Source organism: Pseudomonas kairouanensis, from assembly GCF_004682055.1.
In the GTDB taxonomy this organism is placed as follows: domain Bacteria; phylum Pseudomonadota; class Gammaproteobacteria; order Pseudomonadales; family Pseudomonadaceae; genus Aquipseudomonas; species Aquipseudomonas kairouanensis.
Genome location: NZ_QUZU01000029.1, coordinates 1 through 56296, shown reverse-complemented (window position 1 = coordinate 56296; position 56296 = coordinate 1). Strand labels below are relative to the sequence as shown.

Here is a 56296-nt window from a genome sequence, read left to right as displayed (position 1 = left end):
AGCCACCCCGGTTATTGCTACCTCGGCGGCATGGACCCGCGCCTGGCCACGCCACGTCGGCAGGTGCCGGTGCTGAATATCGGCGCGGGCTCGGTGTCCATCGGCGGTGTGCAGACCGGCGTCTCCGCCTCGGCTGGCCCCAGCGGCTGGAACACCATCGGCCGCACCGAAATGTCATTTTTCGACCCGGCCCAAACCCCGCCGGCCATTTTGCGGCCGGGTGATTTCCTGCGCTTGCGCATCGAGAGGATCATTCGATGATCGAGATTCTATCGGCCACCGCCCTGGCCACCGTGCAGGACTTCGGCCGCTTCGGCAGCCTGGGTCAAGGCGTGGGTACTTCGGGCGCCATGGACCACTTGGCCCTGGCCTTGGGCAACCTGCTGCTGGGCAACCCTGAAGACGCCGCCGCCATTGAGATTCCGCTGTTCCCGTTCGAAGTACGGTTGGTGCAGGACTGCGCCTTTGCCGTGACCGGTGCGGCCTGCGACGCCACCCTGGACGGCCAGCCGTTGCCGCCCAACTGGGTGTACCAGGGTCGCGAAGGCCAGGTGCTGAACCTGGGTTATCCCACCTCCGGCAGCCGCGCCTATTTGTGTCTGGCCGGCGGGGTGGACGTGCCTTCGGTGCTCGGTTCGCGCAGTACCCAGTTGCGTGGCGAGTTCGGTGGCCTGGAGGGCCGCGCGTTGCAACAAGGTGATCGCCTGGCGGCCCTGCGCCCCGGCATCAGCCCGTTGCCGTTGGACTTTGGCGTGTTGGCCCCGAGCCTGGCGTTGCCCCTGCAGGTCGATGGCGTGCCCGCCATGCGGGTGTTGCCTGCCGCTGAATATGAGCGATTTCAAGAGGCGTCCCGCGCCGCGTTCTGGGCCGGTGAGTGGAAGATCACCACCCAAAGCAACCGCTACGGCTATCGCATGGAAGGCGAAGCGCTGCTGCCCATCGCGCCGATGGAAATCCGCTCCCACGGCATCGTGCCCGGCGTAATCCAGGTGCCCCATGGTGGCCAGCCGATCATCCAGATGCGCGACGCCCAGCCCAGCGGTGGCTATCCCAAGTTTGGCAGCGTGATCGAGGCCGACCTGTGGCGTCTGGGCCAGGCGCCCATTGGCGGCAAGGTGCGTTTTATCCAATGCAGTTATGAGGAGGCGGTCGACGCGCTCGAATCCAATCGACACTACTTGCGCGAAGTCAGCCGCCTGGTAGACCTGCACCGAGAAGGAGTCAAAGCATGACGATTGAGGAGATCCGCCAACTGGCGCTGTGGCTCAAGGAGCATCACCTGGCTGGCGCCGAGATGACCCGACCGGGTGTGCACCTGACGCTCAAGCGCGGTGCGCCGACGGTCAGCGTTGTTGCCGCACCAGTGGCCGTTGCGGCGGTTGAAGACCAGGTGCTGCGCACCACCGGCCTGGGGCGCTTATTGCTGACCCATCCGCAACAAAACCAACCGTTCGTGGCGGTGGGCGATCAGCTCAGCGCCGGGCAACTGGTGGCCGTGCTGCAAGTGGGCGACCTGCTGCTGCCCCAGCGCAGCAGCGTTGCCGCACGCGTCATTGATGTGCGCGTGCCGTGCGGCACCCTCGTCGGTTACGGCGAAGCCTTCCTGGGCCTGGAGCAACTGGCATGAAGATCGACTTGAACGCCGACCTCGGCGAAGGCTTCGGCCCGTGGCGCATGGGTGAGGACGAAGCGCTGATGAGCCTGATCTCCTCAGCCAACGTCGCCTGTGGCTACCATGCCGGTGACCCGCTGATCATGGACACCACGGTGCGCCTGGCCAAGGCCGGGGGCATCGACCTGGGCGCCCATGTGGGCTTCCCCGACTTGATGGGCTTTGGCCGGCGCCAGATGAACATCGAAATCAAGGAACTGGCCACCTACGTGATCTACCAGCTCGGTGCCCTGGCCGGTATGGCTGCCGTCAACGGCCATCGCATGACCCACATGAGCTTCCACGGCGCCCTGGGCAATATGGCCGCCGCCGATCCAGCGCTGGCCGAGCCGCTGGTGCGGGCGGTGGCGGCGTTTGACCCGACGCTGATCATCAGTTCGTCCAGCAGCCGCGCCATTGAAGGCGCGGCCGACAAACACGGCCTGCGCGTGGCCACCACGTTTTTGGCCGACCGCGCCTATGACGATGACTGCCTATTGGTGCCGCGCAAAATCGAAGGTTCGGTAATCAAGGAGCCTGCGGCAGTCTTGAAGCGCGTGCGCCAATTGCTGGAGGAGGGCACCGTCACCGCTCTGAGCGGCAAGCTGCTGAAGGTGCCGGCTCATTCGATTCTGCTGCACGGCGACACCCCCGGCGCGGTCGAACTGGCGCGCACCATTCGCCAGGAAATAGAACAACTGGGCGGGCGCATCACGCCGATTTCCCAGCTGCTGGCCGCGTCATAAGCAGGCCTTATCGCCACACAACCATTGCGTCTTGGTCCAGCGCCTGAAGGCTGGATAGAGTCGAACCATAACCCGTAGCACAAGGACCCTCCCATGCCATTTTCCGACTACAAAACCGCGCTGGTCACCGGGGCCTCCTCCGGCATCGGCGCTGCCGTTGTCGAGCGCCTCTGCCAGGAAGGCATCCAAGTGCATGCCCTGGCCCGCAGCGCCGACAAGTTGCAGGAACTGGCGGCCAAGACCGGCTGCATTCCCCACGCCATCGACGTGACCGACATCGCCGGGTTGACCCAGCTGTTCGCCGACAACACCTTCGACATCCTGGTCAACAACGCCGGTGTCGATAAACCGGGCTCGCTGCTCAAGGCCGACGCGGCGGGCATCGACCTGTTGATCGACGTCAACCTGCGCGCCGTGCTGCACCTGGCGCGCCTGGCGTTGCCGGGCATGGTCGAGCGCGATTGCGGGCACATCATCAACATCAGCTCAATTGCCGCGGCCTACAACTTTGGCGGCAACTCCACTTACCACGCCACCAAGGCGGCGGTGAGCATGCTCTCGCGCCAGCTGCGCATCGATGCGTTCGGCAAGCGCGTGCGCGTAACCGAGATTTGCCCAGGCCGCGTGGCCACCGACATCTTTGCCCATGTGCACGGCGATTCCGAAGAGACCTACAAGCGCTTCGTCGAGGGCTTTGAATTGCCCCAGGCCGAAGACATCGCCAACGCCATCGCCTTTGCGATTGCCGCGCCGATTGCGGTGAACGTGGGGCATATGGAAATCACCCCGACCTTGCAGGTGCCGGGCGGGCTCTCTACCGCACGTCCCCAGGACTACCAGGGCTGAAACCAGCCCACTAAAACAGAACGGATCGATCCGTCAGCGCTGCATCCCGCCACGGCCACGCCGGGTGATTTTTGATTTCTGCCCTAGCCCAATGCCGATAGGGATTGACCATGAAGCAAGACTTCGATTTGGCCGCGATTCTGCAAGGCGAGTACGCCGAGCTGATCGTCAAGGGCATCGAAATGACCTTGCAGCTGGCGTTGTTCGCCTGGCTGCTGGCGATGATTCTGGCGCTGACGCTGGTCACGGTGCGCCTGACCGGCAACAAGCTGGCCGACCGCCTGGTGGCGGGGTACGTGTCGTACCACCGCAATGTGCCCACCCTGGTGCAACTGATGCTGTGGTACTTCGGCGTGCCGACCCTGCTCAGCGAAAACGCCCAGCTGTGGCTGGCCAGTCACAACACCGAGTACTTGTTTTCGGTGATCGCCCTGGGCTTGTGCCAGGCCGCGTATTTCTGTGAAGACATGCGCAGCGGCCTGCGGGCGATTCCTGCCGGGCAGACCGAAGCGTCCCGCGCCCTGGGCCTGGGCTACGTGCGTTCGATGCGCTACGTGATCCTGCCCCAGGGTGTGCGCAACTGCCTGCCGTCGCTGATCAACCACACCGTGCTGCTGTTCAAGAACACCAGCCTGGCGATGGCGATCGGCGTGATGGAGCTGACCTACGCCAGCCGCGAGGTGGAGAACTACACCTTCCGCACCTTTGAGTCGTACCTGGTGGCCACGGTGTTCTACCTGGTGTTTTCCCTGCTGCTGATGGGCGCCGGGGCATTGCTTGCCCGGCACTTCAGCAAAGCCTTGGCGAGGTAGATGGCGATGTTCGATATCGTTGAAATCCTGCAAAACAACTGGACGCTGTTTCTGATCGGTCAGTATCCCCATGGCCCCCTGGGTGGCCTGGCGAGCACGCTGATCCTGGCAGCATTGGCCTTGCTGTTGGCATTCCCGTTCGGGTTGCTGCTGGCATTGGCGCGGGTGTCGCCGTGGAAGGGTTTGTATTGGGTGGCCACGGTGTGGGTCTACGTGCTGCGCGGTATTCCGTTGCTGATGGTGATCTTCTGGACCTACTTCCTGGTGCCCCTGCTGATCGGCCATAACATCACCGGCTTCATGACCATGCTCTGCACGTTGGTGATCTACCAGAGCGCCTACCTGTGCGAAATCATTCGCGGCGGTATTCAGGCGTTGCCGAGTGGGCAGTACGAGGCGTCTCGCGCTTTGGGTTTGGGTTACGTGCGCACCACGGTGTGGGTGATTCTGCCCCAGGCGCTGTACAACGCGCTGCCGAGCCTGATCAGCCAGTTCATCTCGATCATCAAGGAAACCTCCCTGGGCTACGTGATCAACGTGCAGGAAGTGACTTTTGCTGCGAACCAGGTCAACAACCAGTTGCTGACCAAGCCGTTCCAGGTGTTTTTCATCCTGGCGATCATCTACTACCTGCTGTGCTTCGGCCTGACCCGCCTGGCTGGTTGGGTAGAGCAACGCATTGCGCGCAAGCGCCTGGGTAACGGCGGGCAAACCGTGCCTGGCAAGCCGTTGCTGGCCACCGATAATTGAAGAGGGCTGCGCTCATGCATCCAATGATCATGTTTTCGAAAATCAATAAATGGTACGGCGAGTACCAGGCGCTCACCGACATCACCGCCGAAGTGCAACCCGGTGAAGTGGTGGTGCTGTGCGGGCCTTCGGGGTCGGGCAAGTCCACCTTGATTCGCACGGTCAACCGCCTGGAAGACATCCAGAACGGCCAGATCCTGTTCGACGGCCAGGACGTGCACGGCACCGACGCCCAGATCAACCGCCTGCGCAGCCGCGTAGGGTTTGTGTTCCAGAGCTTCAACCTGTTCCCCCACCTTTCGGTGCTGGAAAACATCACCCTGGCGCCGAACAAGCTGCGCAACCTCAAGGGCGCGGCGGCCAAGCAAAAGGCCATGGAACTGCTCGACCGCGTGGGCCTGGCCCACAAGGCCGGGGCTTATCCGGCGCAGTTGTCCGGCGGCCAGCAACAACGGGTGGCGATTGCCCGCGCCCTGGCGATGGAGCCGCCGGTGATGCTGTTCGACGAACCCACCAGCGCCCTCGACCCGGAAATGGTTGGTGAAGTGCTGAGTGTGATGAAAGGGTTGGCCAAGGACGGCATGACCATGATGTGCGTGACCCACGAGATGAACTTCGCCCGCGAAGTGGCCGACACCATCTGGTTTATGGACGCGGGGCAGATTCTGGAAAAGAGCACCCCCGACGCCTTCTTCACCCAGCCTTCGCACCCGCGAGCGCAACGCTTCATCGCCGACCTGCGGGCCCATTGAGCTGCGGCGGTTTGATTCCCTCTGCCATTTTGCTGGTCCAACTTTCTGGAGATTTCCCATGGGTATGAAGCATCTGTTTACTGCGCTGGCATTGGGCCCTTTGGCTGTGGCGTGCGCCCAGGCCGACCAATTGAGCGACATCCTGGCCAAGCAATCCTTGAGCTGCGGCGTGTACGCCGACGTGCCGCCGTTCTCCGCGCCAGACCCAAAAACCCGCGAGCTGGTGGGCATGGACGTGGACCTGTGCAAAGCCCTGGCCAAGACCATGGGCGTGGCCCTGGAACTCAAGCCGCTGTCGGTTGAAGCGCGCATTCCCGAAGTGAAAATGGGCCGTGTGGATGTGATCTTCGCCAACCTGGCCTACACCAAGACCCGCGCCGAGCAGATCCAGTTCAGCGACCCGTACTACATCGCAAAGGAAACCCTGGTGGTGCGTGCGGCCAATGCCGACCAGCCGAAAAGCTTCTTCAAGGACAAGCGCATCAGCTCCACCAAGGGCTCGACCTCGGAGCAATCGATCCGCATCGCGGGCGCCACCCCGGTGACCTTCCAGGACACCGGTTCCGCCTACATGGCCTTGCAACAGAACAAGGTGGTGGGGTTGGTGACCAACACCATGACCGCGTTGAAACTGGTCAACCAGGCCAAGGCTGGCGGCGTTGAGTTGGCGATTGCCAAGGAGCCGATGGCGCTGGAACCGATTGGCGCGGGCATGCGTCGCGATGAACCGGCGTTTCTGGCCAAGGTGAATGAGTCGCTGATGGCGATGGAAAAGGCCGGGGAGATTGATGCGATCTGGGATCGTTGGATTGGCCCGAATACCGAGTACAAGATGGTGCGTGAAGATAAGGTGCAGAGCTTGAGCGCTTTGAAATTCGACCCGCTGCCGTAACTCAGCTCTACCTGATAGATGCAGACCAAAATGTGGGAGGGGGCTTGCTCGCGAAAGCGATGTGTCAGTCACAGTTGTGTTAACTGATCCACCGCCTTCGCGAGCAAGCCCGCTCCCACATTTGGATTTCCATACATCTGTTAGATAGCGGTTTGCTCTGGCTCTGGCTCTGGCTTTTGATTTGGCTTTTGATCTTGATCTTAGGCGCCCCGTTAAACCACGCTGGCCGGAGTGAGGGCACACCGAGCCTAAGCGAGGTGCCGAGTGGTGGGGCAAGAGCCTTTTGCTTACTTTGGGGCTTTTCCAAAGTGAGCCGCCGTAAGGGCGGAACCAATAGCCGCCGTAACCCAAATAACGGATATGTACCCCGAAAGACCGCTATCGCAGGCAAGCCCGCTCCCACATTTTTGACCCGGTACACCCTGTACGGCACCATGGCGCCCAATCGCATGTAAAAGGAACATCGCGTCCATGAGCGCCCTGATTGAAACCCGCGCCCTCACGCGCACCGACGAGCGCCGCCAGGTGGCGTTGCTGCAACCCACCGACTTCAGCCTCAACGCTGCCGACCGTGTGTCGATCACCGGCTCCTCCGGCTCCGGCAAAAGTGTGTTCCTGCGCGCCCTGGCCCTGCTGGACGCGCCCACTTCGGGGCAACTCCTGTGGAACGGCCAGCCGATCAGCAACGCCGAGATTCCCCACTACCGCTGCCATGTCAGTTACCTGTCACAACGCCCGGCGTTGATCGAGGGCACGGTGGAAGACAACCTGCGCTTTCCATTCAGCCTCAAGACCTCGCGCAAGCGCAGTTTTGACCTGGCAGCGGTTACTACATTGCTGGGTCACGCCGGTAAGGCGCCAGGCTTTCTGGCGAAGAGCGCGGCAGACTTGTCGGGCGGCGAGTCCCAGGTGGTCTCGCTGATCCGCACCCTGCAACTGAACCCCGAAGTGTTGTTGCTGGACGAGCCTACCGCCGCCCTTGATCCCACCTCGTCCCGTGAGGTGGAAGCGCTGATCGACGCTTGGTTCAGCGGCGATAAATCCCGCGCCTGCATTTGGGTCTCCCACGACCTCGACCAGGCCCAGCGCATGAGCAACATCCACCTGCACATGGACGCCGGCGTGTTGAGCGCAGCGGCCCAGCCATGAACTACCAGAACCTCACCGCCCTGGACATGGGCATCGCCGCCTCGCTGATCCTGATCAACGGCGCGCTTTCATTGCTGCTGCGCCTGGGCCTTGGCCGCCAACTGCTGTGGGCGGCAGTGCGTACCGTGGTGCAACTGCTGGCCATCGGGTACCTGTTGGGCTGGGTGTTCGAGTTCGCGTACTGGTACGTGGTGTTGCCGTTGATGTGTGCCATGACCCTGATCGCCGGCATGTCGGCCGCCGGGCGCGGGCGGCGCACGTACAAGGGGCAGCGGGTCGACAGCATCCTCTCGGTGTGGGGCAGTTCGTGGCTGGTGACGGCGGTGGGGCTGTTTGCGGTGATCCGCATCCACCCCTGGTATGAGCCGCAGTATGCGATTCCGATCCTCGGGATGATCCTGGGCAACACCCTGACCGGCGTGTCCTTGGGGATTGAGCGCATGACCCAGGAGCTGACCTCGGGCCGCAACACCATCGAAATGATCCTGGCCCTGGGCGGTTCGCGCTGGGAGGCGGCCCAGGAAGCGATCCGCCAGGCCGTGCGCGCGGGGATGATCCCAACCCTCAACCAGATGACCGTGGTGGGCATTGTCAGCCTGCCGGGCATGATGACTGGCCAAGTGTTGGCCGGTGAAAGCCCGGTGGATGCGGTGCGCTACCAGATCGTGATCATGTTCCTGATCGCGGCGTCGTCGGCGCTGGGCACGGTGGGCGCGGTGTTGTTGACGTACCGCCGGTTGTTTTCCGTGAGCCATCGCTTCCTGCGGGAGCGCTTGCAAGAGCGCTGATGGCCCTCAGGGTACCTAGCCGTTTGGTCAGTATTTAACCCACCCCTGATTTGTTAGGTTGGGAAACTTACCAACAGCCGGTTGAGCAACATGATCAGAGTGGTCGTCGTCGATGGGTTTTCATCCGGGAAGTTTGTGGCCCAGCGGTTGCGTGAAGCCGGTTGCGTGCTGATGCATATCGCCTCGTCGGGCACCCTGGACAGCGATTTTTACAAAGGCTTCGATCATTCGATCTACGAGCAGATGCTGGTCAATACCGATTTGGCGGTCACCCAGGCCAGCGTCGTGCGTTTCAAGGCCCAGTTCATCATTGCCGGCGCCGAGTCCGGCGTACTGTTGGCCGACGAACTCAGTGAGCGACTCCAACTGCCGTACCGCAATGACTTCGCCAGGTCCCTGGCGCGGCGCAACAAGTACGACATGATCCAATGCATTGCCCATGGGCAACTCCCCGCGCCCCGTCAGTTCATCGCCGGTACCTGGGCGTTGGCCGAGGCTTGGATCAAGCTCCAACGCCGCTTTCCCGTGGTGATCAAACCCCTCGAAAGTACCGGGTCCGACAGCGTATTTATCTGTGATGACCTGCACGATTGCGAGACGGCGGTGGGCGAGTTGCTGGGCACCACCAACCGGCTCAATAGGCCCAATACCCAGGTATTGATCCAGGAGTACCTGGCCGGGCTGGAATACGTCGTCAACATGGTGTCCCAGGACGGCCAGCAGGTAGTGACCGAAGTGGTGCGCCACCAGAAGCAACGCACCCAGGGCGGCAGCATCCTGCATGATATCGATGAGTTGATCAGCGTCGAATCGGCGGTGTATCCGGTGCTGGTGGACTACACCTGCGCCGTGTTGCGTTGCCTGGGCATTCGCAACGGTCCCAGCCATGCCGAAGTGATGTTCACCGAGGAAGGGCCCAAACTGGTGGAAATCGTCGCGTGCACCGATGACAACCTGCGCCCCGGCGTCTCACGGCAAACCACCGGGCTGGGACAGCTTGATGCGGTAGCGTTATCCATCACCTCACCGGAGATATTTGCGCAGTTGTTGACGCAGCCCGACGATTATCGGCTCTTGCAGCACACCAGCAGCGTCGGCCTGATCAACCGCGCGGCGGGGCGGTTCGACAATGAACTGTTTTTGACCGAACTGCTCAAGCTGGAATCGTTTTTCGATGTGGTATTTCACGTCGAGAACGGCCAGCGACTAGGCGTCACCCAGGACGTGGCGAGCCAACCGGGCACGGTTTACCTGGTACATGCCGACCCTTTGGTGATAGCGGCGGATTACCGCAGGATTCGCATTCTTGAAATTCAGGGGGTGTATCTGGTGGCGGGCTAGCAGTGGGCTATTCTCTCGCGGGCCGCTAGAGCGCAGTATCGACCCATCCACGACGAGGTGAGCGCCATGAACCCGATTGAACAGTCCCCCTGGCATGCCGGCGAACGACAGCTGCAAGACACGATTGGCATGGCCGAACGCATGGCGATGATCGGGCCCAAGGTGATCCGTGATCATCTGCCCGAACAGCACCGGGATTTCTATCCGCTGCTGCCGTACCTGCTGCTCGGCGTGGTGGATGACCAGGGCATCCCCTGGGCGACGATGGTGGAAGGCGCGCCAGGGTTCGCCCATTCGCCCGACGCCTACACCTTGCAGGTCGACAGCCTGCCCTCCAGCCAGGACCCGGCCCGGGCAGCGTTTCGTCAGGGGGCAGCGGTGGGCCTGTTGGGTATCGACCTCAACACCCGGCGACGCAACCGCATGAACGGCCGTGTTGGCGCCCTGGACCCCGATGGCTTCTCGGTGCAGGTGGTGCACACCTTCGGCAATTGCCCCAAGTACATCCAACTGCGGCCGGTGGCGGGTATTGCGCGCAAACCCGGTAATGAAGTGGGCCGCTCCACCGGCCTGGATGACGCGGCGCAAGCGATGATTCGCAAGGCCGACACGTTCTTCGTCGCCAGCTATGTCGACACCGATGGCGAACGCTCGGTGGACGTCTCCCATCGCGGCGGCAACACAGGTTTTGTGCGGGTGGACGGTAACCGGTTGACCATTCCGGACTTTGCCGGCAACCAATTTTTCAACACCCTCGGCAACCTGCAGGCCAATCCGGTGGCGGGGTTGTTGTTTATCGATTTTGAATCGGGGGATGTGCTGCAGGTGGCCGGCCGCACCTCGCTGATTCTCGACGGGCCAGCAGTGGCCGAGTTCGAGGGCGCACAGCGCTTATGGACCGTGACGGTGGAGCACGTCGTATGGCGCCCGGCGGCGTTGGCGTTGCGCTGGCAGTTTGCGGAGTTTTCGCCGTTCAGCCTGGCGCTGGGGGCGTGGCAGCGCTCTCCCGCCTGAGGCTGAATCCGCGCCAATGGGCACCTGCGCGGGCCGTCCGCCGTGAGCCACGGTGCCTTTCATCACTGGTCAACCCACCCGTTCCTCCCGTACCATTCGCGGCCCTCGCAGTGACGCGAGGCGCAGCGCCAGGAGGGCCATTGCATGCTTGTCCTGGGTCGCCTGCCGCTTTCTTACCGCCAGTGCTCAGGATCGAACATGTCTTGCTTTTCCAGGCCCTTGGCCTTGCTTCTCATTACCGCCGCCCTGACCGGTTGCGGCACCCAGCCGGCGTCGTTGGTCAGTGAACCGCTGCAGCCAGGCCCCCAGGAGCCGGTGGCCTACCTGGTAGGTTCCATCGGCCCGCAAAGCCTGTTGGCTTCTCCCGCCCCCAACCAGCGCCTGTTGTTTCGCAAACGCGGTTCGGCGTATGGCGCGGCCGGTGTGTGGGTCGGCATGGGCCGGGAAACGCCCCAGGATGTGAAGGAAATGGACGGCGCCGCCAGCGTGTTCGTCTTGCCACTCAAGCCTGGGGATTATGAGTTCTATGATTTCCAGTTCTTCTCCAGCAACTACTCGCCCACCCTGGGCACCACCTACACCTCGGTGCAGGCGCGCGAGAAGTTCAACCTGCCGCTGCGCCTGCAGGCGGGCAAAGCGTATTACCTGGGTGAGTTCCGCTCGTTGTGCCTGGGCGCCTCGTGCGCCTTCCGCTGGCGCGACCAGCAGGGGCGCGATGAGGCCATCGCACGTCGGTCCGTTCCCGGCCTGCCGACCCTGGAATTGATGCCGCTCGATTACCGCAGCGCCGCCCCTTACATCGTCGTACCGCTGCCTGGCGGTGCGGGCCAGAACCCTCAGGAGAAACGTCCATGAACCGCTGTATCGTCTTGGGCGCCTTGGCCCTGCTTGCGGGCTGCGCCACCACCAACACCTTGCCCGAACGCACCTTGCCCGATGGCCAGGACTACCTGCAACCCATCCATGTGATGGTCGATGACCCGCTTACTGCCGCGCAGATCCGCAACCAGTTGCGCGAAACCGGGGTGTTTCGCAGCGTCGAAACCGGCATGGGCAAGCCGGGGGACTATACGGTGTTGATCCGCTACAACAGCCAGCGCGACCTGCCGCCGTTTCCGGTGATCCTGTTGAGCACGGCCACACTGTTTCTGTTGCCGCTGTCCCAGAGCATCGACACCACCACCGAGTTTTCCCTGCAACACGACGGCAAACCGTTGAAGCAGTACAGCTACCGCAACGTCACCCAAAAATACACCTGGCTGCTCGACGGCAGTGGCGGCATGCAACAGCAGAACGTCGGCCGTATCGCCCGCGCCTTCGCCCAGGATGTACAACGCGATGGCCTGCTGCCCAAGGAGCAAGCGCAATGATCCGGACTTCACTACTGGCCGCCGTACTGCTGGTCGGCGGTTGCAGCACTGCACTCAAGCCCCTGGACTACAAGGCCGAGCGCGCCTATGTGCCGATGAGCGTGACCATGCCGCCGCCGGCGTCGCGTTTCGACCAGCAGAAACAGCGCGAAGTTATCCAGCGCCTGCGCGAGACCGGTGCGTTCAGCTTTCTGGATGGCGGTTTCAGCAAGACCGGCTACAGCCTGCTGGTGGACCAGAGCGGCGGCAAAGGCGCCGGAGTGCTCCCGGCCGTACTGGGGGCGTTGACGTTACTGACGGTGCCCATTCCCTATACCTATGAGCGGCAGTTGCATGGCTCGCTGTACAAGGACGGGCAATTGGTCAAGGCCTATGCCTACAAGCGTGGCGGCTGGACGGCGACGACCTGGTATATCCCGATGACCGAGCCGCGCAGTGAGAGTGAAATGCTGGGTGAGCTGATGCGTGATCTTGATCGGGATCGGTTGATTCCCTACCAATAAGGCACGGTGATTAGATACGTGCGATGGCAGCCTGTTTTTATCAGGTGTAAATCGATTCAACTGTGGGAGGGGGCTTGCTCCCGATGGCGGTGTGCCCGCCTCCAGATCACTTGGCTGATCCGCCCCTCCCACAGGGCATTGCCGGTGCGGCCGCGAGCTTGCGCAACAACGGCAACACCTGGGCCCCCACATGAATCGACTCCTCCAGGTGGGGGAAACCCGACAGGATAAAGCTGTCCACCCCCAGTTGGTGATACTCCTCGATCCGCTCCGCCACCCGCGCGTAGCTGCCCACCAGCGCAGTGCCCGCGCCCCCGCGCACCAGGCCCACACCTGCCCACAGGTTGGCTGACACTTCCAGTTCCCGTGCGCCGCGGCCGCGGCCTTGCATCAGTTGGGTCTGGCGGCTTTGGCCGACGGACTCATAGGCCGCCATTTGCCGCTGGGCCTGGTCGATGGCGTCCTTGGGGATTTCTTGCAGCAGGCGTTCCACATGCGCCCACGCTGCGTCGTCGGTCGGCGCGGCGAAGACATGCAGGCGCAGGCCGAAGCGCAAGGTGCGGCCCTGGGCGGCGGCGAGGTCGCGCATGCGTTGGATACGCTCGGCGATCATCGCCGGTGGTTCGCACCACATCAGGTAGGTTTGCCCATGGGCAGCCCCCACACGCTCGGCGGCTTCGGAGGCGCCGCCGAAGTAGATCGGCGGTGCCTCGGCACCCGGTGCAATCGGGGTGTGGATGCCGCTGCGGTAGTAACGGCCAGGGTGTGCCGGTGGCTGGCCGGCCCACACCGCCTGGAACACCTGCAGGAACTCAGCCGTGCGCGCATAGCGCTCGTCGTGCTCCAGAAAGTCCCCGAGGGAACGTTGTTCGAAGCGGCTGGAACCGGTCACCACATGCAGTGCCAGGCGGTTCTCGCTCAGCAACTGCAAGGTCGCTGCGCGATGCGCGGTGTAGGCGGGCAGCTCGGTGCCGGGGCGCAAGGTGAGCAGAAATTTCAGGCGGCGCACTTCCTGGGCCAGCACGGCGGTGATCAGCCACGGGTCTTCGAAGCCGCTGGCGGTGGGCACCATGATGCCGTCGAACCCGGCCTGCTCGGTGGCGCGCACGATCTGGCGCAGGTAGTCCAGGGTGGGGGCCCGTTCACCTTGTTGAAACAGCCCGACCTTGGGCAAACCACTGCTGGTGAGGTGACGGCCATCGCCGTTGGTGGGCAGGAACCAGTCCAGCTGGATCGGCGGGCGGACATCAGTGCTCATGGTGCAGGCGCTCCTTGCGCAAGAGGGGCAATACCTGTTCGCCAAAGCGCAACACGTCGCTGACGGCCGGGCCGCCTTCCAGGATCAGGTGGTTCAAGCCCAGGCCGTGCAGTTCCTGCAGGCGCGTGGCGATCTGTTGTGGGGTGCCCACCAGGATCAACGGTTGCCCCGGCGTGAGTTGCAGCACGTTCGGGTGCACTTCCCATTGACGCAACGGATGGCGCGCACGGGGCACGGTGGCCAGGGTTTGCGTGGGTAGCTCCGGCACCGGCAACAAACGCGCAGCGGTTTCCCAGGCCAGGTCTTCGCTGTCGTCCAGGATCAGGCCGAAGGTGCAGGCAAAGGTGAGCGTCGGCTGGATCGCTCGCCAGCGTTGTATCTCTTTGGCCAGCCACTGCGTAGAGCCGGGGGCGAGCAGGCAGGTCTGGGCATGTTCGGCCACCAGCGCATGGCTGTGGCTGTCGTCCAGCACCAGGGTGGGCGCGGGCAGTTCACGGCGGGCGACGCCGGCATTTTCCAGTTGAAAATACAGGCCCTGGTAATCCAGCCCACCCTGGTTGGGCGCCAACAGCTGTCGCAGGATCTGCAGGTACTCGCCAATACGTTCGCTGCGCTGGTCACGGTTGAGCCATTCACCAAACGCACTGCGCTCGCTGTTGGGCAGGTGCAGTTGCACCCGGTGGCCGCTGATGGATTGCAGGCTCTGCAAGGTGGTGGCCAATGCCGCCGGCAGCATCACCTCCGGCGGCACGCTCACGGCCAGGCGCACCCGCCGCGTGTGGGCACACAACGCTGCCGCCACCCCCAGGCTATCGGCACACAGGGCACCGCCGGGTACCCACAGGCCATCGAGGCCGGCGTATTCCACGGCCTGGGCCAGCTGAATCCATTGCCCCGGCCGCGCGGCCCAGTCGGGGGTGCACAGGGGCAATAGCCAACTGAATTCAAGGGGCGTGCTGTCGGTCATGTTCTTTTCCAACCCAGAGCCGGGGCAATGTCCCGCGCCAGGGTTTCCAAACGCTTGAGGATCTGCGCCTGGGTCGAGCTTTCGGCCTGGACCACGGCAATCAGGTAGTCAGCATAAGGCAGCAGGGACGGATCCTGTTGCAAGCTTTGAATCACTTCGTCGGGATGGCCGTGGTGCACGTTCATCAGGCGCAGGTGTTCCTGCAAGTCCACCGCCTGGTCGATCAGGCCTTCGCGTTGCAGGCGCGGGATATGCCGCTCGATATCCACCGCCAGTTCAGCCTGGGCGCTGGCACGGTCGGCGGCAGGGAAGATCGCACGGACCACGCCAATCCGCGGAGCGCGCTGCGGGTGCTGCCAGGCGTTCAGGTACGCATCGGCCAAGGGCTTTTGCACCGTCAGCGGATCATGGGTGGCAGTGCCCAGCAGCAGGCCATTGCCCTGTTGGGCGGTGTAGACGGCGCCCTCGGTGCTGCCGTGGGAGTGCCACAGGCGTTCGCCCAGGCCGGGGGCGGGTGGTTGCAGGGTCAACTCAGCGGTCAGCGGCGAGCCTTGCACCAGGTGTTGCAGGCGCTGCTGGCGCTGGGCGAAGTCGGCCTGGCGTTGGCTGGGGTCGCGGTCGAATGCACTGAAGTTATCCAGGTTGGCACCGCCACTGCCCAGGCCCAGTTGCACCCGCCCACCGCTCAGGGCATCCAGCACGCTGGCATCTTCGGCCAGGCGGATCGGGTCTTCGAACGGCAGCACAATCACCCCGGTGCCCAATTCGATACGCTGCGTGCGCTCGGCCACCGCCGCCAGCAACACCAACGGCGAAGGCAAGCGGCCAAAGCCATTGCTCAGATGGTGCTGGGCAATCCAGCCGCCGTCGAAGCCCAAGGCTTCGGCCACTTCGAATTGTTCGATCAGGTCGCGGTACACCTGCTGTGGGTCATCGCCAAAGGCGTGGCTCAAAAAGCCCAGTTTGAAGGTCATGACGGGGTTCCCGTGGGCTGCCAGCCGAGGGCTGGGGCGATGTGCTCGCGGATGATTTCCAGGGCGCGGATGGCCTCGCGCAATGGGGTGCTGGTGGTTTGCACTTGCAGGATCAACTGGTCGTGGGCGGTCAGCGCCGGGCCTTGCTGCAATTGCTCGATGATGCGCTCCACCGGGCCGTGGAGTACGCCCAGGCGCTTGAGGGTGGTGTCGAAATCATCGTTTAGCGTGCCTTTGAGCACGCCGATGCTTTGCTGGCGTTGGACGTAGGCCTGGATGTCGCGGCGGGTGGCGTCGTCCGGGGACGGCAGCAACGCTTGCACGCGGGCGACGCGCGCCGGGGTGCCGTTGTCGCCGGTCCAGGCGTTGCGGTAGCGGGTTACCAGTTCCACGCCCGCCTCGGGAGGCAGATGTGGGTTGGGCGCCATGATCAAGCCATGGCCGCGTTCAGCCACCAACTCGACGCGGGAGGTGGCCTCCCACAATCGATGGCTCAAGCCGCTGGCCCGTGGCAGCAGGCGCGAGCCACTGTCGGTCAATGGTGCGTTACCCAGGGCATTGAGCAGGTGTTGCAGGTGCTGTTCGTAGTCCCGATGGCGGGCGTCATGCTCGCGGCCAAAGGCCAGGAAGGTCTCGGGATCAAAACCCGCGCCCAAGCCCAGTTCCAAGCGCCCGTTGCTGAGCAAGTCGAGCACGGCGGCATCTTCGGCCAGGCGCAGTGGGGCTTCCTGGGGCAGCACGATAATCCCGGTGCCGAGGCTGATACGTTGGGTGCGCTGGGCAATCGCCGCCAACAACACCAAGGGCGACGGTAACCGGCCCTGCTCACTGGCAAAGTGGTGTTGTGCGACCCAGCCGCTGTCGAAGCCGAGTGCTTCGGCCACGCTGAACAGCTCCAGGGTGTCGCGGTAGACCTTGGGATCAAAACGGGGGCTGTAGACCCGGCTCAAGAAGCCCAGGGAAAAGCCTGCACTCATGGCTTCACCTCCTGGGCCAATTGTTTCTGCAACGCCGGCCCTGCGCTGATGGATTCTGGCAGGCCGCTGAACGGGCTGATGGTCAGGTAGCCCTTGTTCAGCCACACCGCTTCATCGTTCTGCTGCGCGGCAGTGGCGGCGGGGCTGTATTGGAAACCGATACCGGGTTTGCCCGGCAGGTTGAATTGCTTGAGGTCGTCGGTGTACAGCGCCTCAAAACCCACGTAACTGCCGACGCGGGTGAGCTTCACGCCTTTGATCTGGGTGTCCTTGGGCAGGTTGATATTCAGGCCCAGGCCCGGCGGCAGCAGGGCACCGTCGGGTTGGCGGTGCTGGTCGAGGGCGCGCACCAGCTTGGCCACCAGAACGGCGGCGCGCTGGGGGTCTTTCTCTTTGAGGTCGGTGCTCACCGCCAACGCCGGAATGCCCGCCTGCAACGCCACGCTCGCGGCGTTGAAGGTGCCGGAGGCCATATTGATCGCCCCCAGGTTGTTGCCGGGGTTGGGGCCGACGATCACCAGGTCGGGGTGGGGCAGCACTTTGTTCAGGCCCATCAGCAGGGCCATCACCGGTGTACCGCTGATTTGGATCTGCACGTCCTTGCCGGCACATTCGGCGCTCTGGCACAGGCCCTTATCGGTGGTGCTGATGTAGTAGCTGTCGGGGTAGGCCGGGTCGCTGTCATGGCCCACGGTGACTTCGCGGCCGAAGAAAAACGAACCGCCACGGGCGCTCTGGTCGCTTTGCGGCGCCGCGATCTTCACGCTGTGGCCTTGGGCCTTGAGCTCGGTATAGAGCGCACGAATGTTGGGGTGCTGATAGCCGTCGTCGTTGCTCAGCAAGATGTTCAAGGCAAAGGCCTTGGGCGCGATCACGCTGCCCAGGGCCAGCATCCATGCGCTGGGTTTCATGCCGGTACTCCTGTGGTAAAGCGGTTGGCCGGGCGCGGCAGGCCAAGGTTGTCGCGCAGGGTGGTGCCTTCGTAGGCCTGGCGGAACACACCGCGTGCCTGCAACAACGGCGTTACTTGATCGACAAACACATCAATGGCGCCAGGGAAGTACGGAAAGAACACATTGAAGCCATCGCACGCGCGGGCCTGGAACCACGCCTCAAAGTGGTCGGCCACGTCCTCGGCAGTGCCGATCACCGGGTTGCCTCCGGCCAGGCGCAAGTACAGCTGACGGATGCTCAGGTTCTCGCTGTGGGCCAGTTCCAGCACCTTGTCGCGGCGGCTGCCGCGCTGGCCCACGGGCGTGTCGGGCAGCGGGCCGTCGAGGTCATGGCCGGACAGGTCGATGTCATCGCCCAGGGTGTCGGCCAGCAAGCGCAGGCCCAGCACCGGATCGATCAGGGCCTGGAACTCTTCGAACAAGGCCTGGGCCTGCTCGCGGGTGTCGGCGATAAAGGGTGTGACGCCGGGCAGGATCTTGATGTGGTCCGGGTCACGCCCCAAGTCGGCAGCGCGTTGCTTGATGTCCTGATAGAACGCCTGGGCGCCTTCCAGGCTATGGGAGTGGGCAAAGATCACTTCCGCCACGCGGGCGGCGAGGTTTTTGCCCGGCTCCGACGCACCGGCCTGCACCAGCACCGGGTGGCCCTGGGGCGGGCGCGCCACGTTGAGCGGGCCGCGTACGGCAAAGTGTTCGCCACGGTGGTTGAGGGTATGCAACTTGGTTGGGTCGAAGTACTCGCCGCTGGCCTTGTCGCGGGTAAAGGCGTCGTCGTCCCAGCTGTCCCACAGGTCCTTGACCACGTCGTGGAATTCTTCGGCACGCTGGTAGCGGTCGCCGTGGTCCACATGGTTTTCGCGGCCGAAATTCCAGGCTTCATCGGAAACCACGGAGGTGACCAGGTTCCAGGCGGCGCGGCCCTTGGACAGGTGGTCCAGGGACGCGAACTTACGGGCGATATGGTAGGGCTCGTTGTAGGTGGTGGTCGCAGTGGCGATCAAGCCAATGTTGTTGGTGACGGCGGCCAGGGCCGACATCAGGGTCAGGGGTTCAAAGTGTTCAGCGCGGGCCGTGCGGCTGAGCGCATCGTGATGGTGCCCCCACAGCGCAACCACATCGGCGATGAACAACGCATCGAATTTGCCGCGTTCGGCGGTCTGGGCAATGTGCTTGAAATGCTCGAAATCCAGGCTGGCATCGGCCTGGGCCAGTGGGTGGCGCCAGGCAGCGACGTGATGGCCGCTGTTGGCGAGGAAGGCCCCAAGCTTGAGTTGGTCGGTGCGGCGGGTCATGAACAGGCTCCCGAAAAAGTGCCACACGGAACCGGCGAACCGGCCCCGTGGCCAGGGTTAGAAGTTGTACGTCACGCCGGTGTACCAGTAGCCGCCGGTGGTGCCGTAAGGCGAGAAGTTGCCGTAGGGGAAGCCGCCGGAGCTGCTGGCCAGGTCGGTGCGTTCCGGGTACTTGTTGAACAGGTTGTTGGCGCCGGCGTTGAGGGTGATGGCCGGTGTCAGGTGGTAGTCGATATTCAGGTCGGTAATCCACGCCGGCGAGAAGGTACGGTCGTAGATCTCGGCGGTGCCGTACTGGGTGTACTCGCCGTAGCGGGTCAGGTTCAGGCCCACTTCGAGTTTTTCCCAGGTCCAGGTGGTGCCCAGCAACAGCTTGGATTGGGGCAGGCCGTATTTGAGGTTGCCCTGGCGCTGGCGGTCGTAGCCACCGGTTGGGCCCAGGGCTTGCTGGGCCACGCTGGAGGCGTGGATATCATCGATCTGCGTGGTGTTCCAGTTGAAGCCCAGGGTGTAGCGCAGGTTGCCGTACGCCCCGATGCTCTGGCGGTAATCGCCTACCAGGTCAACGCCACGGGTGGTGGTGTCCAGGGCGTTGGTGAAGTAGGTCACGGCCTGGTTCGGGTTGAGCCCGGCTGCGGCGAGGATGGCGCTGATTTGCGGGGTGCCGCCCAGGTAGCCGGTCTGGGCGATGCGGTCCTTGATTTTGATCTGGTAGGCATCAAGGGTAATGCTGGTGGCGTCGGTAGGCTGCAGGGTCAGGCCCAGGCCGAAGTTGGTGGATTTCTCAGGCTTCAAGGTGTCGGCGCCGAGGGCCTTGGCCACATCGGAGTTGACCGCCACGTTGCGGTAGTCGAACAGCTGGCCGTTGACGCTGGTTTGCGAAGTGGAGCTGTAGATCTGCTGGGCCAACGACGGCGCGCGGAAACCGGTGCTGAAGGAGCCGCGCACGGCCAGGATCGGGGTCAACTGGTAGCGGGTGGCGAACTTGCCATTGGTGGTGGTGCCCGAGCCGTCGTTGTAGTGCTCGTAGCGACCGGCCAGGTCGATGTGCCATTTGTCGGTGAGGTCCTGCCCGATCTCGCCGTAGCCGGCCAGGCTGGTACGGCCTTTTTCGGCGGCGTCTTGCGGGGTGGTGCCGGCACCGGAGATGGTGCCCGGCGCGATCAGGCCACCGCTGGCGCCGGTGGTGAAGGGGCCGCTGGCGTAGGAGGCGTAGTCACCCTTGCCGATCTTGTAGTTCTCATAGCGCTGTTCAAGGCCCCAGGAGATTTGCGTGGGTTTGTGCAGGCCGAGGTCGAAGGCACGGGTGAGGTCGAGGTTGTTGGTCCACTGGCTGAAGGTTTTCACGCCGGTGTCCACCGAGGTCGGCGAATCCAGGCCATAGCTCAGGTTATAGGTGTGGCGCAGGGTGGCTTCGGCGTGGTCCTGGCCGTAGGTACTGGACAGGTCGTAGTTCCAGCCGCCCAGTTCGCCCTTGCCGCCGACGGCCACCTGAAAGTCATTTTCGATAAAGCGCAGGGTGTCTTCCACGCCTTCGGGGAACGGCGTGGCGATACCGTCGAAACTCGCGGGCTGGTGGAAGGCCAGGGGTTTTTCCGAGTTGCGGCGGGTGTAGGTGGAGAACGAGTAGAGGGTGAGGGCGTCATCCACCGGCAGTTCGGCGTTGTAGCCCAGGCTGAAATTGCGCGCTTCAGGCAGGCCGGTGCCGTAGTAGGTGTGCTGCAGGCTGGTGTTGCCGGCAGAGTCGGTATAGGGCGCGTTGTCGGAACGGTCGGAGATTTTCTGTTTTTTCACGTCCAGGGCGAGGTTGATAAAACCGTCGTTGGGCAGCGCGAGGCCCACGTTGCCGGTTTGGCGGGTGGTCTCGCCGTCGCCGTTTTCGTAGTTCTGGCCGTAGCTGGTGGACAGGCTGCCCCCGTGGTCGGTCTGCTTGAGCACCACATTGACCACGCCGCCGATAGCATCCGAGCCGTACTGGGCCGAGGCACCGTCGCGCAGCACTTCGACGTGATCCACCAGGGCGGTGGGGATCATGTCCAGGTCCACCGGCTGGGAGCCGGAGTTGAGGTAGGTGCCGTTGTTGAGCAGCGCGCTGTTATGACGACGCTTGCCGTTGACCAGCACCAGCACCTGGTCGCCATTGAGGCCGCGCAGGCTGATAGGGCGCACCACCGACGTGGAACCGAAGCCCGACGACGCCGGCTGGTTGAGCGATGGCAGCACCTTGCTCAGGGCGCGGGTCAGGTCACCCTGGCCGGTGGCGAGCAATTGTTTGGATGAAATCACATCCACCGGCGCCGGGCTTTCGGCCAGGGTGCGCGCCTGGCCACGGTTGCCGATCACCACCACAGTGTCCAGCGGGTTGTCGCTGGCCGGGGCGTCGGCGGCGAGGGTCAGGCTGCTGTAGCTGGCGGCCTCGCACAGGGCGACAAATAACAGGGTGTGGGCAAAGGCCTTGCTGGGCCTGCGGCCGGTGGCGCGGGACGTATTCATGATGGGCAACACTCCAATGGGTAAGGTGGCTTGTTGAGTTCAAGCTCTGGTATGGGTGTGAGAGCAAGGGCTGTGCCATCTGAAAAAATCTATATAAAACAGATGGTTGAGTGGTGTTGGTGTGGGCTGTTGGTGTTTTTCTAACAGGGCAGCAGGCAGGGTGTTGGTTTTTGTGCAGCGGTTTTTTGTGGTGCTCGGGTTTTGCGCCGTCAGGGCGGGGCAGCCGCGTTTGGCACACGGCTTGCTCACCCCACGCCATACCTAAACCCAAGGAAGCTTTTTCTGTATGCCTAGACCCGGCCCGCGCAATGCCCTCACCGATATCCCAGGCCTCACGGTCGGCCACGCCACGGACCTGCACGTCGATACCGGCGTTACGGTGATCCGCCCCGATGGTTTCTGGACCGCCAGCATCGACATCCGCGGCGGTGGCCCCGGTGGTCGCGAAACTGCAGCACTGGAGCCGGAGAACATGGTCGGCCAACTCCACGCCCTGGTGTTCGCCGGTGGCTCGGTATTCGGTCTGGGCGCCGCCGATGCCGTGGCGGCCAAACTGTCCCAGGATCAAGTCGGTTTGCATCTCAAGCCCGGTGCACCGGCCATCCCCATCGTGCCTGCTGCGGTGTTGCACGACCTGGCCAATGGCGGCGACAAGGACTGGGGCCTGGAACCGCCTTACCGGCGCCTGGGCTTTGAAGCGCTGGCCAATGCCGGTGACGACTTTGCACTGGGCTCGGTGGGCGCGGGCAGGGGCGCCATGGCCGGGGTGTTGAAGGGCGGGTTGGGCACGGCCTCCCTGGATTTGGGCGATGGCCTGATCGTCGCTGCGCTGGTGGTCGCCAACCCGATCGGCTCGGTGTACATGCCCGATGGCAAGACCTTCTGGGCCTGGCCCTGGGAAGTGGCGGGGGAGTTCGGGGGCCACCGGCCGCAAACCGAGATGGATTGCAGCGACCCGATGCCGGAGTTATCGCGCCTGGACTCCATGGGCCGCCTGCAAGCCGGGGCCAATACCACGCTGGTGGTGGTGGCCAGTACCGCACGGTTGACGGTGGCCGAGTGCAAGCGCGTGGCGATCATGGCCCAGGATGGGATTGCACGGGCGGTGCGCCCGGCGCATTTGCCGTTTGATGGGGACACCGTGTTTGCCTTGGCTTCGGCGGCAGTGGAAATCACGGACGGACCACGACGGCAGGTGGAGATCGGCCGGATTGGCGCGGCGGCAGCTGATTGTGTGGCGCGGGGGATTGCGCGGGGGGTCTTTTGTGCAACGTTGATGTGACGGTGTTCCTGACCCGTCGGTAACTATCCGGGGCAGCTTGTGAGGTTCCTCAAGCAGCTTTTAATTAGCTCATTATCGGCTATATCAAAAGCTGCTGATCCTGCTGGGGAAGTCCATATCATGGGTAAGTCAGTGCATCCTGAGCCTCACATTTTCCCGCTAGCCAGAAGCTGGCTTTAGGATTCTTGTCAGAGACTACGACGCAATCTTTGAACTCAGCGACTATATGGGTTTTTCCCGGCGTACGATTGAGTCTGAACTTTATAGTGCCACTCTCGGCTTGCCAGATTTCAGGGTTAAGACCCGTGTTGAGGGGGGTGATGTGACACACAATCGATGCCGGGCCACCACGGGTGATGGAGTATTCCCCATCATTCAAATAATCGTAGATGTTGACAATTACCTGTGAAATATCCTCCTTAGGCATGGGTATAAAACGAATGCCCACCACTTGCCAAAAGGTGATAGGCGTCTGGTATTTCCTGAAAAGTATGGGATCAAGCTTTGGTGCCTTCATGGATGTGTTGTCCAGTTTTATTATCATTTCTCCGGTGGTTTTCTCAGATGAATCATCGGGGGGGGTAATGGCTTGCGGCGGGAGTATATTTTTCATGACGGGATTCCTGAAAGAGCAATTTATTTCACTGTGCTGCTCCATTTTCCAGAATTTAGCCGGTTGTTGAACTGTCAAAAGTGACAGGTTTAACGGGGCCGGTTTTCATCGCGAAACGCTATTGCGCGGCTGTTATTTTTCTTTGGGGCCTATCACTGTTTGTAATCGGGCTTGGGCCTTATCCGCCTGTTCAGGCAAGCCCAGCGCTTGATACACCCGCCCCAAACTCCGATTCGTCGGCACATCCCATCCGTCATACCGACGGCGCAACTCCAGCGTTTGCTGCGCGCCAAACCAATCCCCAGCCTTCAACCGCGCATCCAACTCCACCTGGGCAAACAGATCCCGCTGCGCATGGCTGCCGCCGATTTCATTCAGGCGCGGCAGGGCGATTGTCAGTTGCTCCAGCGCCTGTTGCCAGTGCCCTCGGGCATGGGCCAGCAAGCCCTTGGCCAACGGCAGGGTCACCTCACCCCATACCGGGCGCGCAGCAACACTGTGTTCGTGCAACGCTGCCAACAGCTCATCCGCCTCGGGCTTGCCGGCCCGCGCCAGGCCGTACAAATACTGCACGCTCAGGAACGGCTGCACGGTATCCCCCACGCGCCGTTGCAGGTATGGCGCCAATGCCTGCCAGCGCTGGCCCACATCGATCCCTGCCAGTTCCAGGCGCGCCAGCAACGACACAGCGCCCACCTGGTCCTGGGAGTATTCCGGGAGGATGCCCCATACGTGCTGGTCGTAAATCTCCAGCACCCGTTGGTCTTCACCCCGCGCCAGGTAGAACAGCGCCAGGTGCCACCAGTTGTGGGTGTACATGAAGGAGTTCAAACCCGCCCAGTGATGGGCCACGCCTTCCAGGAACTCAGTGCCTTCCTCGATACGGCCTTGGGTCAGCATCACATGGGCCAACGCATGTTGCGCCCAGGGTTCCGAGGGTTGCAGGCGCAATGCCTCTCGGGCACTGGTTTCGGCTTCTTCCAGCAGGTGGCACTGCTCGAAGGCGAAGGCCAGCAGGCCATGGCTGTGGGCGATGTCGGGCGCGCCAGAGGTGGCTTTCAGGCCGATGCGCAGCAGTGCGGGCCAGTTGCCGCGGTTGAACTCCAGGTACTGGTTGAGCTTGGCGGCGAACAGGTCGCGGGGGTAGCGGTCCAGCAGGTGTTCGCTCAGGTGCAGGACCTGGTCGAGGTCGTCGTGGATCCAGGCCTGCAGCGCGGCCAGGTACAGCTGGGCGCGCGGGTGGTCGCTGTTCACGGCGGCGGCGCGCTGGCGGTAGTGCTCGGCCAGGCTTGGGCCCTCGGGCGACTCGATGAACATCAGCAGCAAACCGGCGAAGGCGTTGGCCAGGGCCGAGTCGGGGTCGGCATCGGCCGCAGCGAGGATGCCTTCGGCGCGCGGCTGGTAGCTGAGGAAGCCGCCGATGAAGTCGTCCACACCCTGGCGGGTGGAAGGGTTGAGGGTGTCGAGGGGGTTGCCCAGGTAATCCAGTGACATGGGGTTAAGGCTCGTGGGGTCAGATGGAGATGACAGGGCAAACCCTGTGCCACCTGAACACTACACAGTCGATGTGGGAGGGGGCTTGCTCCCGATAGCAGTGTGTCAGCTTGCCCATTTGTCTCTGATATACCGCTATCGGGGGCAAGTCGAATCGTCGCACCGCCCCTCCCACATTGGGATGGTTTTGCTGCTGCTTTTTGCACACTCGCGCGAATCACTGTGGATTTTTCATCAGCCCGATCACCGCTGATTGCAACAAGCCCTGGCCCAAGCCCCCATGGCACAGCCCTTGCAAAATCCCTCGTAGAACTTTTCCATTCGAGGAGCCTTCATGCGCCCATTCTCTTTCCGCCGCGCCCTGTCATCCATTGGCCTGTGCACCGCGTTGCTGGCCGGCCAGGCCCAGGCGCAACCCCAGGAGGGCGGGGTGTTGAACCTGGTGGCCCAGCCCGAGCCGCCGTCGCTGATGCACGGCGTGGTCAGCCATGTGTCCACCCAATACGTGAGCGGCAAGGTGCTGCAAGGCCTGCTGACCTTCGACACCGACCTCAACCCCAAACCGGTGCTGGCCAAGTCCTGGACCATTTCCCCGGACGGCCTCACCTACACCTTCACGCTGCAAGACAACGTGCACTGGCACGATGGCCCAGCCTTCACCGCCGATGATGTGGTGTTCAGCTTCCAGACCTTCTACCCCGAAGTGGACAAGCGCCTGGGCGGGATCATCACCGAGTACGTGGACAGCATCACCGCCACGGGCCCGCAGCAGGTGGTGTTCAAGTTGAAGAAACCCTTCGCCCCCTTGCTCTCGGCCCTGGGCAGCGGCTTGCGCCCGGTGGTGCCCAAGCACCTCTACGAGAACACCGATTTTCGTAACAACCCCTATAACCTCAAGCCGGTCGGCACTGGCCCGTTTGTGTTCGTGGAATGGAAGCGCGGTGCCTACATCAAGCTGGCCAAAAACCCTAACTACTGGAAAAAAGGCCTGCCGCACCTCGACAGCATCATCTTCCACGTGATCCCCGATGGTTCCTCCCGCGCCGCAGCCTTCGAGCGCAATGACGTGCAAGTGCTGCGCAGCGGCGATGCCGACTATTCCGACCTCAAGCGCCTCACGGCCTTGCCGGATGTGCAGTCGTCGGAGAAGGGCTGGGAGCTGTACTCGGGCCTGGCCTTCTTGCAGATCAACACGCGCAAGCCGCCGTTGAACAACCCCAAGGTGCGCCAGGCGATCCTGTATGCGCTGAACCGCCAGTTCATTGTCGACAACATCTTCTTTGGCTCGGGCAAAGTCGCCCAGGGGCCGTTTGTGTCGACCTCGCCGTACCACGACCCGCAGTTGCCGCAGTACGCCTATGACGTGAAAAAAGCCAAGGCGCTGATCGCTGAGTCGGGCGTGGATGTGGGCGCGGTGCGTATCCGCCTGCTCAACGGCGAGAAGGGTGGCGCCTGGGAGCGCCTGGCCGAGTACACCAAGCAATCGTTGCAACCCTTGGGCTTCAAGGTGCAGGTGGTGACGTCGGATTCGGCCACCTGGTTCCAGCGCGTCAGTGATTGGGACTTCGACCTGACCTACAACTTTATCTTCCAGATCGGCGACCCGTACCTGACCAGCGCCTACCTGTTCCGCTCCGACTACATTCTCAAGACCTCGCCGTTTGCCAATGTCAGCGGCTACAACAGCCCCGAGGCGGACGCCTTGTGGGCCAAGGTTGCCGACACGCCGCAGGGCCCGCAGCGTACCCAACTCTACAGCCAGCTGGAAAACCGACTGAACACCGACCTGCCCATCGCACCGATCTTCGAAATGCGCTACCCGACGCTGTTTCACAAGCAAGTGAAAAACCTGCTGCAAACCGCCACCAGCCTTAACGAAGACTACGAAAGCGTCTACCTCGACGCCCCGGCGCCATGAACGGCGTGCTGTATCTCGGCGGGCGCCTGTTCAAGGCGCTGCTGATGGTGGTGGCGGTGCTGGTGTTGAGCTTCCTGTTGATCCGCCTGGCGCCGGGCGACCCGGCGTTGCTGCTGGCCGGTGAAGCGGGGGTGGACGATGTGCAGTTTATCGAGCAGTTGCGCCAGACCATGGGCCTGGACAAGCCGCTGCTGCACCAGTTGCTGATCTACCTGGGCCATATCGCCCACCTGGACCTGGGCTATTCCTATCGCAACCAGACCACGGTGTGGGCGCTGATCAGCGAACGCTTGCCAGCCACGCTGGCCTTGATGGGCTCGGCGTTTGTGCTGTCGTCGGTGCTGGGGGTGACCTTGGGGGTGCTGGCGGCGCGTGCCCGGCAGAAACGGCACTGGCTCGATGGGGTGATCTCCCAAGGCGCCCTGTTGTTGTTTGCGATGCCGCCGTTCTGGCTGGCGATGCTGATGATTTTGCTGTTTTCCGTGAGCCTGGATTGGCTCCCGGCGTTCGGCATGGAAACCGTGGGCCGTGACTTCTCGCTGCTCGACCGCCTGCAGCACTTGCTGCTGCCGTGCCTGTCCCTGAGCGTGCTGTTTTTGGCCCTGTATATCCACCTGACCCGCGCCGCCGTGCTCGACGCCCTCGGGCAGGAATACGTACGCACCGCTCACGCCAAGGGCCTGCACCCGCGCCGGATTCTGTATGTGCATGTGCTGCGCAATGCCTTGCTGCCGGTGGTGACCTTCGCCGGTTTGCAACTGGGCCAACTGGCCAGCGGCGCCCTGTTGGTGGAGGTGGTGTATTCCTGGCCCGGCATCGGCCGCTTGATGTACGACTCCCTCGCTCAACGCGACTATGGCGTGTTGATGGGCGGCTTTCTGGTGATCTCGATTCTGGTGGTGGGCTTTAACGTGTTGACCGATGTGATCTGCCGTTTCCTCGACCCGCGTATTGGTGCCGGAGGACAGGGCTGATGGCGGTACTCAAGCGTTTTATCCGCCAGCCATCGGCGCTGCTGGGCGCGGTGTTTTTGTTATTGCTGGCCGCGCTGGCGCTGACGGCGCCGTGGCTGACCGACAGCTCGCCCTGGGAAATGAACACCCAGCCGATGCTGCCGCCGTTCCAGGATGCCGCCCATTGGCTGGGCAGTGACCTGCTTGGTCGTGACCTGGGCAGCGGCTTGCTCTACGGCGCCCGCGTGTCCCTGGCCGTTGGCGCGCTGGCGAGTCTCTCGACCTTGCTGGTGGGGCTGATTGTCGGCGCTATCGCCGGCTACTTCGGCGGCTGGCTCGACGGCGTGTTGATGCGCATCGCGGAGTTCTTCCAGATCATTCCGCAGTTGGTGCTGGCGGTGATCCTGGTGGCCGTGCTGGAACCGTCCCTGGGCTCCATCGTGCTGGCTATCTCACTGGTGGCGTGGCCGGCCGTAGCGCGGCTGGTGCGCAGTGAATTCCTGACCTTGCGCCAGCGCGAATTCGTGCAGGCGGCGCGGGTGCTGGGGCAGTCGCCATGGGGCATCGTTACCCAGCAAATCCTGCCCAACGCCCTGGCGCCATTGCTGGTGACCATGACCTTTGTAATGGCCACCGCGATCCTCACCGAGGCAGCGCTGGCCTTTCTGGGCTTGAGCGACCCCGAGGCCATGAGCTGGGGCTACATGATCAACGCCTCCCGTGGCCTGCTGCGTGACGCCTGGTGGATGAGCTTCTTGCCGGGGCTGGCGATTGTGCTGTGCGTGCTGGCCGTCAACCGGGTGGGCGAAGGCCTGCGCGTGGCCTTTGAACCGGAGAGGTCGCTATGACGTTATTGAGTGTGGAGCACCTGCGCATCGCCTTGCCGGCCGGTGCCGACCGCAGCCATGCGCTGTACGACCTGTCGCTGCAACTGCGCAGCGGTGAGTGTTTGTGTGTGGTGGGCGAGTCCGGCTCGGGCAAATCCATGTTGGCCAAGGCGCTGCTGCGCCAATTGCCGGTGCCGCTGACGGTGGAAAGCGGGCGCCTGCTGTTGCGTGGTGAAGACCTGGCCAACCGCAGCGAAGCCGCCATGCGCGACCTGCGTGGGCGCGATATCAGCATGGTGTTCCAGGAGCCCATGAGTGCGCTGAACCCGCTGCTGCGGGTGGGCGAGCAAATCGATGAAACCCTGCGCGCCCATGGCGTGAAATCCTCCCAGCAACGTCGCCAGCGTGTGGTGGAATTGCTCGGCTATGTCGGCCTGCCCGACCCCGAGCGCCTGCGCCTGGCGTATCCCTTCGAGTTGTCCGGCGGCCAGCGCCAGCGGGTGGTGATTGCCATGGCGCTGGCGTTCGATCCGGCCTTGCTGATTGCCGATGAGCCCACCTCGGCGCTGGATGTGACCACTCAGGCGCAGATCCTCGACCTGCTGCGCAAAATCCAGCAGGACAAGGGCATGGCCTTGTTGTTTATCACCCATGATTTTGCCGTGGTCGAAGCGATAGCCGACCGTGTGCTGGTGTTGGAAAAAGGCCTGCAGGTGGAACAGGGCAGTGCCCGGCAGATTCTGCGCGAGCCCAAGGCCGCGTACACCCGCCAATTGCTCGCGGCGGTGTCTGCCGAGCCGTTGGCGCCACGGGGTGTGGTCAGCGGGCCGGTGGTGCTCAAGGCTGCGCAGTTGGACAAGATATTTCGCAGCCGTGCCGGGTGGTGGGGCAAGCGCACCACCCAGGCGCTGGACGCGGTGCAGCTGGAGCTGCGCGAAGGCGAAACCCTGGGCATTGTCGGTGAGTCCGGCTCGGGCAAATCCACCCTCGGCCGGTGCCTGGTGCGCTTGCTGCGGGCTGACAGCGGGCATATCCAGTGGCTCGGCCAGGACGTGGCGACGCTCTCGGAGGCGCGCTTGCGGCCATTGCGCAGCGATGTGCAGATGATCTTCCAAGACCCGTTCGCCTCCCTCAACCCACGCCAGACCGTGGGCCGCATCATCATGACCGGGCCGTTGGTGCAGGGCGTTTCGAAGGCTCAAGCGCAGCGCCGTGCGCGGGAGCTATTGGAACTGGTTGGGCTGCCGTCCACCGCGTTCGAGCGCTACCCCCATGAATTCTCCGGCGGCCAGCGCCAGCGCATCGGCATTGCCCGCGCCTTGGCAGTGGAGCCCAAGGTGTTGATTGCCGATGAATGCGTGTCGGCGCTGGATGCATTGATCCAGGTGCAGATCCTGGAATTGTTGGAGTCGCTGCAACGGCGCTTGAAGTTGAGCATCGTGTTTATCACCCACGACCTGCGGGTGGCGGCGCGGCTGTGTGACCGCATCGCCGTGATGCAGAACGGGCGGGTGGTGGAGCAGGGGGCGACGGCGGGGTTGTTTGCCGATGCGCGGCATCCCTATACCCGTGCGTTGCTGCAATCGGCGATTGCCGAGGAGTACGCAATCTAAATGTGGGAGCGAGCAAGCCCGCTCCCACATTTTCAACCGAGTTTATTTACCGAGGAATGTGGTGTTTATGAGTGACGCCTTTGCACAATTGCCAATAGTCCAAGGCCAACCCTTGGACATCCGCCCCCACCGCACCCTGAGCATCGCCCACCACCCCGGCACTACCCAAGCCGAGACGGTGGTGTTCTTCTGCCACGGCGCCGGCGGCAACAAAGACCAATGGCGCCCGCAATGGCAGGCCCTCAAGGCCGAGGGCTACAGCCTGGTGGCCTGGGACCTGCTGGGGCATGGCGACAGTGCTCGCCCGCGTGACGACCAGGCCTACGCCTGGCATGAGTTGGTGGCGGACTACCTGGCGATCCTGCAGCGCTATGCCGGCACGCGAAACCTGATCGTCGCCCATTCCTTTGGCACTGGCCTGAGCCTCAGCGCCTTACTGGCCAGGCCGACGGTAAAGATCGACGCCGCGCTGCTGCTGGGTACTCAGCTGTATCGTCCGCAGGTCAGCGGTGGCTTGTTGGCGCTACCGGCCTGGATCCTGGAATGGCTGCGTCCGGTCCTGGCCAAGGGCTTTCGTGAACGCGCCTGGCATGCCACGGCCGACCCGGCACTGGTGGCCTATGAAGAGAAACTCACCGAGCGCAACCGCCTGCATATGTTCAAGGCCCTGACCAAGAACGCCCAATGGCCGGACGCCGAACAGATCCCCAGCCTGGCCCTGCCGATCAGCGTGCTGGCTGGCGACAGCGATGGCCTCACCCCGGCCAGCGGTGGCCAGGCGTTGGCCGCGCAGGTGCCGAATGCCGACTTCCAGGTGCTGGAGGCCTGCGGTCACCAGTTGATGCTGGAAAAGCCGGACGCGGTGCTGAAAGCATTCAACAAATTGCTGGCAAGGGCCTTATAACTCAAAAACTTTTTGCTATGCGATTCAGCTATTGGATTGTTCATGAGGTAATGCATTTAATCCGGGGCCTAACTCATTGTTGTTTGGTGTAAATCAGCGTTTTTTCGCGCTGTAATGAGTCACCGTTGCGCCTTAGAGATGAGCCATGAACCACCCCGAGCCCCTGATCCGACTGTGTGATCTGTGCAAGACCTTCGGCGCCCAAAAGGCGCTGGATCAGGTCAGCCTGGACATTTATCCCGGCGAAGGGGTGGCATTGCTGGGGGCCATGGGCGCAGGTAAATCCACCCTGGTGAAAATCCTCAGCGGCACCTTGACCCCGGATGCCGGTGAGTTGTGGGTCGATGGCCAACGGCAACGCTTTACTTCGCCGCTGTCGGCACGACGCGTCGGCATCGTGGCGGTGCATCAGAACCCGGATGACGCCATCGCCCCAGGCCTGAGCGTGGCCGAGAACCTGCTGCTCGACGAACTCGGCGCACCCGACGCCGACTTTCTGCTCAACCGCAAAAGCCTGTTGCAACGCGCCCAAACCATCGCCGCCGGGCTGGGCCTGGACCTGCCGCTGCAACTCCCGGTCGAGCGCCTTGGCCGCGCTGACCGCCACCTGCTGGTACTGGCCCGCGCTTTCGTACTGCAACCCAAACTGCTGATCCTCGACGAACCCACCGCCGCCCTGTCGGAAACCGACGCCGAACGCCTGCTCGGCCTGATCGACAGCCAACGCGCCCGCGGCGTGGCCATCCTCTACATCTCCCAACGCCTGTCCGACCTGCAACGGGTGACCAACCGCGCCATCGTGCTGCAAGAAGGCCGCCTCACCAGCGACCTCAACACCCGGCACCTGCCCTCGGCGGCCTACACCCTGTTTGGCGACGTGGCCGAGCAACCCACACTGACGCCGGACAAGGCCCTGGCGGTGCCGTTTCTGGAGCGGTTTACCCGTGCTGGGTTTATCCGCAATCGGGCGGAGGGGAAGGCGGTGCGGGAGCAGGTGGAGGGGGGGCAGTTGGAAGTGCCGATCAAAGATTCGAAGGCGGCACCCAAGCTGTGACTTCGTTGCGCAAGGGGTGAAAAACTAAGACCACCTGTCGGTTTTATGGGCGGTTTCACACGTTTAAAGAACCTCTGTTATTGAGTCAGTAAGGTCGGGCGCTGGGGCGCGTATTGAGTAAGTTGTTAATCAGGCTGTACTTAATTTTTCAGATTGACGAAACAATTATTGGTTGTCTGGTAGGCAATTGTTGGGCGTCCGATTGTGTTGAGTGAAATGTCTGAATTGTTTAGTTGTATGAAAACGTCCGAGCCTTGATTGTCTCTCAAAAGTCGCTAGCTTTTGAATGAATGGTGACGATGAGGTGATTTATGAGCAGCGACTTGTTGTGCAAGCCGTTTTTGCTGGCTGGGCTATTTGTTAAGGAACAGTTAAAAGAGCCCATTGCGCTTTTTTGGATGGTGATATCTCCGGTGACTACGTTCTATTTGATTATTTATGCCCGGTCGAACGCAGACGGGATGCCGGAAGATTATCTGTCAGTGACGTCGTGGTTTTATGCCTTTGTAGCCTGTAGCGTGGCGTTCTTTGGTCTGGCGTTCTACATTATAGGACGAAGGGAAAGCGGTTTTTTACGCTCCTTTGTCTATACCGGCCGTACTAAGGCTATCTTCCTGTTTGGGCAATATTTCGCTTATTCCTTTATATCAATAGTTTATTGCACTGTTTTTTACTGCTTCACACGGCCCTATTTTGGGCCGTTGGCGGTGGCGGAATTTTTTGATGTTTTAGCGAGGTTTTATACTTGCTATGTATTATTTTCTGCCATTTCACTGTTGTTTACATTGATTCCTATGGGGTTTCAAAATACCAATACTGCCTTTTCTGTGCTCTCTTTTTTAATGTTGGGGGTGGGTGTCGCTAGCGTAAATTCTTCTCATCGATTGTTCGAGGTGATCAAGGTTTACAACCCCATGTGGTGGGCCAATCAAGTAATGAGCCTGGGCGTCAGCGAGTCGATAATAGTTGTGTTGGTTGCTGTCATGACCTGCTTTTTTGCGTTTTGGATAACCCTCAGGTTTCTTGTCATCAACCCCGTATGGAGCCGGTACTGATGAAAGAACTTATCGTCACATCCCTAGGGGTCAATTACGCACACCACACCTTATTCAAGAGTGCCTCCTTGAAAGTCGAAGCCGGTTCGATTTCCGGTTTGCTGGGACCTAACGGCTCAGGCAAAACCACCTTTTTTGACGTGGTGTGTGGCCTCAAGAAAATGCACAGCGGTGACATACACAACGCGTTCTCAAAACTGCTGTACCTGTCGCAAATCATCAGCACGCCACCGGTGTTTCGTATGTACGACATCTTCAAAATGATCATGATTTTTTGCGCTGATACCCAGGTCGCCCAAGCCCATGCTCTGGAAAAAATCGAAAAATGGAGCCCAGGCATTGCAGAGCGCTACTGCGAAATCTGGAATAAAAAGTCTTCCCTGTGCAGCTACGGAGAAAAGCGCTGGTTTTTCACGCTGTCGCTTCTCTCGGCCAATGCAGACCTTGTGATCCTGGATGAGCCCACTGCGGGCGTAGATCCAGAGTTTCGCTATCACATCTGGCGATGCCTGGAAGGCGCGGCGGCGGAAGGTGTTGCGGTGTTGGTCTCGTCTCACAATGTTGACGAGATCGTTGCGCATTGCGATGACTTCTACATGATCAGCCAGCAGCGCTTTAACCGGTTCACCGACGCCCAAGGCTTCATGAATGCGTATGGCGCCAGCAGTTTGGACGAAGCATTCATACAGGCTGCCAGCCTGCCAAAACCCTCAGCCTGAATGCACTATTGGCGGTTTGGCACAAACATGCCACTCCCATACCCCTGCGCATGAAACAACCCTCCACGGATACGCCACGCCCAGCAACAGCAGCAGCAGGGCGCGGGGTTCGGTGGTGAACAGGCGCAGCATCATGGCAACGGCGGGTAGAGGATGAGTTGCAGGTAGCCCTTGGTATAACGCGTCCCTCCCAACGGCAACCGCCCAGCCTCACGCCGCTCACTGGTGCTGTTGACCCGCATCAGCACGCCGACCGAGCCGTGTTGGCGTGCGTCGTTGAGCCACCCCTGCAGCTGATCGAGTTCGACCTTTCGGTGCAGGGCGCCCGCATAGTGCAAGCCGTAACGCAGCTCACCCTCGGTGTCGTACAACGCCACGTCAGGCCGTTGCAGGCGCCAGGCCAGGGCGCTGGCGCTGCCCAGTTCGTTGCTGAGCAGGGCGTGGGTTTGCTGCAGTTCGGGCAGGTGCTCTTGCACAAACTGGTCGGGCATTTCGTTGTCGGTTATTTGTGCGGGCATGCCAGACGGCAGCAACACCACCAGCAGGCCGATGCCCAGCGCTGGCATCGCCCACCGCGTCAGTGGGCGCAAGGCTTGCAGCAGGTTGGTAAGGATCCACACCAGCAGCACGATAAAGGCCAGGGACAGGCTGAACATCTCGGCATGGCTGTTGCCGTACAGCGGCTTGGTGACTTGCAGGTAGATCAGGCCGACCATCGCCGCCATGCCGATCATAACGTTGAGCAGGCCATTGAGGCAGATGATGCGGGTGCGGCCGGCGCTCACCAGGTCGCTCAGGGTATGCCCCATCAGCAACGCCAGGGGCAGCAGGCACGGCATGATGTAGGTGGGCAGCTTGCCGTTGCTCAGGCTGAACAAACCCAGGGGCAGCAGCAGCCACAGGGCCAGGAAGGTGATGGCGGGCTGGCGCTTTTCCTGCCAGGTTTTGTGCAGGGTGTTGGGCAGCAGCCCCATCCAGGGCAGGCACGCCACGGCGATGATCGGCAGGAAGAACCACCAGGGGCGCACGTGCTGGGCGTCGTCTGCGCTGAAACGGCGGATATGTTCGTTCCAGAAGAAGAACCGCCAGAAGTCCGGCTCTTGCAGATGGATCGCCAGCACCCACGGCAGGCAAACCAGCACCGCCACACCCACAGCCAGCGGGCCATAACGCAGCAAATCAGCCGCGCGACGTTGCCACAGCATGTAGGGCACGGCGATCAACACCGGCAGTGCCCAGGCCAGGAAGCCTTTGGTCATGAAGCCCATGGCGCAGGCCAGGCCCAGCAGCGCCCAGGCGCCGAGACGGCCGCGTAAGGTGCGGCTGTCGAGGGCAAACCACAGCGCCACCAGGCTCAGGTTGACCCACAAGGTGAATTGCGGGTCGAGGTTGGAATACCCCGCTTGCCCGGCCACCAGCCCAAAGCTCAGGTAGAGCAGGGCGCAGACGAAGCTTTTGCGCGGGTCATTCCACAGGCGCCGGGCGATCAGGTAAGCCAGTAGCACGCTCAGGCCAGTGGTGAGCGCCGAAGCGATGCGCACACCGAACAGGTTCTGGCCAAACACCGCTTGGCCCAGGGCGATCAGCCAATAGCCGGCGGCGGGTTTTTCGAAATAGCGCAGGCCCATGAAGTGCGGCGCCACCCAGTTGCCGCCCAGCAGCATTTGCTGGCTGATCTGGGCGTAGCGGGTTTCATCCGGGATCCATAAGCCGTGCAGGCCCAAGGGCAATAAATAAAACGCGGCGAACGCCAGCAACAATAAAGGCAGCGGTTTAATACGGGTCATTAAAACGTCGCTCCTTGACGTTCAGTGGCGCGCAATCGCTGTGTTGAAGTCATAGCGCACAACAACAAGGCTTCCACTAAGAGGTTGAAAATATTCATGACGTCCTTAACTAACGGGCGCAACTAAACATGCCAGAAGATGGCTGTCGTTTTACTGAACATGGCTGGGGTGGGTGGTGGGGAAGTTCTAGGGTTGTTTGAGTGCGAGGGGCCAGTCTTGAATGTTCAACAGGCCCAGGCTCTTGAACTTGCCGTTGGGCAGCACCTGCACGAACAGCGCACTGCCGTACGCGGGGAAGGCCGCGTGGGGGAAGCCGAGGGTCTTTTCGAAGTCGGCGATGCAGCCGCTGTGGGTGACAAATATCAGGTTGCGGCCGGGGCTCTTGTGGCTGAGCAGTTCCTCGCCCATGGCGGCCCCGCACACGGCTTGCTGGCCGGAGGTCAGCGCGTTTTTGTTAAACATGAAACGCAGGGTCTGGGCGGTGCGGATGGCCGGACTGGCGAGCATGTCGCTGCCGTCCATGCCCAGTAATTTAAAGGACTTGCCAAGTTTTTCGGCCTGCTGGCTGCCGTTGATCGTCAGGCCTTCGACGGGGCCCAGGCAGGGGTTTGTCGAGCGGTCGCAGCGCTCTTCGTGACGCACCAGCACAATCACGTCACCGTCGCGCCACAACGGCAGAACCTGGGAGGTGAGCAGGCGATTGCCGATACCCAGGTCCCGTGGCGACAAGGGCCACAGCAGACTGGCGGTGAGCAACAGGCCGATCACTGCGATGCCCAGCCAAAGCCGGGCCAGGCGCTTGAAAAAGGCTTGCGGCGAACGCGCTTTGGCCAGCGTAAGATCAACCACGTTATTCACCCTGGGCACTGTTGGCAGTGTTGTAATAGTTAGGCGCAACGTCTTGGCGAATGCCCTTGGTGACGCGGGAGGCTGTCACAGGGTTGCTGTCTTTTCGCTGAACACGTTGCGGTTAAAAGTGGCCAGGCAGCACAACTTTAAAGTTGCCGACGAGTGACACTTAGCCGCTAATTTAAAGTGCGGTGAGTGGGCGGCCGGTGAAATCCATGTGAAAAATTTGCGTGGCGTTGATCCGTTGCCGTTATTCTCGGTTGCCGACTTTTAGAAGAGTGTTGCCATGTTGCAGGTGCAAGGGGTTTTCAAGCGCTATGCCACGCCCCAGGGCCCGCTGACGGTATTGGCGGGTGTGGATTTGCACCTGGCCCCGCGCAGTAGCCTGGCGTTGATGGGCGAGTCGGGCAGCGGCAAGAGCACCCTGCTGCACCTGGTGGCGGGGCTCGACCGTGTGGACGGTGGCCGCATCCAGGTGGGCGAGCAGCGTCTGGACCAGCTCAGCGAAGCCCAATTGGCCCATTGGCGCCGCACGGATATCGGCCTGGTGTTCCAGCAGTTCAACCTGATCGGCAGTTTGCGCGTCGATGACAACCTTGCCTTCCAGGCGCGGCTGGCGGGGCGGTTTGACCCTCGGTGGCAAGCGCAGCTGGTGGAGCGCCTGGGCCTGGGGGACTTGCTTAAACGCTATCCCGAACAGCTCTCCGGCGGCCAGCAACAGCGGGTGGCGGTGGGGCGTGCGTTGGCCTCGCGGCCAGGCTTGCTGCTCGCGGACGAGCCCACCGGCAACCTTGACGAGGCCACCAGCGACGAAGTCCTGCAACTGCTGTTGGACGTGCTGCGCGACAGCCCTACCAGCTTGTTGATGGTTACCCACAGCCCGCGCATCGCCGCACGCCTGGACCGCCAGGTGGTGTTGCACCACGGTCGTGTCATGCCCGCGGGCGACGCCTGAAATGGCGGTGTTCCAGTGGACCCTGCGCGCACTGTTGAGCCATTGGCGGCGGCATCCCGTGCAGTTTTTCAGCGTGCTGACCGGGTTGTGGCTGGCCACCGCGCTGTTGACCGGCGTGCAGGCGTTGAACAGCCAGGCACGCGAGAGCTATGCCCGAGCCAGCCAGTTGATCGGCGGCGAGCCCCAGGCCAGCCTCGTTGCGCCGGACGGTGCCAGTTTCCCCCAGGCGTTGTTCGCCCAATTGCGCCGGGCCGGTTGGCCCGTGTCGCCGGTGGTACAAGGGCGGGTGCAACTCAAGGGGCATGAAGACACGCGCCTGCAATTGATGGGCATCGACCCGGTGTCGTTGCCTGGCAGTGGCGCGGTGGCGGGGCAGCGCCTGAGCCAGGCGCAGATGGTGGCGTTTTTTGCACCGCCGGGGCGTACCTGGATCGCGCCGCAAACCCTGCAGGCACTGGGCCTGCAGGAAGGCCAGCAACCGATCACCTTGAATGGCCATGCGTTGCCGCCGCTGCAGGCCCAGGCGGACATGGCACCCGGCCTGCTGCTGACGGATATCGGCTTTGCCCAGCCGCTACTGGATATGCCCCAACGGCTGTCGCGCCTGTTACTGGACAATGCGTTCGCCGCCGCCCATCCCACCCCTCCCGCCGGGCTGCAACTGCAGCAGGGTGAAGACAACAACCTGTCTCGCCTCACCGAAAGCTTTCACCTGAACCTGGACGCCCTGGGCTTTTTGTCCTTTGTGGTGGGGCTGTTTATCGTGCACGCCGCCATTGGCCTGGCCCTGGAGCAACGGCGTGGGCTGCTGCGCACCTTGCGTGCGTGTGGGGTCAGCGTGCGCCTGTTGATCCTCAGCCTGGGGGTGGAACTGGGGGTGTTGTCGTTGCTCGGTGGTGTGCTCGGCGTGGCCAGCGGGTACCTGCTGGCCAGCCTGTTGTTGCCGGACGTGGCCGCCAGCCTGCGCGGCCTGTATGGCGCCGAGGTGGCGGGGCAGTTGAACTTGAGCCCGTGGTGGTGGGGCGCGGGCTTGGGCCTGAGCCTGCTCGGCGCGTTGCTGGCCGGCGCCAGCAGCCTGTGGCGCGCGGCACGCCTGCCGTTGCTGGCGTTGGCCAATGCCCAGGCCTGGCATGAGGCCCATGGCCGCTGGTTGCGGCGCCAGGGTTGGGTGGCCGCTACGGCGCTGTTGATCGGCGTATTCGCGCTCTGGTGGGGGGATAGCCTGGCTGCCGGGTTTGTGCTGATGGCGGCTTTGCTGCTTGGCGCGGCCCTGGGCTTGCCGGTGTTGCTCAACGGTTTGCTCATGGCGGTGCTGGGGCGCAGCCGTTCGGTGCTGGGCCAGTGGTTTCTTGCCGACTGCCGCCAACAGCTGCCGGCCTTGAGCCTGGCGCTGATGGCACTGTTGTTGGCCCTGGCCGCCAATATCGGTGCGGGCTCGATGACCTCGGGCTTTCGCCACACTTTCACTCACTGGCTGGAACAACGCCTGACGGCCGAGCTGTACCTCAACCCCCAAACCCCGGCGCAGGCCGAGCAACTCGGCGCCTGGCTGGCACAGCAGCCGTTGGTGGAAGCCGTGTTGCCCACCTGGCAGGTCGCGGTGCAATTGCAGGGTTGGCCGGCGGAGCTGTTTGGCGTGGTCGACGACCCGACCTATCGCCAGCACTGGCCATTGCTGCAGGCGACAAGTGCGCCGTGGGACCAGTTGCAGCAAGGCGACACCCTGATGCTCAGTGAACAATTGGCCCGCAAGCTCGGCGTGAAGTTGGGGGATACCCTGAGCCTGCCTTCGGCACACGGCGAGTGGGCGCCCAAGGTGGTGGGGATCTACGCCGATTACGGCAACCCCAAGGGCCATCTGCTGGTCAACGCCCAGCACCTGCTGGCGCATTGGCCGGCGTTGTCACCGGCGCGCTTCAACCTGCGGGTGGCCCCTGCAAACGTGGCGCCCCTGGTACAGGACGTGCAACGCGCCTTTGCGCTGGAAGACAGCCGCATCGTCGATCAACAGCAACTCAAGGGCTGGTCGAGCCAGGTCTTCGAGCGCACCTTCGCCGCCACCGCCGCCCTCAACAGCCTGACGTTGGGCGTGGCCGGCGTGGCGCTGTTCATCAGCCTGCTGACTCAAAGCCAGAGCCGCCTTGGCCAGCTCGCACCGCTGTGGGCGCTGGGCGTCACGCGTGGGCAATTGATGCTGCTGAACCTGGGGCAAACCTGGCTGCTGGCCGTGCTCACGCTGGTTCTGGCCGTGCCGCTGGGGGTGCTGCTGGCCTGGTGCCTGGACGCGGTAATCAACGTGCAGGCCTTTGGCTGGCGCCTGCCGCTGCAGGTATTCCCGTGGCAACTTGCCCAATTGTTGGGGTTGGCAATGTTGGCCACGCTGCTGGCCTCGGCCTGGCCGCTATGGCAGTTGTACCGCAGCCGCCCGGCAGATTTGTTAAGGACGTTTGCCCATGAAGATTAAGACGCTGGGGTTCACGGTGTTGCTGCTATTGAGCGCGTGCGACAAAGCCCCCGCGCCCGAGGAGAGCTTCGCGGGCCTGGGCAGTGACGCGGCGGACTTTGCCCAGGTGGTGCCCGGCAAGGTCTTTGGTTTTCCCGAGGACCATGGACCCCACGATGGCTTTCGCATCGAGTGGTGGTACGTCACCGCCAACCTCAAAGACGCTGCGGGCAACGAATTCGGCGTGCAATGGACGCTGTTTCGCAACGCCCTCAAGGCCGGGCCGCTGCAAACGGGCTGGCAGGATTCCACCGTGTGGCTTGGCCACGCCGCCGTTACCTCGGCCACCCAGCACTACGCCGCCGAGCGTTTTGCCCGTGGCGGTGTCGGTCAGGCGGGCGCCCAGGCAGCGCCGTTCAATGCCTGGATCGACGACTGGAATTTTGCCACCCAGCCCGGCGCTGCAAGCCCCCTGGCAGCGATGCAACTCAAGGCCAGTGGCGCGCAGTTCGCCTATGACTTGCAGCTGACTTCCAGCCGCCCATTGGTGCTGCAAGGTGACAAGGGCTACAGCCGCAAATCCGATCAGGGCCAGGCGTCCTACTACTACAGCCAGCCGTTTTTTACCGCCACCGGTCGCGTAAGCATCGATGGCACCACCTACCAGGTCAGCGGCCCCGCCTGGCTCGACCGCGAGTGGAGCAGCCAACCCCTGGCCGCCAGCCAGACCGGCTGGGACTGGTTTTCCCTGCACCTGGACCGTGGTGAACAGTTGATGCTGTTTCGCGTGCGCCAAACCGATGGTACGGGCTACCTGACCGGCACCTGGATCGACCCACAGGGTCACACGCAAACCCTGCACAACGCCGATATCCAACTGACACCGCTGCACACCACCCCCCTCGATGGCCGCCGCGTTCCCACGCGCTGGTCACTCAAAATCCCGAGCAAACAGCTGGATATCACCACCGAGGCGGTCAACCCCAATGCCTGGATGAACCTAAGCATTCCGTACTGGGAAGGGCCGGTGCGGTTTGACGGGGGAGTGGGGTACCTGGAGATGACCGGGTATTAGGCTGGGAAAATTTCCCACAAAAAACACTGGACATGCATACAGTTGTTGGCTAGATTCCATCCCAGGTGACCGGATGTCACCTGACCTTCAGTTTTTAACTATGGATGGATAAAAAATGAAATCGAAAAAAGCCTTTATGTTGGGCGCGGCCATGGCGGCCTCCTGCTTTGTCTCGGCCTTTGCACTGGCCGGGCAAACCCCACCGGTACTCAGCAGCGATGTGGTCAGGCAGGCCGTGGACAAGGCGCTCAAACCCGGTGGTGCGGTGCAAGCGTCCACGTTGTCGGATGCCCTCAAGCAGAAGATCAAGGCGGCCAAGGCCGGCAAGTCTCAGGGTGTGGCGAACAAGTCGGCAACCAACAGCGCGGCGGTCGACAGCCCCGTCGACCCGCTGGAAAAACCCAGCCAGGCTCAACTCAAAAGCGCGGCCGTCGCTGCGTTCACGCCTTTGTTCCCCACCCTGGATATCAACACGCTGTATACCCTCACCGAGGTGGAGACCGGCGCGCAAATCGCCTACCACTTCAACCTGCCCAAAGACGCGCGGATCCAGGTCCAGCTGCTGAACCAGAGTGCGGGCACCGATATGTCCTTGACGCTGTTGCGCGATGACGGCCAGGGCAACCTCACCCTGTTGGGCACCTCCGATGCGGCCGGCAATGCCGATGAATACCTCAACGGTGTGCTGCCTGCCGGGGACTATTACTGGTTTATGGTGGCCAATACGGCCAGTAACTCGCAGTTCGACTTTGGCGTAGCCGTAGACAGCAACATCGATGCCTACGAACCCAACGACACCGCGCAAACCGCCTTTGCGCTGCCGGATGGGTTGAACCAAGTCACCGGTAACCTGGACAGTGTCAACGACGTCGATTATTTCGATTTCACCTCGGTGCGTGGCCAAGGCGTGGGCATGTTCCTGGGGGATGACGGCGCGGGTACGCGCAACCAGTGGATCTTCGAACGCTATGACGGCAGCAAATGGGTCGAGATCCTGCAGAACAACACCTCGACCTACCCGACCCTGACACCGGGTTACACCGTCAAGGTGCGGGTGCGGGCCAACCCTGCAGTGGCGCTCAACCCCCAGGCGCAATACAAGCTGACGCTAGGCTCGGCGCCACGTTTGAACCAGAGCAATGTGAACGGTGACAACGTGGTGCGTGTGCCCAGTTCCATCATGCAGTTGGCGACCCAGGCGTCGCGCAGCCTGAGTTGGAGCACCCAATGGTCTGACAGCACCGGTGAGCCGTTGCGCGGAGTCACCCCGGTGCTCAAGGTGGACAAGCGCTTTGACAACACCATCAACTATCACTGGGTCGATTACGAGGCCAAGACCGGCATCACCGGCGCAGCCTCCGGCAATGTCGACCTGGGTACCTGCTCTGGCGACTTCCATGTGGTTTATCCAGACAGCGCGTCTGGCCAGACCTATAACTGGGATACCTGGTTCAACATGGGCGGCTGGCGCATCGAACTCAAAGAGTTCCCAGGGGTTGGCGTTGGCGGCAATATCTCGCAGTACGTCAGCCTGGGTCATATCTGCAGCCAGCGCATCGTGCGTTAACGGCAACACCTGAGTAGGCAAAAAGGGCGGTCCATTCGGATCGCCCTTTTTGCTGGGTGCGTGCGCTGGGGGGTTAGACGTTATTCGGGCGCCAGTGCCAGGCTCAGTGGCAACCGCGCCATGCTCATGCTCTTCAACGAGCCCAGGTACAACCAGTCGCCATGCTCCCTGGCAGTGGTGATGGGGGAGTAATTGCCCGCGCTGCCATCCTGCAAGTTCGCGATGACGTTGGCATCGGTATCCAGCCCCAGCACAAAGGCTTTGCGCTCCACGGGCTTGGGTATCACCATCAACGCCCGCACCATCACCTTGCGCAACAGCGGGTAACCGGCAAAGCCATCCAGCAGCGGGTTGCGGGGGGAGTACAGCGCTACCCAGAAACGGTCGCGGCCGTTGAAGCTGAGGTTGTCCGGCAGGCCGGGCAGGTTGTCGATGAACAGGTCGTGACTGCCGCTGCGATCGCCCTTGAGCCAGTAACGGCTGATGCGATAGGCGCCGGTTTCATTCACCAGCACGTAGTTTTCGTCCGGGCCCAGGGCCACGCCGTTGGCGAATTGCAGTTGGTCCAGCAACACCTCGGTGGTGCCGTTGCTGAAGTCATAGCGCAGTAATCGGCCATCACCGCCATGTTCAATCACCGCTTCGCCATCCTGGCCGTAACCCCAGCGGCTCGACGCATCGCTGAAGTACGCATAGCGTCCGCTGGCATCGACGGTCACGTCGTCGGTAAAGCCGAACGGCACGCCGTTGGCGGCGGTGCTTAACGTGGTGAGTTGGCGGTGTTGGTCCAGCGCCAGCAAGCCCTTGATGCCATCGGCAATGATCAGGCGCCCATCCGGGTGCAACGCCAGGCCCAGTGGGCGCCCGCCGGTATTGGCCAGTACTTGCAGGGTGCTACTGCTGGGGGAGGTACGGATGATGCGCCCGTCGTGCAGGCCGCTGATCAAAAAGCCCTGGGCGTCCAGCACCAGTGCTTCAGGCCCGGCGATATCCTGGGCGCCGATTTTTTGCACGGCCTTGAGCCGCAGGTTTTCGGCAAAGGGGCCCTCTTTGAGCGACGGTGCCTTGGGTGGCGACCAGTTCACCGGTTGCACCTTGGTGGGCATCAACAGCAAAAAGACCACCACGGCCAGCAACAGCACGAACAACAGATGACGCAGTTTTTTGGGACGGGTACTCATGACGATTCCTGGTTGTCGTTGGGGCTCGGTTCCCAGTGCAGGGTGCCGAACAGGTAATCCATCAGGGGCAGCACAATATTGAAATTGCGCCCCTGCATCAGCTCGCGACGGTGATGCAGGGCGTGCAACCGGTGCATCTGCCGCAGCCATGGCAGGCGCGCCACGGGGTGCTCGACGGGCAGGTGTTCGCAGGCGTGGAACACTTCGTACAGCAGGTAGCCGAGGATCATGCAACCGGCGAACAGGCCAGCGACGTTGGGGCTCAGTTGCTTGAGCAGCCACGAGGCCGGCAGGGTGATCGCCAGGCTGTGCAGCACGATCAGCCAGGCGGGGAACAGGATCACGCGCCAGTCCCTGGGGCTGTCGTAGGTCATGTGGCCGGGGGTGAAGAAACTGTGGTGGTCGCCGGTATGCCGTGCGTAGAACAAGCGGGCGAGGGCGTGCTTGTGATGGCCGAGGTGGCGGTGCACGAGGTAGATGCAGAGGTTGAAGAACACCAGGGTCAGGGGTACGGTCAGCCATTGCAATGGGGTGATCCGTGCGGTGGAGGACCAGGCCAGGGTGATGCACGCAATCCCGTACGCCAGTACGAAACTGGCGTGGAGCCAGGGGTTGTAGCGGGGGTGGACGCTGGCGCGATAGCGCTCGCGAAAAGCCTCGGTGGGGTGCTGCATGCTGGGGCGCTCGGTGTTTTTTTGTTGGAGCCTGAGCTTAGTTGGTGATGGGGAATCTGCGAGCTTTTTGCAGGCGGGGTGACGCAAGCAGCAGGCACGTAGTGTTGTAGTGAGCGGGCTTGTCGGGTCGCCGCTTAGATGAGTGGGTCCCAGCGCTGCGACCAGTCGCTCTCGGCCTTGACCACACCGCGCAGCAACTCCAGCGCCTGCTGCAATACGGCCGAATCCCGCGCCCGCGAGTACACCAGGTAAGTGGGGAAATTGAACTCCGGGGCCTTGGGTACGCGCTGCATCACGCCGCTGGCCAGGTAGCTCTGGACCACGCGGGTGCGGAAGTAGCCCGCGCCGCCGTTCTCCAGGATGTACTGCAGCGCCAGCGGGCCGAGGTTGAAACTCAACGCAGCGCGGGCCTTGTCGGGCAGGGCGGTGTCATGTTGCTGGCGAAAGCCCGGGCCCCAGTCGATGTACACGTAGGGGTCAGGCTTGCTGACCAGTTGCACCAGGATGAGCTTTTCTTCCAACACCTGCTCCACCTGCAAGCCTGGCCAGTACTGTGGCTGGAACACCAGCGCGGCATCCAGCACCCCCAGTTCCAGCTGGCGCAGCAGGTAGTCGCCTTCGCGCACTTCGGTGCGCAATGCGTGGCCGGGGATATGTTCGCGCAGGGCTTGGGCCCAGCCGAGCATCAAGGGGTTGCACAGGCTGACCTCGCCACCGATATGCAGCACATTGCGATAGCCATCGGGCAGCGGCAGGTCGCGCTTGGCCGCTTCCCAGGTTTGCAGCAGCTGGTTGGCATACACCACGAACGCCTCGCCATCGGCGGTGAGGCGGGCGCCGGCGCGGTTGCGCACGAACAGAGTGCTGCCCAGTTGGCTTTCCAGGCTTTTGACCCGGGCGGTGATGGCGGTCTGGGTGACGTGCAGTTTCTCGGCCGCCGCTGCCAGGCTGCCGCAGCGGGTGATTTCGAGGAAGGTGCGGGCCAGTTCGATGTCCATGGTGTTACTTCACGTCGGCGGGAGGCAGTTTGAAACGATGAGGCCGCGAGGATAGCACCGAGTCGGTTTCGGCGCAGTGGCGCATCACTGCACCGGCTGCGCATCGTTGCACACCGTCGAGCGCGGCGGCTTGGTGCCGTGTACCAGGTAATCCCCTACCCACTGACTGACACAGGCGCTCACCCCACTGAACGAAACCCCGTGGGCGTAGGTGTCCTTGAGTTGAACGCGACTGGCAGGAAAGGTGCGTTCAAAGGCCCAGGCGGCGCCGGTAGAGGGGGCCTGGTCGTCGAACTCGGCTTGCACCATCAGCAAGCTGTCGAGTTCGGCCAGGGCCTTGTGCGGCAGCGGGCTGGCATTTTTGCGTGGCCAGGTGGTGCACTGGCGGGCTTCCTGGGCACTGCCGGCCACCGGGTGCGTGGCGAGGAGCTCGGCTTCCTTCTGTTGCCACATTGCTTCGCTGGAGTAGGCCGAGTCGTTGCACAGGATGGCGGTTCTGACCGAATCGGCAGCCGACATTCGCAGCGGTCCGGGTTTGGGGACGCTGGCTTGCAAGGGCTCGCGAACGCGTTGCAGCAACAGGCTGAACATCAACTTGGCGCGCTCTTCAATCAACGGGTCCGGGCTGAATTGATGGGCCCTGGCGCGGGCCTCCAGTGTGAGGTCGTCGCTGTCGGGGGTTTCCCGCAGCCAGCGACTGAGCAGGTGCGCGCCCATCAGGCTGGCAGGGTCGCTGTAGTAGCGGTTGCTGGAACGCAGTGCCGTACGCACGCTGGGCAGTAACTCCATGAACACCCGGCGCACGGCGACGGGGCTGTCACCCAGTTGATACACCCCTGGGTCCAGGGCGGCGGGTTGGGCAACGAAGCGATCAAAGATTTTCTCCTTCTCGCCGGCCACGATAAAACTGGCGTGTTCGAAGGTGGACGTCCAGTTGATATTCGAGTCCAGCACCATGCGTCCTACATGCGCCGGGAACAGGCCGCCGTACCATGCACCGAGCCAGGTGCCGTAGGCGTTGCCCAGGTAATTGAATTGCAACTCGCCCAGTTGCTTGCGCACGAACTCCAGGTCGCGGGCGGTCTGCTCGGTGGTGATGTAGGGCGCCAGCGGGTGGCTGGCGCAGGCTTGGGCAATCAGGCGGGCATTGTCGCGCACGGCGGCCAGGTTGCCTTCGCTGCGGTCTTCACTGGCGTCTCCTTGGGGCACGATCATCGCGTCGGAGCGGCATTCCAGGCGCGACCCCGGCACACTGCCCAACCCGCGTGGGGTGACTTCGACTACGTCGTAAGTGTCGGCCAGTACCTGGTAGGTTTCCCCCAAGTCGGGTTGCTGCGCGTAGTGCTTCCATACCGATGCCAGGTGTACTGCGAAGGTTCCGCCGGCATCAAGCCCGGGGCCGCCGGGGTTGGCGAACAGGGCGCCCTGGCGTGACAGGGGCTGCCTGGCCCCTACGCGGGTGATGTCGAAGCTGATGCTGCCGCGCTCTGGCGCGGCGTGGTCGAGGGGGGCCGTGACGATACCGCATTGGGTGCGTTCGACCACTTCCGGGTCCAGCCGTGCCAGCGCCGGTTGTGTGCAGTCGAGGAACCATTCGATGCCAAAAGGGGAAGGGGGTGTTTCAGTGTGGCCGGTGGCGGGTACCAGGGTGGCCAGCAGCACCAGCCATTGGAAGGCCCTGGCATGTGCAGTTGGGCGGGGTTTCATCTGCAATCCTGGTCAGTCGTGTGGGAAAAAGAAGCCACTGTTGTGGCTTCTTATTCGGAGCGACTTTTTTACCAAGGACCACGGGGTGAAAAATGTAGGAGGACAAATCGGGGTGTGTACGAAACGTGACTTTCGTTTATCAGATTTCGGTGTTCCAGCCGCCTCCCAGCGCTTTGTACAACGTGATACTCGCTTGCAGGCGCGACAAGCGCAGTTGCACGTTCAAGTCCTGGGCCGCGTATAGGGTGCGTTGGGTTTCCAGCACCGTAAGCAGGTCTTCGGCCCCCGCCTGGTAACGACTTTCGGCGATCTGGAACGCGGTCTGCGCCTGTTGCAGTTCTTCACTTTGCCAGCCGCGCTGCTGATCGAGGCGGGTAATAAGACTGAGGGCTTTTTCCACATCGGCAAAGCCGTTGATGATCGTGCCGCGATAGGTTTGCAACAGTTCGTCCTGACGCGCCCGGGCCTTGTCGCGCTCGGCGCTTAACCGGCCATTGTTGAAAATCGGCGCCACCAGCCCCGACGTCAGGGTGTAGAACGGGCTGCGCAGGAGTTCGCTCGCCTTGTAGGCGCCGGAGCCGACGGTGGCGCCCAGGGTCAGGGTGGGCAGCATGGCGGCGCGGGCGACAGTCACATCGGCACTGGCCGCCGCCAGTTGTGCCTCGGCCTGGGCGATATCGGGGCGCTGGCTCAGCAGTTGGCTGGGCACGCCAGGGCCAATGACGGGCCAGGTCAATGCCTGGAAGGTTTCGCGGCCCAGGTCCAGGGCCTGTACCGGCTGGCCGAGCAGGGCGGCCAGGGTGATCCGGGATTCTTCCGCCACTTGCTGGATCAACGGCAGTTGCCGCTCCTGGCTGGCCACCAGGCTTTTTTGCTGGGCCAGTTCCAGGGCGGTCGCGGACCCAGCGTCGTAACGGGTTTGCACCAGCCCGAGTACATTACGTGCGTTGGCCAGGTTCAGCTCGGCGATCTGCTGGCGTTGCCGGGCGGCGAGGGTTTGCGCGTAACGGTCGGCCACATTGCTGGCCAGGGTCAGTTCCACGGTGGCCTGGTCGAACCGGCTGGCTCGCAAGGCCTGCACGGCGCTGTCCCGTGCGGCGGCACGGCCACCCCAGAAGTCCACTTCGTAGCTGGCGGTGAAGTTGGCGTCATAGTTGGTGACGGTGTTGTTGCTTTCGGTGGCATCCAGGTCCGAGTTGCCGCTGCCGCGCAGCAGGCGTTCACGGCTGGCGCCAAGGTTGAATTTGACCTCGGGCAACAACGGTGCACCGGCGATCACGGCACTGGCCTGGGCCTGGCGCACGCGGGCCGTGGCCGCGGCCACGTCGAAGCTGTCGTGGCGAGCCTGCTCCACCAGGCGGTTGAGTTGCGGGCTGCCAAATTGTGTCCACCATTGCCGGTTGGTGGCCTGGGCCGCCTGGCGTTCGGTGAATTGCCAGGCCGCTGGTGGGGCGATACCGCTGTCGACCGCAGGCGGGTTGCCGGTGCAGGCGTTTAGCAGCACACACAGGCTGAGGACGGACAGGTGCGAGGGGATGGATCGTTTATTCACTGGTCAACGCCTTAACCGGATCGAGCCGGGCAGCTTTACGGGCCGGCATAAAGCCGAATACGACGCCGGTCACCAGCGCACAACCAAATGCGCCCAGCACCGCCACCAGGGAAAACTGCACCGCCACCTTGGCCAGCACCAGCACGCCGCCCACTACCAGGGCCAGGGCAATACCGCATAGGCCGCCGACCACCGAGAGCATCACCGCTTCGGTGAGGAACTGGCGCAGGATGTCGCGCTGGCGTGCGCCGGTGGCCATGCGAATGCCGATCTCACGGGTGCGTTCGCGCACGGTCATGAGCATGATGTTCATCACGCCAATGCCGCCCACCAACAGCGAGATTGCCGCAATCGAGCCGAGCATCAGCGACAGGGTGTTTTGCGTACGGGCTTCGGCCTGGATCATCGCCGCGTTGTTGGTCAGTTCGTAATCGCGCTTGCCGTTGTGCAACCGCAGCATAAGCTGGTCGATGGCCACTTCGGCGTCATGCACCTTGCGCGCATCGGTGGCGGCGATGGCCACGTACTCGGGGTTGTAGCTGCCAAACAGGCGCACGCTGGCGGCGGTGTAGGGGATGGCGATGCGGTCGTCACTGTCCTTGTCGCCGGAGCTGGCGCCTTTTTCCGCCAGTACGCCGATCACCTGGAAGGGCACGTTCTCGATCAGGATGTATTGGCCAATGGGGTCGACTTCGCCCTTGAACAGCTTTTCGCGCACTCGATGGCCAATCACCGCCACCGTAGCCCCTGCACGTTCGTCAGCGGCGGTGAAGTAGTTGCCCTCGACCACCGGCCAATTGAAGATCTCCGGGAAGTTGGTGTCGTTGCCGCCCACGTAGGCCATGTAGTCCACATTGCCGTAACGCACGCCGGCCTCGCTGCCGTTGACCGGCATGATGCGCTTGACCTGGGGCAACGCCGCCAGCGCCGCCACATCATTGAGGGTGATTATCCCCAGCGGTGTTCGCGGGTTGGGCGACGAACCGCTCAAGTACAAGATGTTGGAGCCGAACGCGCCCATCTGCGCCATGACCTGGCGCTTGCTGCCTTCACCCACGGCCAGCATCACCACCACCGATGCCACGCCGATGATGATCCCCAGCAAGGTCAGCGCCGTGCGAAACCGGTTGATCCACATCACCCGCCAGGCGGCTTGCACGGCATCCACCAGTTCGGCTTTCCAGGCGCCATTGTGCTCGGCGCCGTCCACCAGGCGCTGGCGCAGGTCCACGGCTTGTAGCGCACCGGTTACGGTGGCCGGCGTCACATGGGTGTCGTGGGCCGAGTCGCTGATGATCAGGCCATCGCGAATTTCGATGATACGGTTGGCCCGTGCGGCCACTTCGCGGTCGTGGGTGATCAGGATCACCACATGGCCCTGGCTGGCCAGTTCGTCCAGCAGCGTCATCACCTCCTTGCCGCTGTGGCTGTCGAGGGCGCCGGTGGGTTCATCGGCGAGGATGATGTGCCCGCCGTTCATCAGGGCGCGGGCGATCGACACCCGTTGCTGCTGGCCGCCAGACAACTGGTGCGGGCGGTTGCCAGTGCGCTCGGCCAGGCCCAGGCGTGTGAGCAGTGCATGGGCACGGGCATGGCGCTCGGCCGCGCTGATGCCGGCATAGATCGCCGGCATCTCGACGTTTTCCTGGGCCGAGCCCGACGCAATCAAGTGATAACCCTGGAACACAAAACCGAACGCCTCGCGACGCAGCCAGGCCAGCTCGTCAGTGTCCAGGTGGGCGACGTTTTCCCCGGCGAACAGGTAGTCGCCGACGCTTGGGCGATCAAGGCAGCCGAGAATGTTCATCAAGGTGGACTTGCCGGAGCCGGAGGCGCCGACAATGGCCACGAATTCCCCGGCATGGATTGCCAGGTCGATGCCGCGCAGCACATCCACCTGGGGGCTGTCGCCACCGCCGTAGGATTTGCGGATGTTCTTGAGTTCGATCAGGGGCGTGGTCACCTCAACCCCCGTTGCCGTCGGCCGGGCCGATCAACAGGTGATCGCCTTCGCTGAGGCCGTCGAGCACCTGCACCCGCAGGCGGTCGCTGATGCCCAGGCGTACTTCACGCTCCTCGATACGGCCGTTTTTGGCTACCACACGGGCGATCTGCTTGTCGGCACTGCCGGTGCCGAGCAGGGCGGCGACGGGGGCAGTGAGGGCGTCCTTGACCGAACTGGCGACAAAAAACACCTGGGTGGTCATTTCGGCCATCAGCGCGTTGTCGCTGTTGTCCACATCCAGCAGCACGGTGTACAGCACCACGCGGCCGGTGCCGCTCTTGCTCGAACTGGTGGGGCTGCCGCTGCCCTGGCTGGTTTCATTCAGGGGCTTGGGCGGGATCGGCAGGATCTGGCGCACTGTACTGGTCCAGCGCCGGTTGCCGCCGCTCAACGTGGTGAAGTAGGCAGTCATGCCGGGTTTGACGTGCCCGATGTCGGCTTCCGAGACCTCTGCCCACACGGTCATCGGCGACAGCTTGGCGATGCGCAGGATCAGCGGCGTCTGCTGCTGGGCGTTGAGGGTCTGGCCCACGCGCGCGTCCACGGCCACCACGGTACCGTCCATTGGTGCATAGATGCGCGTGTAGCCCAGTTCCGCCTCGTCACTGCGCAGGCTGGCCTGGGCTTGCAGGATCTGCGCCCGGAACATGTCGACGCGGGCCTGGGTGGCGCTCAGTTCGGCCTTGGCGGTTTGTACGTCTTCTTCACGGGTGGCATTGCCGGTCTCCAGGCGCTGTTGGCGCTGGTACTTCTGGCGCGCCAGTTCATGCAGGGCGGTTTGCTCTTGCAACTGGGCCTTGAGGTTTTCGATGGCGTAGCGGCTGGCGTCGAGCTTGGCCTTCTGGGTGGAGGGGTCGATTTCCACCAGCAATTGGCCTGCCTTGACCTGGTCGCCTGCCTCGACGTGGATTTTCTGGATCTGCCCGGACGCCTGGGCGCCTACATCTACATAACGACGCGGTTGCAGGGTGCCCAGGGCGGTGACGCTGTTTTCGATCGCGCCGCGGGTCACGGTGACGGTGGTCAGGGCGTCGCGGCCCGGTGGCAGCACTTGCCAGGCGGCGACGGCAATGACGGGTATCAGGCACGCCACAACAAGCAGGGCGCGTCGGGCAGGTCGAGGGCGTTTCATGCTTAGGTTCCAGCCAGGAAAGTTCGGAGCGCAGTTGCGCGCAGCTGACAGTTAAACGAGAGAATTGCCCGAAGATTTAGGCTGTTACATACCGTGTAACAGGTGGGCGACAGAAAAAAATCGACCGTTGGCGCAAGACTTCTTTAAAAGTAGATGAGAATTACTATAAATTGCACGAGCCCAAACTGCCATCATGGAGTGGGCGCTCATATTTTATGTGCTCAAGGAATGGATACCGCCCCTCTACGGCGGTCGGGAGTCATGTTGGAAAACTACTATCGCGAGCTGGTGTGTTTCCTTAACGCCAAGCTGGGCAACCGTCAGGTGGCCGAAGATGTGGTGCATGACGCTTATGTACGGATCCTGGAGCGTTCCAGCGACGTACCGATCGACCAACCCCGCGCGTTCCTGTACCGCACTGCACTGAACCTGGTGATCGACGGCCATCGGCGCAACGCCTTGCGCCAGTGCGAGCCGCTGGAAGTGCTCGACAGCGAAGAACGCTTTTCCCCCAGTTCGCCCCACGCCAGCCATGACCAGGTGCAGCGCATGGAGATGCTCGAACGGGCACTTGCCGAACTGCCGGCGGCCTGCCGCGACAGCTTCCTGCTGCGCAAGCTCGAAGGCCTTACGCACCTGCAAATTGCCGAACGCCTGCACATTTCCCGCGCCCTCGTGGAGAAACACATCGTCAACGCGATGAAGCATTGCCGGGTGCGGATGCGCGAGTGGGACGCGCACTGATCACCGATCAGTTAAATTTTATTTCACTGTCCTCGTTTCCTATCAACACATGACCTGTTGTTCTGCCTTCAGGTCTCGAAGGTTTTCCCGCCCCAACGCCACGGGGCTTATCCAGAGGACACTGGAATGACACAGGCAATTGCTTCGCCCGCGGTTCACGACCTTATCGGTATCGGTTTCGGCCCATCGAACCTGGCGCTGGCCATTGCCCTGCAGGAACGAGAGAAAACCCAGGGCAAGCTGGACGCGCTGTTTCTCGACAAACAAGCCGACTACCGCTGGCACGGCAACACCCTGGTAACCCAGAGTGAATTGCAGATTTCCTTCCTCAAGGACCTGGTGACCCTGCGCAACCCCACCAGCCCGTACTCCTTCGTCAACTACCTGAAGGCCCATGACCGCCTGGTGGACTTCATCAACCTGGGCACCTTTTACCCGTGCCGCATGGAGTACAACGACTACCTGCGCTGGGTGGCCGCGCAGTTCCAGGACCAGGGTCGCTACGGCGAGGAAGTGCTGGCCATCGAGCCGATCCTGCATCAACAGCAGGTCGAGGCGTTGCGTGTGATTTCCCGCGATGCCCAGGGCGAGCAGCATGTGCGCACCACGCGTTCGGTGGTGGTCAGCGCCGGCGGTACGCCACGGGTGCCCGTCGCGTTCAAGGCACTCAAGGACGATAGCCGCGTGTTCCACCACTCCCAATACCTGGCGCGCATGGCGCAACAGCCGTGCGTGGAAGGCAAGGCGATGCGTATCGCGATCATTGGCGGCGGCCAGAGCGCGGCCGAAGCCTTTATCGACCTGAATGACAGTTACCCGTCGGTGCAGGTGGACATGATCCTGCGCGGTTCGGCGCTCAAGCCCGCCGATGACAGCCCGTTCGTCAACGAAGTGTTCTCGCCGGCCTTTACCGACCTGGTGTTCCAACAGGTGGGCGCCGAGCGTGAGCGCCTGGTGGCCGAGTACCAGAACACCAACTATTCGGTGGTGGATTTGGACTTGATCGAACGCATCTACGGGATTTTCTACCGTCAGAAAGTTTCCGGCATCGCCCGTCACGCGTTCCGCACCATGACCGTGGTAGAGAAGGCCGTAGCCGGGCCGCTGGGCGTCGAACTGACGCTGCGCAACAATGCCACCGGCGAGACCAGCGTCAATCATTACGATGCGGTGGTGCTGGCCACCGGGTATGAGCGCCAGATGCACCGCCAATTGCTGGCGCCCCTGGAAGCCTACATGGGCGACTTCGAGGTGGCGCGTGACTACCGCATCGTCACCGACGAGCGTTGCAAGGCCGGTATCTACATTCAGGGTTTCAGCCAGGCCAGCCATGGTTTGAGCGATACCTTGCTGTCGATCTTGCCGATCCGTGCCGATGAAATTGCCGCGTCTCTGTATGAAAACGACCGTCACCGTGGCAAAGGTCGTACGGTGCAGGACCTGTTGCTGGCCACTGCCAGCTGACCAACTGCGCTTGTGACCCGAAGGGCTGCCTGATACTGTACAAAAAACCAGTATCGGTAGCCCTTCATGCAGTTGATCGAAAAACTCAGCATCCTCGCCGACGCCGCCAAGTACGACGCCTCCTGCGCCAGCAGCGGCGCGCCCAAGCGCAGCTCCGAGGGCAAGGCGGGGCTGGGCTCCACCGATGGCATGGGTATCTGCCACAGCTACACCCCTGATGGGCGCTGCGTATCGTTGCTCAAGGTGTTGCTCACCAACTTCTGTCTCTACGACTGCCAGTACTGCGTCAACCGCCGCTCCAGCGACGTGCCCCGCGCGCGTTTCAGCCCGGAGGAGGTGGTCACCCTGACCCTGGATTTCTACCGGCGCAATTGCGTCAGCGGGTTGTTTCTAAGCTCCGGCATCATCCGTTCGTCCGACTACACCATGGAGCAGTTGGTGCGGGTGGCGAAACTGCTGCGCGAGGAGCATGACTTTCGTGGCTATATACACCTCAAGACCATACCCGATGCCGACCCGGCATTGATCGCCGAGGCAGGGCGTTATGCCGACCGTTTAAGTGTGAATCTTGAATTGCCCACCGAGGCCAGCCTGAAAACGCTGGCGCCGGAAAAAACCGTCGGCTCGATCAAGCAAGCCATGCAGACCATCTACACCGGCGAGCAGACGGTGCTCAATGAGCCGCGCGCGCCGCGTTTCGCCCCGGCCGGGCAAAGCACCCAGCTGATCGTCGGCGCCGACGACACCGACGACAGCACCATTCTCCACGGTGCCGAGGCGTTGTACGGCAATTACAAACTGCGCCGGGTGTATTACTCGGCGTTCAGCCCCATTCCCAACAGCCCCAAAAGCGTGCCCCTGGCCGCGCCACCGTTGATGCGCGAGCACCGGTTGTACCAGGCCGACTTCCTGCTACGCAGCTACGGGTTCAGTGCCAACGAATTGTTTGAAGGCCCCGGCCACCTGGCCCTGGATATCGACCCCAAGTTGGCCTGGGCGCTGGACAACCGTGAGGTCTTCCCCCTGGACCTCAACCGGGCCGAGCCCACCTTGATTGCGCGCATCCCCGGTATCGGCCTGCGCACCACCCAGCGCCTGGTGGACCTGCGCCGTGAGCGCAAGATCCGCTACGAAGACCTGGCGCGCATGCGTTGCGTGCTGGCCAAGGCCAAGCCGTTTTTCATCACCAGCGACTACCACCCGCAGCAGGCCGACAGCACCAGCGTGCTGCTGCGCGAGCAACTGCGCGATCGCCCGCAGCCGCAACAGATGGGGTTGTGGGGATGATCAGCCTGGAATGCGACAACCTGTTCAGCACCTGGCGCGACCAAGCGCGCTGGCTGCTCAGCCATCAGGTCGACCCCAGCCAGGTCAGTTGGGGCGAGGCACAAGCCGCCGACCTGTTTGCCACCGATGAGCCCATCCCCGAGGGGCTTGGGCCGTTTCAGACGCGGGTGCCCAAGGCGTTGCTGGAGTTGCTGGAATCGGCGGCCTGTTATCACGGCGACCAGCGTTGGAGCCTGCTGTATGAAGTGCTGTGGCGTGTCAGCCATGGCGATCGAACGGCGATGCTGGCGGGAGACAAGTTGGGCAGCGAGTTGCAGCGGCGCATCAAGCAGGTGAGCCGGGAAGCCCATCACCTCCATGCATTTGTGCGCTTTATTGCATTGCCGGCTGCGGCAGGCCCTGAACTGCCTGAGTACGTGGCCTGGCATGAACCGGCGCACGACATCTTGAAGTCCGCCAGCCAGCATTTTGTCGGGCGCATGGGGCGCCATCGCTGGATGATCGCTACGCCCATGGATGGGGTGTATTACGACGGCGAGCAATTGATTCATCAACGTGCATGCCCCGAGGCGTGGCAGCAACTGGCGCAGAACGTCGAAGACCCCCACAGCGAGATGTGGTTGACCTACTACAGCCATATCTTCAACCCGGCGCGGTTGAACCCCAAGGTGATGGAAGGGCACCTGCCCAGCCGGTTCTGGAAGAACCTGCCGGAGGGCAAGTTGATACCGGGGTTGATCAGCGAGGCGCGGATGGGCAAGCAGAAGGATGGGCAGGCCACGTTGATTGGCACCAAACCCGGTAAGCGAATCTCAAGTGGGCACGGTTAAAAAATGTGGGAGCGGGCTTGTGTGGGAGCGGGCTTGCTCGCGAAGGCGGTGTGTCAGCCAAAGATATTTCGACTGACCCACCGCCT

The 56296-nt window shown here is 62.6% G+C and carries 51 protein-coding genes (1 of these 51 cut by a window edge); 33 read left to right on the top strand and 18 right to left on the bottom strand.

The window, feature by feature from the left end; genetic code table 11:
• The 16 genes from pxpB to DYL59_RS20850 form a co-directional block, all read left to right on the top strand.
• Positions 1-261: the end of a 5-oxoprolinase subunit PxpB gene (gene pxpB, locus DYL59_RS20925; protein ID WP_167496699.1), read on the top strand. Its footprint begins 396 nt before the window's first position; only the last 261 of its 657 coding nucleotides appear in the window; its start codon lies beyond the left edge, outside the window; it ends in the stop codon at positions 259-261.
• Positions 258-1232, top strand: coding sequence for a 5-oxoprolinase subunit C family protein (locus DYL59_RS20920; RefSeq protein ID WP_135290874.1), 975 nt, complete (start codon positions 258-260; stop codon positions 1230-1232). The genes pxpB and DYL59_RS20920 overlap by 4 nt, the downstream gene beginning before the upstream one ends.
• Entirely contained in the window at positions 1229-1627 is a 399-nt protein-coding gene (locus DYL59_RS20915) for a biotin/lipoyl attachment domain-containing protein (RefSeq protein ID WP_135290873.1), read from the top strand. Before DYL59_RS20920 ends, DYL59_RS20915 begins: the two co-directional genes overlap by 4 nt.
• A complete protein-coding gene (locus DYL59_RS20910; RefSeq protein WP_135290872.1) occupies positions 1624-2397 on the top strand; it encodes a LamB/YcsF family protein in 774 nt (257 codons plus the stop codon). Before DYL59_RS20915 ends, DYL59_RS20910 begins: the two co-directional genes overlap by 4 nt.
• Positions 2398-2490: 93 nt before the next feature.
• A complete protein-coding gene (locus DYL59_RS20905; protein ID WP_135290871.1) occupies positions 2491-3243 on the top strand; it encodes an SDR family oxidoreductase in 753 nt (250 codons plus the stop codon).
• Between the two features lie 110 nt (positions 3244-3353).
• Positions 3354-4055: an amino acid ABC transporter permease gene (locus DYL59_RS20900; protein WP_017737198.1), complete on the top strand. Its 702-nt coding sequence runs from the start codon at positions 3354-3356 to the stop codon at positions 4053-4055.
• 6 nt (positions 4056-4061) lie between these two features.
• Positions 4062-4805 (top strand): amino acid ABC transporter permease, encoded by a 744-nt coding sequence (locus DYL59_RS20895; protein WP_135290870.1) that lies wholly within the window; start codon positions 4062-4064, stop codon positions 4803-4805.
• A gap of 23 nt (positions 4806-4828) precedes the next feature.
• On the top strand, positions 4829-5557 hold the full coding sequence (locus DYL59_RS20890; RefSeq protein WP_193557565.1) for an amino acid ABC transporter ATP-binding protein: 729 nt from the start codon (positions 4829-4831) through the stop codon (positions 5555-5557).
• A gap of 58 nt (positions 5558-5615) precedes the next feature.
• The gene (locus DYL59_RS20885; RefSeq protein WP_017737201.1) at positions 5616-6449 is read left to right on the top strand and encodes an ABC transporter substrate-binding protein; all 834 of its coding nucleotides are present in this window, start codon (positions 5616-5618) and stop codon (positions 6447-6449) included.
• Positions 6450-6920: 471 nt separating this feature from the next.
• Positions 6921-7598, top strand: a complete 678-nt coding sequence (locus DYL59_RS20880) for an ABC transporter ATP-binding protein (RefSeq protein ID WP_135290868.1) — start codon at positions 6921-6923, stop codon at positions 7596-7598.
• Positions 7595-8386, top strand: coding sequence for an ABC transporter permease (locus DYL59_RS20875; protein WP_135290867.1), 792 nt, complete (start codon positions 7595-7597; stop codon positions 8384-8386). The genes DYL59_RS20880 and DYL59_RS20875 overlap by 4 nt, the downstream gene beginning before the upstream one ends.
• A 90-nt stretch (positions 8387-8476) precedes the next feature.
• Positions 8477-9727, top strand: coding sequence for an ATP-grasp domain-containing protein (locus DYL59_RS20870; RefSeq protein ID WP_135290866.1), 1251 nt, complete (start codon positions 8477-8479; stop codon positions 9725-9727).
• Between the two features lie 66 nt (positions 9728-9793).
• The gene (locus DYL59_RS20865; protein ID WP_135290865.1) at positions 9794-10741 is read left to right on the top strand and encodes a pyridoxamine 5'-phosphate oxidase family protein; all 948 of its coding nucleotides are present in this window, start codon (positions 9794-9796) and stop codon (positions 10739-10741) included.
• Between the two features lie 225 nt (positions 10742-10966).
• A complete protein-coding gene (locus DYL59_RS20860; protein WP_238340743.1) occupies positions 10967-11596 on the top strand; it encodes a hypothetical protein in 630 nt (209 codons plus the stop codon).
• Positions 11593-12111, top strand: coding sequence for a hypothetical protein (locus DYL59_RS20855; RefSeq protein WP_135290863.1), 519 nt, complete (start codon positions 11593-11595; stop codon positions 12109-12111). The genes DYL59_RS20860 and DYL59_RS20855 overlap by 4 nt, the downstream gene beginning before the upstream one ends.
• Positions 12108-12614: a hypothetical protein gene (locus tag DYL59_RS20850; protein WP_135290862.1), complete on the top strand. Its 507-nt coding sequence runs from the start codon at positions 12108-12110 to the stop codon at positions 12612-12614. Before DYL59_RS20855 ends, DYL59_RS20850 begins: the two co-directional genes overlap by 4 nt.
• 106 nt (positions 12615-12720) lie before the next feature.
• Here the strand turns inward: DYL59_RS20850 and DYL59_RS20845 are convergent, their stop codons facing one another.
• From DYL59_RS20845 to DYL59_RS20815, 7 genes are read right to left on the bottom strand one after another with little or no spacing between them, the layout of a single operon-like run.
• Positions 12721-13872 (bottom strand): LLM class flavin-dependent oxidoreductase, encoded by a 1152-nt coding sequence (locus DYL59_RS20845; protein WP_135290861.1) that lies wholly within the window; start codon positions 13870-13872, stop codon positions 12721-12723.
• The gene (locus DYL59_RS20840; protein WP_135290860.1) at positions 13862-14839 is read right to left on the bottom strand and encodes an LLM class flavin-dependent oxidoreductase; all 978 of its coding nucleotides are present in this window, start codon (positions 14837-14839) and stop codon (positions 13862-13864) included. Before DYL59_RS20840 ends, DYL59_RS20845 begins: the two co-directional genes overlap by 11 nt.
• Entirely contained in the window at positions 14836-15813 is a 978-nt protein-coding gene (locus DYL59_RS20835; RefSeq protein WP_135290859.1) for an LLM class flavin-dependent oxidoreductase, read from the bottom strand. Before DYL59_RS20835 ends, DYL59_RS20840 begins: the two co-directional genes overlap by 4 nt.
• Positions 15810-16790, bottom strand: coding sequence for an LLM class flavin-dependent oxidoreductase (locus tag DYL59_RS20830; RefSeq protein ID WP_135290858.1), 981 nt, complete (start codon positions 16788-16790; stop codon positions 15810-15812). Before DYL59_RS20830 ends, DYL59_RS20835 begins: the two co-directional genes overlap by 4 nt.
• Positions 16787-17701, bottom strand: a complete 915-nt coding sequence (locus DYL59_RS20825) for a 5'/3'-nucleotidase SurE (RefSeq protein ID WP_135290857.1) — start codon at positions 17699-17701, stop codon at positions 16787-16789. Before DYL59_RS20825 ends, DYL59_RS20830 begins: the two co-directional genes overlap by 4 nt.
• Positions 17698-19035 carry an LLM class flavin-dependent oxidoreductase gene (locus tag DYL59_RS20820; protein WP_135290856.1) on the bottom strand — a complete coding sequence of 446 codons (1338 nt, stop codon included), beginning with the start codon at positions 19033-19035 and terminating at the stop codon, positions 17698-17700. The genes DYL59_RS20825 and DYL59_RS20820 overlap by 4 nt, the downstream gene beginning before the upstream one ends.
• Positions 19036-19092: 57 nt before the next feature.
• Positions 19093-21528 (bottom strand): TonB-dependent receptor plug domain-containing protein, encoded by a 2436-nt coding sequence (locus DYL59_RS20815; RefSeq protein WP_135290855.1) that lies wholly within the window; start codon positions 21526-21528, stop codon positions 19093-19095.
• A gap of 286 nt (positions 21529-21814) precedes the next feature.
• Between DYL59_RS20815 and DYL59_RS20810 the strand changes: the two genes are divergently transcribed.
• Positions 21815-22810 carry a P1 family peptidase gene (locus tag DYL59_RS20810; RefSeq protein ID WP_135290854.1) on the top strand — a complete coding sequence of 332 codons (996 nt, stop codon included), beginning with the start codon at positions 21815-21817 and terminating at the stop codon, positions 22808-22810.
• Positions 22811-22928: 118 nt separating this feature from the next.
• On the opposite strand, the gene DYL59_RS20805 is transcribed toward DYL59_RS20810, so the two are convergent.
• Positions 22929-23423, bottom strand: a complete 495-nt coding sequence (locus tag DYL59_RS20805) for a hypothetical protein (RefSeq protein WP_135290853.1) — start codon at positions 23421-23423, stop codon at positions 22929-22931.
• A 132-nt stretch (positions 23424-23555) separates the two neighbouring features.
• On the bottom strand, positions 23556-24917 hold the full coding sequence (locus DYL59_RS20800) for a tetratricopeptide repeat protein (protein WP_135290852.1): 1362 nt from the start codon (positions 24915-24917) through the stop codon (positions 23556-23558).
• Positions 24918-25251: 334 nt separating this feature from the next.
• On the opposite strand from DYL59_RS20800, the gene DYL59_RS20795 reads away from it, so the two are divergent.
• From DYL59_RS20795 to DYL59_RS20760, 8 genes are all read left to right on the top strand, one after another.
• Complete coding sequence (locus tag DYL59_RS20795; RefSeq protein ID WP_135290851.1) at positions 25252-26835, top strand: ABC transporter substrate-binding protein; 1584 nt, start codon at positions 25252-25254, stop codon at positions 26833-26835.
• A complete protein-coding gene (locus DYL59_RS20790) occupies positions 26832-27809 on the top strand; it encodes an ABC transporter permease (RefSeq protein WP_135290850.1) in 978 nt (325 codons plus the stop codon). The genes DYL59_RS20795 and DYL59_RS20790 overlap by 4 nt, the downstream gene beginning before the upstream one ends.
• On the top strand, positions 27809-28636 hold the full coding sequence (locus tag DYL59_RS20785) for an ABC transporter permease (RefSeq protein ID WP_135290849.1): 828 nt from the start codon (positions 27809-27811) through the stop codon (positions 28634-28636). The genes DYL59_RS20790 and DYL59_RS20785 overlap by 1 nt, the downstream gene beginning before the upstream one ends.
• A complete protein-coding gene (locus DYL59_RS20780; RefSeq protein ID WP_135290848.1) occupies positions 28633-30228 on the top strand; it encodes a dipeptide ABC transporter ATP-binding protein in 1596 nt (531 codons plus the stop codon). Before DYL59_RS20785 ends, DYL59_RS20780 begins: the two co-directional genes overlap by 4 nt.
• A 67-nt stretch (positions 30229-30295) precedes the next feature.
• Positions 30296-31132 (top strand): alpha/beta fold hydrolase, encoded by an 837-nt coding sequence (locus DYL59_RS20775; RefSeq protein WP_135290847.1) that lies wholly within the window; start codon positions 30296-30298, stop codon positions 31130-31132.
• Between the two features lie 145 nt (positions 31133-31277).
• A complete protein-coding gene (locus DYL59_RS20770) occupies positions 31278-32186 on the top strand; it encodes an ATP-binding cassette domain-containing protein (protein WP_135290846.1) in 909 nt (302 codons plus the stop codon).
• 311 nt (positions 32187-32497) lie between these two features.
• Complete coding sequence (locus DYL59_RS20765) at positions 32498-33241, top strand: ABC transporter permease (protein WP_135290845.1); 744 nt, start codon at positions 32498-32500, stop codon at positions 33239-33241.
• Positions 33241-33960, top strand: a complete 720-nt coding sequence (locus tag DYL59_RS20760; RefSeq protein ID WP_135290844.1) for an AAA family ATPase — start codon at positions 33241-33243, stop codon at positions 33958-33960. Before DYL59_RS20765 ends, DYL59_RS20760 begins: the two co-directional genes overlap by 1 nt.
• A 131-nt stretch (positions 33961-34091) precedes the next feature.
• Here DYL59_RS20760 and arnT read toward each other — a convergent pair whose 3' ends face one another.
• Both arnT and pmrG read right to left on the bottom strand, forming a co-directional pair.
• Positions 34092-35747: a lipid IV(A) 4-amino-4-deoxy-L-arabinosyltransferase gene (gene arnT / locus DYL59_RS20755; protein ID WP_135290843.1), complete on the bottom strand. Its 1656-nt coding sequence runs from the start codon at positions 35745-35747 to the stop codon at positions 34092-34094.
• 186 nt (positions 35748-35933) lie between these two features.
• Positions 35934-36614: a lipopolysaccharide core heptose(II)-phosphate phosphatase PmrG gene (pmrG, locus tag DYL59_RS20750; RefSeq protein ID WP_135290842.1), complete on the bottom strand. Its 681-nt coding sequence runs from the start codon at positions 36612-36614 to the stop codon at positions 35934-35936.
• A gap of 268 nt (positions 36615-36882) precedes the next feature.
• Here pmrG and DYL59_RS20745 point away from each other — a divergent pair, with 268 nt between their 5' ends.
• From DYL59_RS20745 to DYL59_RS20730, 4 genes are all read left to right on the top strand, one after another.
• Positions 36883-37551, top strand: coding sequence for an ABC transporter ATP-binding protein (locus DYL59_RS20745; RefSeq protein WP_135290841.1), 669 nt, complete (start codon positions 36883-36885; stop codon positions 37549-37551).
• Between the two features lies 1 nt (position 37552).
• Positions 37553-40015: an ABC transporter permease gene (locus tag DYL59_RS20740; protein WP_135290840.1), complete on the top strand. Its 2463-nt coding sequence runs from the start codon at positions 37553-37555 to the stop codon at positions 40013-40015.
• Entirely contained in the window at positions 40005-41069 is a 1065-nt protein-coding gene (locus tag DYL59_RS20735) for a lipocalin-like domain-containing protein (RefSeq protein WP_135290839.1), read from the top strand. The genes DYL59_RS20740 and DYL59_RS20735 overlap by 11 nt, the downstream gene beginning before the upstream one ends.
• Positions 41070-41184: 115 nt before the next feature.
• Positions 41185-42636 carry a hypothetical protein gene (locus tag DYL59_RS20730; protein WP_135290838.1) on the top strand — a complete coding sequence of 484 codons (1452 nt, stop codon included), beginning with the start codon at positions 41185-41187 and terminating at the stop codon, positions 42634-42636.
• 80 nt (positions 42637-42716) lie between these two features.
• On the opposite strand, the gene DYL59_RS20725 is transcribed toward DYL59_RS20730, so the two are convergent.
• The 7 genes from DYL59_RS20725 to DYL59_RS20695 all read right to left on the bottom strand — a co-directional run bounded on the left by DYL59_RS20725 (position 42717) and on the right by DYL59_RS20695 (position 51885).
• Positions 42717-43817, bottom strand: coding sequence for an SMP-30/gluconolactonase/LRE family protein (locus DYL59_RS20725; protein WP_135290837.1), 1101 nt, complete (start codon positions 43815-43817; stop codon positions 42717-42719).
• Positions 43814-44491: a sterol desaturase family protein gene (locus DYL59_RS20720; RefSeq protein ID WP_135290836.1), complete on the bottom strand. Its 678-nt coding sequence runs from the start codon at positions 44489-44491 to the stop codon at positions 43814-43816. Before DYL59_RS20720 ends, DYL59_RS20725 begins: the two co-directional genes overlap by 4 nt.
• 134 nt (positions 44492-44625) lie before the next feature.
• Complete coding sequence (locus tag DYL59_RS20715; RefSeq protein ID WP_135290835.1) at positions 44626-45489, bottom strand: LysR family transcriptional regulator; 864 nt, start codon at positions 45487-45489, stop codon at positions 44626-44628.
• A gap of 84 nt (positions 45490-45573) precedes the next feature.
• A complete protein-coding gene (locus tag DYL59_RS20710; RefSeq protein ID WP_135290834.1) occupies positions 45574-47196 on the bottom strand; it encodes an alpha/beta fold hydrolase in 1623 nt (540 codons plus the stop codon).
• Between the two features lie 139 nt (positions 47197-47335).
• Positions 47336-48748, bottom strand: a complete 1413-nt coding sequence (locus DYL59_RS20705; protein WP_135290833.1) for an efflux transporter outer membrane subunit — start codon at positions 48746-48748, stop codon at positions 47336-47338.
• Positions 48741-50711, bottom strand: a complete 1971-nt coding sequence (locus DYL59_RS20700) for a MacB family efflux pump subunit (RefSeq protein WP_135290832.1) — start codon at positions 50709-50711, stop codon at positions 48741-48743. Before DYL59_RS20700 ends, DYL59_RS20705 begins: the two co-directional genes overlap by 8 nt.
• A gap of 1 nt (position 50712) precedes the next feature.
• Entirely contained in the window at positions 50713-51885 is a 1173-nt protein-coding gene (locus DYL59_RS20695; protein ID WP_135290831.1) for an efflux RND transporter periplasmic adaptor subunit, read from the bottom strand.
• 261 nt (positions 51886-52146) lie between these two features.
• Here DYL59_RS20695 and DYL59_RS20690 point away from each other — a divergent pair, with 261 nt between their 5' ends.
• The 4 genes from DYL59_RS20690 to DYL59_RS20675 all read left to right on the top strand — a co-directional run bounded on the left by DYL59_RS20690 (position 52147) and on the right by DYL59_RS20675 (position 56210).
• Positions 52147-52629 (top strand): sigma-70 family RNA polymerase sigma factor, encoded by a 483-nt coding sequence (locus DYL59_RS20690; protein ID WP_135290830.1) that lies wholly within the window; start codon positions 52147-52149, stop codon positions 52627-52629.
• Between the two features lie 126 nt (positions 52630-52755).
• Positions 52756-54093 (top strand): lysine N(6)-hydroxylase/L-ornithine N(5)-oxygenase family protein, encoded by a 1338-nt coding sequence (locus DYL59_RS20685; protein ID WP_135290829.1) that lies wholly within the window; start codon positions 52756-52758, stop codon positions 54091-54093.
• A gap of 66 nt (positions 54094-54159) precedes the next feature.
• Positions 54160-55380 (top strand): putative DNA modification/repair radical SAM protein, encoded by a 1221-nt coding sequence (locus DYL59_RS20680; protein WP_135290828.1) that lies wholly within the window; start codon positions 54160-54162, stop codon positions 55378-55380.
• Complete coding sequence (locus DYL59_RS20675; protein WP_135290827.1) at positions 55377-56210, top strand: TIGR03915 family putative DNA repair protein; 834 nt, start codon at positions 55377-55379, stop codon at positions 56208-56210. Before DYL59_RS20680 ends, DYL59_RS20675 begins: the two co-directional genes overlap by 4 nt.
• The last annotated feature ends 86 nt before the right edge of the window (positions 56211-56296 follow it).

What these genes read in the sequence shown, in the direction of transcription:
- DYL59_RS20920 (WP_135290874.1), top strand. Translation starts at nt 258, where the DNA reads ATGATCGAGATTCTATCGGCCACCGCCCTGGCCACCGTGCAGGACTTC.
- DYL59_RS20915 (WP_135290873.1), top strand. Translation starts at nt 1,229, where the DNA reads ATGACGATTGAGGAGATCCGCCAACTGGCGCTGTGGCTCAAGGAGCAT.
- DYL59_RS20910 (WP_135290872.1), top strand. Translation starts at nt 1,624, where the DNA reads ATGAAGATCGACTTGAACGCCGACCTCGGCGAAGGCTTCGGCCCGTGG.
- DYL59_RS20905 (WP_135290871.1), top strand. Translation starts at nt 2,491, where the DNA reads ATGCCATTTTCCGACTACAAAACCGCGCTGGTCACCGGGGCCTCCTCC.
- DYL59_RS20900 (WP_017737198.1), top strand. Translation starts at nt 3,354, where the DNA reads ATGAAGCAAGACTTCGATTTGGCCGCGATTCTGCAAGGCGAGTACGCC.
- DYL59_RS20895 (WP_135290870.1), top strand. Translation starts at nt 4,062, where the DNA reads ATGTTCGATATCGTTGAAATCCTGCAAAACAACTGGACGCTGTTTCTG.
- DYL59_RS20890 (WP_193557565.1), top strand. Translation starts at nt 4,829, where the DNA reads ATGATCATGTTTTCGAAAATCAATAAATGGTACGGCGAGTACCAGGCG.
- DYL59_RS20885 (WP_017737201.1), top strand. Translation starts at nt 5,616, where the DNA reads ATGGGTATGAAGCATCTGTTTACTGCGCTGGCATTGGGCCCTTTGGCT.
- DYL59_RS20880 (WP_135290868.1), top strand. Translation starts at nt 6,921, where the DNA reads ATGAGCGCCCTGATTGAAACCCGCGCCCTCACGCGCACCGACGAGCGC.
- DYL59_RS20875 (WP_135290867.1), top strand. Translation starts at nt 7,595, where the DNA reads ATGAACTACCAGAACCTCACCGCCCTGGACATGGGCATCGCCGCCTCG.
- DYL59_RS20870 (WP_135290866.1), top strand. Translation starts at nt 8,477, where the DNA reads ATGATCAGAGTGGTCGTCGTCGATGGGTTTTCATCCGGGAAGTTTGTG.
- DYL59_RS20865 (WP_135290865.1), top strand. Translation starts at nt 9,794, where the DNA reads ATGAACCCGATTGAACAGTCCCCCTGGCATGCCGGCGAACGACAGCTG.
- DYL59_RS20855 (WP_135290863.1), top strand. Translation starts at nt 11,593, where the DNA reads ATGAACCGCTGTATCGTCTTGGGCGCCTTGGCCCTGCTTGCGGGCTGC.
- DYL59_RS20850 (WP_135290862.1), top strand. Translation starts at nt 12,108, where the DNA reads ATGATCCGGACTTCACTACTGGCCGCCGTACTGCTGGTCGGCGGTTGC.
- DYL59_RS20845 (WP_135290861.1), bottom strand. Translation starts at nt 13,872, where the DNA reads ATGAGCACTGATGTCCGCCCGCCGATCCAGCTGGACTGGTTCCTGCCC.
- DYL59_RS20840 (WP_135290860.1), bottom strand. Translation starts at nt 14,839, where the DNA reads ATGACCGACAGCACGCCCCTTGAATTCAGTTGGCTATTGCCCCTGTGC.
- DYL59_RS20835 (WP_135290859.1), bottom strand. Translation starts at nt 15,813, where the DNA reads ATGACCTTCAAACTGGGCTTTTTGAGCCACGCCTTTGGCGATGACCCA.
- DYL59_RS20830 (WP_135290858.1), bottom strand. Translation starts at nt 16,790, where the DNA reads ATGAGTGCAGGCTTTTCCCTGGGCTTCTTGAGCCGGGTCTACAGCCCC.
- DYL59_RS20825 (WP_135290857.1), bottom strand. Translation starts at nt 17,701, where the DNA reads ATGAAACCCAGCGCATGGATGCTGGCCCTGGGCAGCGTGATCGCGCCC.
- DYL59_RS20820 (WP_135290856.1), bottom strand. Translation starts at nt 19,035, where the DNA reads ATGACCCGCCGCACCGACCAACTCAAGCTTGGGGCCTTCCTCGCCAAC.
- DYL59_RS20815 (WP_135290855.1), bottom strand. Translation starts at nt 21,528, where the DNA reads ATGAATACGTCCCGCGCCACCGGCCGCAGGCCCAGCAAGGCCTTTGCC.
- DYL59_RS20810 (WP_135290854.1), top strand. Translation starts at nt 21,815, where the DNA reads ATGCCTAGACCCGGCCCGCGCAATGCCCTCACCGATATCCCAGGCCTC.
- DYL59_RS20805 (WP_135290853.1), bottom strand. Translation starts at nt 23,423, where the DNA reads ATGAAAAATATACTCCCGCCGCAAGCCATTACCCCCCCCGATGATTCA.
- DYL59_RS20800 (WP_135290852.1), bottom strand. Translation starts at nt 24,917, where the DNA reads ATGTCACTGGATTACCTGGGCAACCCCCTCGACACCCTCAACCCTTCC.
- DYL59_RS20795 (WP_135290851.1), top strand. Translation starts at nt 25,252, where the DNA reads ATGCGCCCATTCTCTTTCCGCCGCGCCCTGTCATCCATTGGCCTGTGC.
- DYL59_RS20790 (WP_135290850.1), top strand. Translation starts at nt 26,832, where the DNA reads ATGAACGGCGTGCTGTATCTCGGCGGGCGCCTGTTCAAGGCGCTGCTG.
- DYL59_RS20785 (WP_135290849.1), top strand. Translation starts at nt 27,809, where the DNA reads ATGGCGGTACTCAAGCGTTTTATCCGCCAGCCATCGGCGCTGCTGGGC.
- DYL59_RS20780 (WP_135290848.1), top strand. Translation starts at nt 28,633, where the DNA reads ATGACGTTATTGAGTGTGGAGCACCTGCGCATCGCCTTGCCGGCCGGT.
- DYL59_RS20775 (WP_135290847.1), top strand. Translation starts at nt 30,296, where the DNA reads ATGAGTGACGCCTTTGCACAATTGCCAATAGTCCAAGGCCAACCCTTG.
- DYL59_RS20770 (WP_135290846.1), top strand. Translation starts at nt 31,278, where the DNA reads ATGAACCACCCCGAGCCCCTGATCCGACTGTGTGATCTGTGCAAGACC.
- DYL59_RS20765 (WP_135290845.1), top strand. Translation starts at nt 32,498, where the DNA reads ATGAGCAGCGACTTGTTGTGCAAGCCGTTTTTGCTGGCTGGGCTATTT.
- DYL59_RS20760 (WP_135290844.1), top strand. Translation starts at nt 33,241, where the DNA reads ATGAAAGAACTTATCGTCACATCCCTAGGGGTCAATTACGCACACCAC.
- arnT (WP_135290843.1), bottom strand. Translation starts at nt 35,747, where the DNA reads ATGACCCGTATTAAACCGCTGCCTTTATTGTTGCTGGCGTTCGCCGCG.
- DYL59_RS20745 (WP_135290841.1), top strand. Translation starts at nt 36,883, where the DNA reads ATGTTGCAGGTGCAAGGGGTTTTCAAGCGCTATGCCACGCCCCAGGGC.
- DYL59_RS20740 (WP_135290840.1), top strand. Translation starts at nt 37,553, where the DNA reads ATGGCGGTGTTCCAGTGGACCCTGCGCGCACTGTTGAGCCATTGGCGG.
- DYL59_RS20735 (WP_135290839.1), top strand. Translation starts at nt 40,005, where the DNA reads ATGAAGATTAAGACGCTGGGGTTCACGGTGTTGCTGCTATTGAGCGCG.
- DYL59_RS20730 (WP_135290838.1), top strand. Translation starts at nt 41,185, where the DNA reads ATGAAATCGAAAAAAGCCTTTATGTTGGGCGCGGCCATGGCGGCCTCC.
- DYL59_RS20725 (WP_135290837.1), bottom strand. Translation starts at nt 43,817, where the DNA reads ATGAGTACCCGTCCCAAAAAACTGCGTCATCTGTTGTTCGTGCTGTTG.
- DYL59_RS20720 (WP_135290836.1), bottom strand. Translation starts at nt 44,491, where the DNA reads ATGCAGCACCCCACCGAGGCTTTTCGCGAGCGCTATCGCGCCAGCGTC.
- DYL59_RS20715 (WP_135290835.1), bottom strand. Translation starts at nt 45,489, where the DNA reads ATGGACATCGAACTGGCCCGCACCTTCCTCGAAATCACCCGCTGCGGC.
- DYL59_RS20710 (WP_135290834.1), bottom strand. Translation starts at nt 47,196, where the DNA reads ATGAAACCCCGCCCAACTGCACATGCCAGGGCCTTCCAATGGCTGGTG.
- DYL59_RS20695 (WP_135290831.1), bottom strand. Translation starts at nt 51,885, where the DNA reads ATGAAACGCCCTCGACCTGCCCGACGCGCCCTGCTTGTTGTGGCGTGC.
- DYL59_RS20690 (WP_135290830.1), top strand. Translation starts at nt 52,147, where the DNA reads ATGTTGGAAAACTACTATCGCGAGCTGGTGTGTTTCCTTAACGCCAAG.
- DYL59_RS20685 (WP_135290829.1), top strand. Translation starts at nt 52,756, where the DNA reads ATGACACAGGCAATTGCTTCGCCCGCGGTTCACGACCTTATCGGTATC.
- DYL59_RS20680 (WP_135290828.1), top strand. Translation starts at nt 54,160, where the DNA reads ATGCAGTTGATCGAAAAACTCAGCATCCTCGCCGACGCCGCCAAGTAC.
- DYL59_RS20675 (WP_135290827.1), top strand. Translation starts at nt 55,377, where the DNA reads ATGATCAGCCTGGAATGCGACAACCTGTTCAGCACCTGGCGCGACCAA.